Origin of the sequence: Paraplanobispora takensis, from assembly GCF_016863195.1 — a bacterium.
Classification (GTDB): Bacteria; Actinomycetota; Actinomycetes; order Streptosporangiales; family Streptosporangiaceae; genus Planobispora; species Planobispora takensis.
Genome location: NZ_BOOK01000044.1, coordinates 1 through 54705 on the forward strand (window position 1 = coordinate 1; position 54705 = coordinate 54705).

General features: G+C 73.6%; 57 protein-coding genes (1 of these 57 only partly in view). 35 read left to right on the forward strand and 22 right to left on the reverse strand.

Translation table 11 applies throughout. The annotated features are described in order from the left end of the window. Nucleotides 1–24: 24 nt before the first annotated feature. Both Pta02_RS28955 and Pta02_RS28960 read right to left on the reverse strand, forming a co-directional pair. The gene (locus Pta02_RS28955; protein ID WP_203878135.1) at nucleotides 25–1185 is read right to left on the reverse strand and encodes a saccharopine dehydrogenase family protein; all 1161 of its coding nucleotides are present in this window, start codon (nucleotides 1183–1185) and stop codon (nucleotides 25–27) included. 15 nt (nucleotides 1186–1200) lie between these two features. Then, complete coding sequence (locus Pta02_RS28960) at nucleotides 1201–4785, reverse strand: AfsR/SARP family transcriptional regulator (RefSeq protein ID WP_203878136.1); 3585 nt, start codon at nucleotides 4783–4785, stop codon at nucleotides 1201–1203. Nucleotides 4786–4960: 175 nt separating this feature from the next. Between Pta02_RS28960 and Pta02_RS28965 the strand changes: the two genes are divergently transcribed. The 4 genes from Pta02_RS28965 (at nucleotide 4961) to Pta02_RS28980 (ending at nucleotide 7964) form a co-directional block, all read left to right on the forward strand. After that, nucleotides 4961–5560 carry an NADPH-dependent FMN reductase gene (locus Pta02_RS28965; RefSeq protein ID WP_239131300.1) on the forward strand — a complete coding sequence of 200 codons (600 nt, stop codon included), beginning with the start codon at nucleotides 4961–4963 and terminating at the stop codon, nucleotides 5558–5560. A 51-nt stretch (nucleotides 5561–5611) separates the two neighbouring features. Further along, on the forward strand, nucleotides 5612–6181 hold the full coding sequence (locus Pta02_RS28970) for a dihydrofolate reductase family protein (RefSeq protein ID WP_203878137.1): 570 nt from the start codon (nucleotides 5612–5614) through the stop codon (nucleotides 6179–6181). Nucleotides 6182–6312: 131 nt separating this feature from the next. After that, a complete protein-coding gene (locus Pta02_RS28975) occupies nucleotides 6313–6795 on the forward strand; it encodes a cation:proton antiporter regulatory subunit (protein ID WP_203878138.1) in 483 nt (160 codons plus the stop codon). A gap of 8 nt (nucleotides 6796–6803) precedes the next feature. Beyond that, entirely contained in the window at nucleotides 6804–7964 is a 1161-nt protein-coding gene (locus Pta02_RS28980; RefSeq protein WP_203878139.1) for a cation:proton antiporter, read from the forward strand. A 24-nt stretch (nucleotides 7965–7988) separates the two neighbouring features. On the opposite strand, the gene Pta02_RS28985 is transcribed toward Pta02_RS28980, so the two are convergent. Continuing rightward, the gene (locus Pta02_RS28985) at nucleotides 7989–8591 is read right to left on the reverse strand and encodes a carboxymuconolactone decarboxylase family protein (RefSeq protein WP_203878140.1); all 603 of its coding nucleotides are present in this window, start codon (nucleotides 8589–8591) and stop codon (nucleotides 7989–7991) included. Nucleotides 8592–8699: 108 nt separating this feature from the next. Here Pta02_RS28985 and Pta02_RS28990 point away from each other — a divergent pair, with 108 nt between their 5' ends. Continuing rightward, the gene (locus Pta02_RS28990) at nucleotides 8700–9074 is read left to right on the forward strand and encodes a winged helix-turn-helix transcriptional regulator (protein ID WP_239131301.1); all 375 of its coding nucleotides are present in this window, start codon (nucleotides 8700–8702) and stop codon (nucleotides 9072–9074) included. 138 nt (nucleotides 9075–9212) lie between these two features. Then, entirely contained in the window at nucleotides 9213–10220 is a 1008-nt protein-coding gene (locus Pta02_RS28995; protein ID WP_239131313.1) for a D-alanyl-D-alanine carboxypeptidase family protein, read from the forward strand. 7 nt (nucleotides 10221–10227) lie between these two features. On the opposite strand, the gene Pta02_RS29000 is transcribed toward Pta02_RS28995, so the two are convergent. Together Pta02_RS29000 and Pta02_RS29005 are read right to left on the reverse strand one after the other, a co-directional pair. Next, nucleotides 10228–10743: a PaaI family thioesterase gene (locus Pta02_RS29000; protein WP_203878142.1), complete on the reverse strand. Its 516-nt coding sequence runs from the start codon at nucleotides 10741–10743 to the stop codon at nucleotides 10228–10230. 162 nt (nucleotides 10744–10905) lie between these two features. Beyond that, complete coding sequence (locus Pta02_RS29005) at nucleotides 10906–11202, reverse strand: putative quinol monooxygenase (protein WP_203878143.1); 297 nt, start codon at nucleotides 11200–11202, stop codon at nucleotides 10906–10908. A gap of 92 nt (nucleotides 11203–11294) precedes the next feature. Between Pta02_RS29005 and Pta02_RS29010 the strand changes: the two genes are divergently transcribed. After that, nucleotides 11295–12284, forward strand: coding sequence for a GlxA family transcriptional regulator (locus Pta02_RS29010; protein WP_275423624.1), 990 nt, complete (start codon nucleotides 11295–11297; stop codon nucleotides 12282–12284). A 29-nt stretch (nucleotides 12285–12313) separates the two neighbouring features. On the opposite strand, the gene Pta02_RS29015 is transcribed toward Pta02_RS29010, so the two are convergent. Further along, nucleotides 12314–12799, reverse strand: coding sequence for a winged helix-turn-helix transcriptional regulator (locus Pta02_RS29015; RefSeq protein WP_203878145.1), 486 nt, complete (start codon nucleotides 12797–12799; stop codon nucleotides 12314–12316). 96 nt (nucleotides 12800–12895) lie between these two features. On the opposite strand from Pta02_RS29015, the gene Pta02_RS29020 reads away from it, so the two are divergent. Then, nucleotides 12896–13480, forward strand: a complete 585-nt coding sequence (locus Pta02_RS29020) for a dihydrofolate reductase family protein (protein ID WP_203878146.1) — start codon at nucleotides 12896–12898, stop codon at nucleotides 13478–13480. Nucleotides 13481–13494: 14 nt separating this feature from the next. Here the strand turns inward: Pta02_RS29020 and Pta02_RS29025 are convergent, their stop codons facing one another. Genes Pta02_RS29025 through Pta02_RS29035 form a run of 3 tightly spaced genes read right to left on the reverse strand, consistent with a single transcriptional unit; the run spans nucleotide 13495 to nucleotide 14719 of the window. Further along, nucleotides 13495–13881 (reverse strand): VOC family protein, encoded by a 387-nt coding sequence (locus Pta02_RS29025; RefSeq protein WP_203878147.1) that lies wholly within the window; start codon nucleotides 13879–13881, stop codon nucleotides 13495–13497. A 41-nt stretch (nucleotides 13882–13922) separates the two neighbouring features. Next, nucleotides 13923–14279: an MmcQ/YjbR family DNA-binding protein gene (locus Pta02_RS29030; protein WP_203878148.1), complete on the reverse strand. Its 357-nt coding sequence runs from the start codon at nucleotides 14277–14279 to the stop codon at nucleotides 13923–13925. Continuing rightward, nucleotides 14276–14719, reverse strand: a complete 444-nt coding sequence (locus Pta02_RS29035) for a MarR family winged helix-turn-helix transcriptional regulator (protein ID WP_275423626.1) — start codon at nucleotides 14717–14719, stop codon at nucleotides 14276–14278. The genes Pta02_RS29030 and Pta02_RS29035 overlap by 4 nt, the downstream gene beginning before the upstream one ends. 88 nt (nucleotides 14720–14807) lie before the next feature. Here Pta02_RS29035 and Pta02_RS29040 point away from each other — a divergent pair, with 88 nt between their 5' ends. Continuing rightward, nucleotides 14808–15218 carry an organic hydroperoxide resistance protein gene (locus Pta02_RS29040; RefSeq protein ID WP_203878150.1) on the forward strand — a complete coding sequence of 137 codons (411 nt, stop codon included), beginning with the start codon at nucleotides 14808–14810 and terminating at the stop codon, nucleotides 15216–15218. Between the two features lie 30 nt (nucleotides 15219–15248). Here the strand turns inward: Pta02_RS29040 and Pta02_RS29045 are convergent, their stop codons facing one another. Then, complete coding sequence (locus tag Pta02_RS29045; RefSeq protein WP_239131303.1) at nucleotides 15249–15611, reverse strand: DUF2203 domain-containing protein; 363 nt, start codon at nucleotides 15609–15611, stop codon at nucleotides 15249–15251. Between the two features lie 172 nt (nucleotides 15612–15783). Here Pta02_RS29045 and Pta02_RS29050 point away from each other — a divergent pair, with 172 nt between their 5' ends. Further along, nucleotides 15784–16128: an anti-sigma factor antagonist gene (locus Pta02_RS29050; RefSeq protein WP_203878152.1), complete on the forward strand. Its 345-nt coding sequence runs from the start codon at nucleotides 15784–15786 to the stop codon at nucleotides 16126–16128. Nucleotides 16129–16163: 35 nt separating this feature from the next. Here Pta02_RS29050 and Pta02_RS29055 read toward each other — a convergent pair whose 3' ends face one another. Both Pta02_RS29055 and Pta02_RS29060 read right to left on the reverse strand, forming a co-directional pair. Beyond that, entirely contained in the window at nucleotides 16164–16400 is a 237-nt protein-coding gene (locus tag Pta02_RS29055) for an HGxxPAAW family protein (RefSeq protein ID WP_203878153.1), read from the reverse strand. A 28-nt stretch (nucleotides 16401–16428) separates the two neighbouring features. Then, the gene (locus Pta02_RS29060; RefSeq protein ID WP_203878154.1) at nucleotides 16429–16635 is read right to left on the reverse strand and encodes a hypothetical protein; all 207 of its coding nucleotides are present in this window, start codon (nucleotides 16633–16635) and stop codon (nucleotides 16429–16431) included. Nucleotides 16636–16961: 326 nt separating this feature from the next. Here Pta02_RS29060 and Pta02_RS29065 point away from each other — a divergent pair, with 326 nt between their 5' ends. From Pta02_RS29065 to Pta02_RS29075, 3 genes are all read left to right on the forward strand, one after another. After that, nucleotides 16962–17192, forward strand: a complete 231-nt coding sequence (locus tag Pta02_RS29065; protein ID WP_203878155.1) for a DUF5302 domain-containing protein — start codon at nucleotides 16962–16964, stop codon at nucleotides 17190–17192. 80 nt (nucleotides 17193–17272) lie between these two features. Beyond that, entirely contained in the window at nucleotides 17273–17713 is a 441-nt protein-coding gene (locus Pta02_RS29070) for a type II toxin-antitoxin system PemK/MazF family toxin (protein WP_203878156.1), read from the forward strand. 123 nt (nucleotides 17714–17836) lie between these two features. Then, entirely contained in the window at nucleotides 17837–18796 is a 960-nt protein-coding gene (locus Pta02_RS29075; RefSeq protein ID WP_203878157.1) for a helix-turn-helix transcriptional regulator, read from the forward strand. Between the two features lie 51 nt (nucleotides 18797–18847). Here the strand turns inward: Pta02_RS29075 and Pta02_RS29080 are convergent, their stop codons facing one another. Next, nucleotides 18848–19744: an NAD(P)/FAD-dependent oxidoreductase gene (locus Pta02_RS29080; protein ID WP_203878158.1), complete on the reverse strand. Its 897-nt coding sequence runs from the start codon at nucleotides 19742–19744 to the stop codon at nucleotides 18848–18850. Between the two features lie 176 nt (nucleotides 19745–19920). Between Pta02_RS29080 and Pta02_RS29085 the strand changes: the two genes are divergently transcribed. The 11 genes from Pta02_RS29085 (at nucleotide 19921) to ptsP (ending at nucleotide 30679) form a co-directional block, all read left to right on the forward strand. Further along, nucleotides 19921–21552, forward strand: coding sequence for an amidohydrolase family protein (locus Pta02_RS29085; protein ID WP_239131304.1), 1632 nt, complete (start codon nucleotides 19921–19923; stop codon nucleotides 21550–21552). A 162-nt stretch (nucleotides 21553–21714) separates the two neighbouring features. After that, complete coding sequence (locus Pta02_RS29090; RefSeq protein WP_203878159.1) at nucleotides 21715–22173, forward strand: hypothetical protein; 459 nt, start codon at nucleotides 21715–21717, stop codon at nucleotides 22171–22173. A gap of 322 nt (nucleotides 22174–22495) precedes the next feature. Further along, complete coding sequence (thrS, locus tag Pta02_RS29095; protein ID WP_203878160.1) at nucleotides 22496–23749, forward strand: threonine--tRNA ligase; 1254 nt, start codon at nucleotides 22496–22498, stop codon at nucleotides 23747–23749. A gap of 149 nt (nucleotides 23750–23898) precedes the next feature. Continuing rightward, nucleotides 23899–24660: a DeoR/GlpR family DNA-binding transcription regulator gene (locus Pta02_RS29100; RefSeq protein WP_203878161.1), complete on the forward strand. Its 762-nt coding sequence runs from the start codon at nucleotides 23899–23901 to the stop codon at nucleotides 24658–24660. Then, complete coding sequence (gene pfkB, locus Pta02_RS29105) at nucleotides 24657–25598, forward strand: 1-phosphofructokinase (RefSeq protein ID WP_203878162.1); 942 nt, start codon at nucleotides 24657–24659, stop codon at nucleotides 25596–25598. The genes Pta02_RS29100 and pfkB overlap by 4 nt, the downstream gene beginning before the upstream one ends. Before the next feature lie 68 nt (nucleotides 25599–25666). Further along, the gene (gene mtlA, locus Pta02_RS29110) at nucleotides 25667–26809 is read left to right on the forward strand and encodes a mannitol-specific PTS transporter subunit IIC (RefSeq protein ID WP_203878163.1); all 1143 of its coding nucleotides are present in this window, start codon (nucleotides 25667–25669) and stop codon (nucleotides 26807–26809) included. Between the two features lie 3 nt (nucleotides 26810–26812). Further along, complete coding sequence (locus Pta02_RS29115; protein WP_203878164.1) at nucleotides 26813–27121, forward strand: PTS sugar transporter subunit IIBC family protein; 309 nt, start codon at nucleotides 26813–26815, stop codon at nucleotides 27119–27121. Then, complete coding sequence (locus tag Pta02_RS29120; RefSeq protein WP_203878165.1) at nucleotides 27114–27566, forward strand: PTS mannitol transporter subunit IIA; 453 nt, start codon at nucleotides 27114–27116, stop codon at nucleotides 27564–27566. The genes Pta02_RS29115 and Pta02_RS29120 overlap by 8 nt, the downstream gene beginning before the upstream one ends. Further along, entirely contained in the window at nucleotides 27563–28597 is a 1035-nt protein-coding gene (locus Pta02_RS29125; protein WP_203878166.1) for a zinc-dependent dehydrogenase, read from the forward strand. Before Pta02_RS29120 ends, Pta02_RS29125 begins: the two co-directional genes overlap by 4 nt. A 41-nt stretch (nucleotides 28598–28638) precedes the next feature. Further along, nucleotides 28639–28926, forward strand: a complete 288-nt coding sequence (locus Pta02_RS29130) for an HPr family phosphocarrier protein (protein ID WP_203878167.1) — start codon at nucleotides 28639–28641, stop codon at nucleotides 28924–28926. A gap of 40 nt (nucleotides 28927–28966) precedes the next feature. Then, nucleotides 28967–30679, forward strand: a complete 1713-nt coding sequence (ptsP, locus tag Pta02_RS29135; RefSeq protein WP_203878168.1) for a phosphoenolpyruvate--protein phosphotransferase — start codon at nucleotides 28967–28969, stop codon at nucleotides 30677–30679. An 84-nt stretch (nucleotides 30680–30763) separates the two neighbouring features. Here ptsP and Pta02_RS29140 read toward each other — a convergent pair whose 3' ends face one another. The 5 genes from Pta02_RS29140 to Pta02_RS29160 all read right to left on the reverse strand — a co-directional run bounded on the left by Pta02_RS29140 (nucleotide 30764) and on the right by Pta02_RS29160 (nucleotide 35863). Continuing rightward, a complete protein-coding gene (locus tag Pta02_RS29140; RefSeq protein WP_239131305.1) occupies nucleotides 30764–32041 on the reverse strand; it encodes an ABC transporter substrate-binding protein in 1278 nt (425 codons plus the stop codon). 110 nt (nucleotides 32042–32151) lie between these two features. Then, entirely contained in the window at nucleotides 32152–33183 is a 1032-nt protein-coding gene (locus Pta02_RS29145) for a branched-chain amino acid ABC transporter permease (RefSeq protein WP_203878169.1), read from the reverse strand. Nucleotides 33184–33247: 64 nt separating this feature from the next. Then, complete coding sequence (locus Pta02_RS29150) at nucleotides 33248–34117, reverse strand: branched-chain amino acid ABC transporter permease (protein ID WP_203878170.1); 870 nt, start codon at nucleotides 34115–34117, stop codon at nucleotides 33248–33250. Next, nucleotides 34110–35000 carry an ABC transporter ATP-binding protein gene (locus Pta02_RS41495; protein ID WP_239131306.1) on the reverse strand — a complete coding sequence of 297 codons (891 nt, stop codon included), beginning with the start codon at nucleotides 34998–35000 and terminating at the stop codon, nucleotides 34110–34112. The genes Pta02_RS29150 and Pta02_RS41495 overlap by 8 nt, the downstream gene beginning before the upstream one ends. A gap of 77 nt (nucleotides 35001–35077) precedes the next feature. Next, on the reverse strand, nucleotides 35078–35863 hold the full coding sequence (locus Pta02_RS29160) for an ABC transporter ATP-binding protein (protein ID WP_203878171.1): 786 nt from the start codon (nucleotides 35861–35863) through the stop codon (nucleotides 35078–35080). A 168-nt stretch (nucleotides 35864–36031) separates the two neighbouring features. On the opposite strand from Pta02_RS29160, the gene Pta02_RS29165 reads away from it, so the two are divergent. Together Pta02_RS29165 and Pta02_RS29170 are read left to right on the forward strand one after the other, a co-directional pair. Continuing rightward, nucleotides 36032–39235, forward strand: a complete 3204-nt coding sequence (locus Pta02_RS29165; RefSeq protein ID WP_203878172.1) for a helix-turn-helix transcriptional regulator — start codon at nucleotides 36032–36034, stop codon at nucleotides 39233–39235. 185 nt (nucleotides 39236–39420) lie between these two features. Continuing rightward, nucleotides 39421–40323 carry an alpha/beta hydrolase family protein gene (locus Pta02_RS29170; protein ID WP_239131307.1) on the forward strand — a complete coding sequence of 301 codons (903 nt, stop codon included), beginning with the start codon at nucleotides 39421–39423 and terminating at the stop codon, nucleotides 40321–40323. 109 nt (nucleotides 40324–40432) lie between these two features. Here Pta02_RS29170 and Pta02_RS29175 read toward each other — a convergent pair whose 3' ends face one another. Continuing rightward, nucleotides 40433–41491, reverse strand: coding sequence for a class I SAM-dependent methyltransferase (locus Pta02_RS29175; protein ID WP_203878174.1), 1059 nt, complete (start codon nucleotides 41489–41491; stop codon nucleotides 40433–40435). Between the two features lie 234 nt (nucleotides 41492–41725). On the opposite strand from Pta02_RS29175, the gene Pta02_RS42050 reads away from it, so the two are divergent. From Pta02_RS42050 to menC, 4 genes are all read left to right on the forward strand, one after another. Further along, nucleotides 41726–42688, forward strand: coding sequence for a DUF3152 domain-containing protein (locus Pta02_RS42050; RefSeq protein ID WP_275423625.1), 963 nt, complete (start codon nucleotides 41726–41728; stop codon nucleotides 42686–42688). 108 nt (nucleotides 42689–42796) lie between these two features. Then, complete coding sequence (locus tag Pta02_RS29185; protein WP_239131308.1) at nucleotides 42797–44014, forward strand: M20 family metallopeptidase; 1218 nt, start codon at nucleotides 42797–42799, stop codon at nucleotides 44012–44014. A 43-nt stretch (nucleotides 44015–44057) separates the two neighbouring features. Further along, the gene (locus Pta02_RS29190; RefSeq protein ID WP_203878175.1) at nucleotides 44058–44879 is read left to right on the forward strand and encodes a GNAT family N-acetyltransferase; all 822 of its coding nucleotides are present in this window, start codon (nucleotides 44058–44060) and stop codon (nucleotides 44877–44879) included. 43 nt (nucleotides 44880–44922) lie between these two features. Continuing rightward, nucleotides 44923–46023 (forward strand): o-succinylbenzoate synthase, encoded by a 1101-nt coding sequence (gene menC, locus Pta02_RS29195; RefSeq protein ID WP_203878176.1) that lies wholly within the window; start codon nucleotides 44923–44925, stop codon nucleotides 46021–46023. A gap of 14 nt (nucleotides 46024–46037) precedes the next feature. On the opposite strand, the gene Pta02_RS29200 is transcribed toward menC, so the two are convergent. Then, nucleotides 46038–47363 carry a serine hydrolase domain-containing protein gene (locus tag Pta02_RS29200; RefSeq protein ID WP_239131309.1) on the reverse strand — a complete coding sequence of 442 codons (1326 nt, stop codon included), beginning with the start codon at nucleotides 47361–47363 and terminating at the stop codon, nucleotides 46038–46040. Between the two features lie 138 nt (nucleotides 47364–47501). On the opposite strand from Pta02_RS29200, the gene Pta02_RS42055 reads away from it, so the two are divergent. Then, nucleotides 47502–48227, forward strand: coding sequence for a TspO/MBR family protein (locus Pta02_RS42055; RefSeq protein WP_203878178.1), 726 nt, complete (start codon nucleotides 47502–47504; stop codon nucleotides 48225–48227). Nucleotides 48228–48283: 56 nt separating this feature from the next. Here Pta02_RS42055 and Pta02_RS29210 read toward each other — a convergent pair whose 3' ends face one another. Beyond that, nucleotides 48284–48997 (reverse strand): hypothetical protein, encoded by a 714-nt coding sequence (locus tag Pta02_RS29210; RefSeq protein WP_203878179.1) that lies wholly within the window; start codon nucleotides 48995–48997, stop codon nucleotides 48284–48286. Between the two features lie 132 nt (nucleotides 48998–49129). Here Pta02_RS29210 and Pta02_RS29215 point away from each other — a divergent pair, with 132 nt between their 5' ends. From Pta02_RS29215 to Pta02_RS29225, 3 genes are all read left to right on the forward strand, one after another. Further along, nucleotides 49130–49759: a TetR/AcrR family transcriptional regulator gene (locus Pta02_RS29215; RefSeq protein WP_239131310.1), complete on the forward strand. Its 630-nt coding sequence runs from the start codon at nucleotides 49130–49132 to the stop codon at nucleotides 49757–49759. A 174-nt stretch (nucleotides 49760–49933) separates the two neighbouring features. Beyond that, the gene (locus tag Pta02_RS29220) at nucleotides 49934–51556 is read left to right on the forward strand and encodes an FAD-dependent monooxygenase (protein WP_203878181.1); all 1623 of its coding nucleotides are present in this window, start codon (nucleotides 49934–49936) and stop codon (nucleotides 51554–51556) included. A gap of 94 nt (nucleotides 51557–51650) precedes the next feature. After that, nucleotides 51651–52136, forward strand: coding sequence for a low molecular weight protein-tyrosine-phosphatase (locus tag Pta02_RS29225; RefSeq protein WP_203878182.1), 486 nt, complete (start codon nucleotides 51651–51653; stop codon nucleotides 52134–52136). A gap of 127 nt (nucleotides 52137–52263) precedes the next feature. On the opposite strand, the gene xynA is transcribed toward Pta02_RS29225, so the two are convergent. After that, nucleotides 52264–53268 carry an endo-1,4-beta-xylanase XynA gene (gene xynA, locus Pta02_RS29230; protein WP_203878183.1) on the reverse strand — a complete coding sequence of 335 codons (1005 nt, stop codon included), beginning with the start codon at nucleotides 53266–53268 and terminating at the stop codon, nucleotides 52264–52266. Nucleotides 53269–53679: 411 nt separating this feature from the next. On the opposite strand from xynA, the gene Pta02_RS29235 reads away from it, so the two are divergent. Further along, nucleotides 53680–54705 carry the 5' portion of a helix-turn-helix domain-containing protein gene (locus Pta02_RS29235; RefSeq protein ID WP_203878184.1) on the forward strand. 120 nt of this gene lie beyond the right edge of the window, so 1026 of the gene's 1146 nt are visible here — the first part of the coding sequence; its start codon is at nucleotides 53680–53682; its stop codon lies beyond the right edge, outside the window.

Genomic DNA, 54705 nt, shown 5'->3' on the forward strand with positions numbered 1-54705 from the left:
CGGGCATGGCCGCCCGCCGTACCATCACGCGGGTGATTGGCTCAGTACGCGGAAGGAGATGCCGGCCCGCTGGAGGCGGCCGATCAGCGCCTCGCCCATCGCCGCGGCGGTGGTCATCTGGCCCGAGACCTTCGGCAGGTCGTCCATGGCCAGGCAGAGCGCCGACTCGCCGAGCATCTTGGCGGTCTCGCCGTAGCCGGGGTCGCCTCCGGCGACCTCGGTGACCACGCGTCGGCCGCCGCCCCGGCCGTCGAAGGTCACCTTGAACCAGCTCTCGGCCCGCTGCTCGGGGGTGGGCCCGTCACCCGGCGCGAAGCGGGTCAGCAGCCACGACCGCACGGGCGGGAGCTGGGCCAGCACCGAGACCGCCCCGGCGCCCGCGACCAGGCCGACGGCGCTGGACAGGTGTTTGACGGCGACGTGGTGGCGGTAGGCGAAGTCGGGGCCGTAGCGCTCCAGCGCGCGGCCCGAGCGGGCGACGATCTGCGGGTCGATCGTGGGCAGCGGCAGCGCCCAGCCTCCCACGTAGTGCGGCGTCCCGGGCCCTCCCCGCACCCTGCGCCCCGCGGGGCGCTCCTCAGCTCTGCGCCGGGCCATCGCGGCCTGCGCGTTCTGCCGGGCCCGGGAGACCGCGGCGACGGCGGAGTGCACGGTCCCGCCCGAGGGCCTGCCGTTGCCGCGCACGTACCCGTCGATCCGGATCGGCACGCCCTCGGGAAGCCGGTCGACCGTGAAGTAGACGCCCAGGTCGTGCGGGATCGAGTCGAACCCGCACGCGTGCACGATCTTCGCGCCGGTCTCCTGCGCCCGCGCGTGGTGGCGGGTGAACATCAGGTTGACGAACTCCGGCTCGCCGGTGAGGTCGGCGTAGTGGGTGCCGGCCTCGGCGCAGGCGGCGACGAGCGGCTCCCCGTGGTGGATGTAGGGGCCCACGGTGGTGGCGACCACCCTGGCATGGCGGGCCACCTCGGCCAGCGAGGCGGGGTCGCCGGCGTCGGCGTGCAGCAGAGGGAGTCCGGGCATGCCGATCCGCTCTTTGACGGCCTCCAGCTTGGCCCGGTTGCGGCCGGCCAGCGCCCAGCGGCAGCCGGGACCGGCGGCGCCGGCGAGGTAGTCCGCGGTGAGCGCGCCGGTGAACCCGGTGGCGCCGAACAGCACGATGTCGTACGGGCGGTCGTCGGCCATGGACGAGCCTTCCCTTCAGCGGGCGGATCCGGACGGGCGTGCAGGAATCGTACGCCGTGACTCCCCTGCCCCAGCCGATATGTCCATCTCGTCCTGCGTACCCGGCGTGTCCTCTCCATCCGGCGTGGTCGCCGAATCCCGCGCCTGCTCCGGAGTGAGAACCCTCCCCCGCGCGTGCTCGGCGGCGAAGCGGTCCTCGCCCAGCGCCCGGCGCACCCGCGTGGTGACCCGTGCCGTGTCGGCGCCCTCGGCGACGGCCGGGGGCGCCCCGTCCGCTCCGCGCACGGCCTCGGCCGCGCCCAGCAGACGGGCGGCGAGATCGTGGCGGCCCCGCAGGGACAGCGCCCCGGCCATGCCGAGGAGGACGACGGACGCCCCCCGGGTGGCGCTCAGCCTGACCGCGAGGTCGAAGGCCTCCAGGTGCAGGGCCAGGGCCCCGGCCGCGTCGCCGCGCTGCTCGGCCACGAAGCCGAGCTCCGCCACGATCATCGGCAGGTACGGCGGCGGCGTCCCGCCGTCCTGACGGGGCGCGGCGTCCAGTACGGCGCGCAGGTGGGTCTCGGCGCGGTCGAGCCGCCCGTCCCGGCGGGCGGCGAAGGAGAGGCCCATCCTGGCGAAGACCTGCCCCGCCTGGTGGCCCTGTTCGACGCTCAGCCGCAGGGCCCGCTCGCACAGCTCCTGCGCCCCGGCGTATTCACCGCGCTGCAACGCGATCCAGCCCAGCCAGGCCAGCCTCGCCGAGACCTCGCTCCACAGCCCGAGCTCCTCGGCCAGGCGCAGGCCCTCCTCGTGCATGCGGCCGGCCTGCTCCAGGTCGCCGGTCATCTCGGCCAGCGCGCCGAGCCAGCCGGACGCCTCCAGCCGGCCCCATCGGTCGCCGAGCCCGCCGAACAGCTCCGCGCTGAGCTCGCCGTCGGCCCGCAGCGCGGCCACGTCGCCCCGCACGTGCGCGAGCTTGGCCCGGGTGGCGAGGGCGGCGGCCGTACCCCATCGGTCGCCGAGCTCCCGGAAGACCGGCAGCGCCCGCTCCGTGAGCTCCGCTGCGGCCTCCAGGTCTCCGAGGTCCAGCCCGGCATAACCCAGGAACCATTCGGCCCTGGCCCGCCCGCCCGGGTCGCCGGCGGCCTCGTAGGCCTTCAGGACCGCCTGCCTGCGGGCGTCCCGGTCGGCGGCCTCGCCGTACAGGAAGCCGATCCCGGCCTGCCAGGCCATCGCCCGGGCCACGGGCGCGGGACCGGGCGGCCCGGTCGTACCAGACCCGCCGGCGTCCACGCTCTCCGGCGCCACCAGGGACAGCGCCGCGGCCAGCGACCGCCGGGCCTCGGCCAGGCGCCCGCGCAGGAACCAGTACCAGGAGAGCGCGTTGACCAGGCGCAGCGCCCCGTCCGCGTCGCCGTCCTCGACCGCGGCGGCGAGCGCCGTGCGCAGGTTGGCCGCCTCGGCGTCCAGGCGCCGCAGCCACCGCCGCTGGCCGCCGCCGTACAGGTGCGGCTCGGCCTCCTCGGCCAGGGCGGTGTAGTGGCGGCGGTGCCACCGCCGCAGCCGGTCCGTCTCCCCCGCCTCGCGCACCCGATCGGCGCAGTAGGCCGCCACCGACTCCAGCAGCCGGTAGCGGGGCCCGTCCGCGCCGTCGGCCGGGGCCACCAGGGAACGGTCCACCAGGCGGGTCAGCAGATCCATCACGTCGGCGGCCGGCAGGTCGTCACCGGCGCAGACGGCCTCGGCGGCCTCCATGGTGCAGCCGTCGGCGTGTACGGCCAGCCGGCGCAGCACGACGCGCTCGGGGTCGCTCAGCAGCTCCCAGCTCCAGTCGATCATGGCCATCAGCGTCTGCTGGCGCGGCGGGGCGCCCCGATGACCGGTGGCCAGCAGCCGGAACCGGTCGTCCAGCCGGGCCACCAGGCCGTGCACGCCCAGCGCCCGCACCCGCGTGGCCGCCAGTTCCAGCGCCAGCGGGATGCCGTCCAGCCTGCGGCACAGCACCGCGACCGCCGGGGCGCTCTCCTCGTCCAGGGTGAAACCACGCGCCGCGGCGGAGGCCCGGGTCACGAACAGCCGCACCGCCCCGGACTCCCGCAGCTCCTCCAGCCCGGCGGCGGGGCCGGGCACCTCCAGCGGGGGAACGGCCCAGACGACCTCCCCGGCCAGGGCGAGCGGTTCCCGGCTGGTCGCCAGGATCCGCAGCCCCGGGGCGGCCCGCAGCAGCGACTCCACCAGCTCGGCGACCGGCTCTATCACGTGCTCGCAGTTGTCCAGCACCAGCAGCAGCCGCCGGGAGCGCAGCGCCTCGGCGAGCCGGGCCGCGGCGGTCGCCGGCCCGCCCGGGTCGGCGGCGTCCCGGACGCCCAGCACCGCCATGACCGCCTCGGCCAGGCGGAGCAGGGCGTCCGGGTCGGCGGGCCGGTCGAGCGCTGCCAGCTCGACCAGCCAGACGCCGTCGGGGAACAGCTCACGCACGGCGGGGGCCGTCCCGGACGCGGACGGCGCCTCAGGCGCGGGCAGGCCCACCGGTGTCCCGGACGCGGACGGGTTCACCAGCCGGCCGGCGGCCTCCACCGCCAGCCGGGTCTTGCCCACCCCTCCGGGGCCGGTGAGCGTCACCAGCCGGTCCGCCGCCAGCCGGGCGAGGATCCCGGAGACCGCCTCGTCCCTGCCGACCAGGCCGGTGATCGGCGAGGGCACGTTGGTGGCGGGCGCGGTCCCGGGTACGGCCGGCGCCGCAGGGGCCGATACGGCGGACGTCACGGGGTCCGGCACGGCCGCAGGCGGTGGAGGCGGCGCCGTGGTCGCCGGGGGCGCGCTCCCGTCAAGAGCGGGCGCGTTCTGCCGGGCGCCGGGCGCCGGGGGCGGGGCGGGGGCGGTCAGCGACGGGTCCTGGGTCAGGATCGCCCGATGCAGGGCGCCCAGCTCGGCGCTCGGGTCCAGCCCGAGTTCGTCGGCGAGCATGGTCCGCAGCTCTTCGTAGCTGGCCAGGGCCTCGTTCTGCCGGCCGGAGCGGTACAGCGCGCGCATGTGCGCGGCGCGCAGCCTCTCCCGGAACGGATGCCCGGTCAGCAGTTCGCGGAGCTCTCCGGCCAGGGCGGCGTGCTCGCCGAGCTCCAGCCGTACCTCCGCCCGATCCTCCTGCGCGGCCAGCCGCTGCTCGGTCAGGCGGGTCACGGCAGGCCAGGCGAACGGCTCGTCGGCGAAGTCCGCCAGCGCCGGACCCCGCCAGACGGCCAGCGCCTCGGACAGCAGGTCCGCCCTGGCCCGGGGGTCACGCGCCCGGCCGGCCTCGGCGAGCAGGGCCCGGAACACGCCGGCGTCGGTCTCGCCTCTCACGAGATATCCCGCCGGGTGGTGGGCGACCAGCTCGCGGGCGCCCGGCTCGGCGTCCTCCAGCGCCCGGCGCAGTTGCGAGACCTTGGCCGACAGCGCACCCGCGGGATTGCCCGGCGGGTCCTCGCCCCACAGGTCGTCGATCAACCGGTCGGCGGGCACCGGCCGCCCCTCGTGCACGAGAAGGTCGGCCAGCAGGGCACGGACCTTCAGCCCCGGGATCGCCACCGGCTCACCCCCGGCCGTCCACACCGCCAGCGGCCCCAACACCCCGAAACGCATGGCAATCACGATAACGGCCGCCCCGTCCCGTCACCCCGTAAGCCGGCCGGGCGAAAGCCGTAAGACCACGAGAAACGACGGGTGGGAGCCGTAAGGCGGCGAGAAACAAACCGTAAAGGGGTCCGGGCATCGTAGGAGACGTCAAAGCGAGAGGGTCGCGAAGGAGGCGGAACGGATGTGCGGACAGATGCCGCAGGACGGACGGCTGCGGCTGGCGGTCATCATCGCCAGTACCCGCAACGGCCGGTTCGGCCCCACGGTCGCCGACTGGTTCACCGCCAGGGCCCGCAGGCGGGCCGACCTGGAGGTGGACCTGGTCGACCTGGCCAAGGCGGATCTGCCGCAGACCCTTACCGATCAGGACGAACCCCTCCCGCAGCGGGTGCGGGACCTGGCGCCGCGGCTGAGCGCCGCCGACGCCTTCGCGGTCATCACGCCCGAGTACAACCGGAGCTTTCCCGCTCCGCTCAAGACGGCCATCGACTGGTACTACGAGGAGTGGCACGCCAAGCCCGTCACCTTCGTCGCCTACGGCAGGGAATCGGGCGGCGTGCACGCCGTCGGCCAGTTGCGCCAAATCTTCACAGAACTGCATGCCGTGGCGATATGCGACGCCGTCGTCCTGCCACGTTACTGGGAGCTGTTCACCGCCGACGGCAGCTGGCCCAAGGCCTCCGCTCCCTGCAACGACGAGGTCGCGGCCGCGCTCGACCGGCTGACCTGGTGGGCCCACGCTCTGCGGGAGGCCCGGGCCAGGCAGCCCTACAAGATCTGAACGTCCCTTACTTCATCCGCTTCACCACATGATCGGACACCGGAGGAAACAATGAGGAAGATCATCGCTTCGACCTTCGTGACGCTCGACGGCTTCATCGACGACCCGCACCTGTGGGCCCTGCCGTACTCCGACGCGGGGTCCCAGAAGTACTCTCTCGATCTCCTGCTGGGCAGCGACATCCTCCTGCTCGGCCGGGTCACCTTCGAGGGCATGGCCCAGGCATGGCCCTCCATGTCGGGTGACCCCTACTCCGACAAGGTCAACGCCATGACCAAGTACGCGGTCTCCTCCACCCTGAAGGAGACCGACTGGAACAACTCGAGCGTCATCCACGGGGACGACCTGCTCGCCGAAGTGAACCGGCTCAAGCAGCAGCCCGGCGGGGACATCCTGATCTGGGGCTGCGGCCGGCTCACCGACACACTCGCCGAGCACGGGCTGCTCGACGAGTACAAGCTCTGGATCTACCCGGTCGTCAAGGGCGGCGGGCAGCCCCTGTTCCCCGCGGGCACGGAGGCGACCATGGAGCTCGTCGACAACGAGGCGTTCGACTCGGGAACCGTCCTGCTGACCTACCGGCCGGTCAAGACGAGCCCGGCTCCGGCGTCCGCCGGCTGATCCCCCGGGGTTCGCGCCGAGGCGCCTGCCGGGGAGCGGAACGCCGCTCCCCGGCAGGCGCCTCGGCGGCCGCCGGGCTCCCGTTATAGGTTCTGGGGGAACGGTACGTGTACGAGCGGAGGATCAGCGCGGTGGAAGTCGAGCAGACGGTGCTTCCGGGAATCGGATTGCGGCATGAGTTCACGACGCGCTCCGGGCGAAGGATCGGGATCGTCTCGCACCGTACCGGCCGCCGCGACCTGGTGATCTACGATCCCGACGATCCCGACCGCGCCTGCGAGACCGTGAAACTGAACGACGAGGAAGCCGACGCGCTGGTGGAGCTGCTGGGCGCCCCGCGCATCGTGCAGCGCCTCAACGCCCTGCACCGGGACGTCGAGGGGCTGGTCAGCCTGCAGCTGCCGATCCCGTCCGGCTCGCGCTACGACGGGCGCCCGATGGGGGACGCGCGGGTGCGCACCCGTACCGGCGCCTCCATCGTGGCCGTGGTCCGCTCCGGTCAGGTCGTCGCCAGCCCCGGCCCGGAGTTCGTCCTGGCCGGAGACGACGTCGTGGTCGTCGTGGGCAGCCCGGAGAGCACCGCCGCCGTCGCCGACATCTTCTCTCACGGTTAGGCCGGCGGGTGCACCACACTGCAGTTCTCTTTCTCGAGTTCGGCGCCGTCCTGCTCGGGCTCGGCATTCTCGGGGCGCTGGCGCTGCGCGTCGGCATCTCGCCCATCCCCCTCTATCTGATCGCCGGACTGGCGTTCGGCACCGGCGGCATCGTGCCGCTGGCCACCAGCGAGGAGTTCATCGCCACCGGCGCCGAGATCGGCGTCGTCCTGCTGCTGCTCACCCTCGGCCTGGAGTACAACGCCAGCGAGCTGGTGACCAGCCTGAAGAGCAACGCCCCGGCCGGCCTGGTGGACCTGGTGCTCAACGCCGCGCCCGGCGCGATCTGCGCGCTGCTGCTCGGCTGGGGCCCGGTCGCCGCGGTGGCCATGGCCGGCGTCACCTACGCCACCTCCTCGGGCATCACCGCCAAGGTCCTGTCCGATCTGGGGTGGATCGGTAACCGCGAGACCCCGGTGGTGCTGTCGCTGCTGGTCTTCGAGGACCTGACCATGGCGGTCTACCTGCCGGTGCTGACCGCCATGCTGGCGGGCCTGAGCTTCGCCGGCGGCGCGGTCACCGTGGGCATCGCGCTGGCCACGGTGAGCGTGGTGCTGCTGGTGGCGCTGCGCTTCGGGCGGTTCATCGAGGCGTTCGTCTCCAGCCCCAACTCCGAGGTGCTGCTGCTGAAGGTGGTCGGCCTGGCCCTGCTGGTGGCCGGGGCCGCCCAGCAGCTGCAGGTGTCGGCCGCGGTGGGGGCGTTCCTGGTCGGCATCGCCCTGTCGGGGGAGCTGGCCCACGAGACCCAGGCGCTGCTGGCCCCGCTGCGCGACCTGTTCGCCGCGGTCTTCTTCGTCTTCTTCGGCCTGCAGACCGATCCGGCGAAGATCCTGCCGATGGCGGGGCTGGCCGTGGTGCTGGCCCTGGTCAGCATGGTCACCAAGCTGCTGACCGGCGTGTACGCCGCCCGGCGGGCGGGCATCGGCAAGGCCGGCCGGGCCCGCGCGGGCATCGCGCTCATCCCCCGGGGCGAGTTCAACATCGTGATCGCCGGCCTGGCGGTGACCGGCGGGGCCCACCCCGACCTGGGCCCGCTGGCGGCCGCCTACGTGCTCATCCTGGCCGCGTTCGGCCCGCTGGCCGCCCGCCTGGTCCAGCCGTTCATCACCGCCATCGCCAAGCGCGCCTGACCGGTCCCCGCCGTACGGCCGCGCTCACGACGCGGCCGTACGCGGCACGCCGGCGGCGAGGGCGCCGAGCGCGGCGTCGGCGAAGTGCGGGGCTCCCGGTTCCGGCTCCAGGCGGAGGGTCCGGGCCAGGAAGCTGATCGCGTGGTACCACCCGCACAGGAGCACGACGTCGAGCAGCTGGGGCTCGGTGAAGCGGGCCGCCAGCCGGGACCACAGCTCCTCGCCGATGTCCCCGTCGCGGTGGAGGGCGTCGACGGCGCGGATCAGCAGCCGCTCGCCCTCGTCGTCCCAGCAGGGGTCGCCGGCCTCCCCCGCGGTCAGCGAGGTGATCTGGGCCGGGGTCAGCCCGGCCCTGCCGGCGAAGAACGCGACGTGCACGCCCCACTCGTACTCGCACCCGCAGGCCGCGCAGGTGCGCAGGATCACGATCTCGCGTTCCCGCAGCCCCACGCTCAGCTCCCGGCTCAGCTCGTAGGAGCCCCACCCGTGCATGGCCCGCGTCATCGTCGGGTTGCGGGCCAGCACCCGGAACAGCGTGATCGGCTCGACCCCCGGCGGCATCATCGCGCGCAGCAGCGCGCCCTCCCGCCCGGGGTACGGCTCGGTGAGCGGTTCGATACGGGCCATCGCAGCCTCCAGCTCTCCCCTATGCTTCTATTTCAGAAGCAGTACGATGGCGACGATAGCGATTCGAAAATCGAAGCACAAGGGGGTGCCGTGAACCGGCCAGGACCCGTGAGGGGATCGACCACCGGACGCCCGATCATGGTCGCGCTGGACCTGCTGGGCCGGCGCTGGAGCCTGCGCGTCCTGTGGGAGCTGCGCGAGGCGCCCGCGGGCTTCCGGTCTCTCCAGGAGCGCTGCGACGGGATGTCCTCCAGCGTCCTGCGCCAGCGGCTGCTGGAGCTGGAGGACAATCGCCTCGTCCGGCGCACCGATGACGGCCGCTACGAGCTCACCCCGGCGGGCGGGGAGCTCTGTGAGGCCATCCGGCCCCTGGACCGGTGGGCCCGGCGCTGGATCGCCTCCCTCGACGCTCCCGATGACGCGGAAAGTCCCGGCGGACCGGATGACGCCGGGGGTCCCGGCGGGCCGGGCGACGCCCGCTGAGCGAACGCCCCGGGAACCCGCGGGTCGGGTGACCCGGGCGGGTCGGGTGACCCGGAGAACCACCGCGCCGGCCGTACGCTCCGGAACCCGGCGACCGGGCGGTGCGCGCCGCCCGGATCTGGTAGGCATGGGCGGGTGATGAGATTCCTCGCCGTCCCGGCAGTGGCGGCCCTCGTCCTCGCCGCGACCCCGGCTCCGACCCCGGCTCTGGCCGCCGCCCCGCCGGGCAAACCACGCGTCCCGGCGGGCACGGCCGCCGGATACGTGGTCTTCGACCGGCAGACGGGGAAGATCGTCGCCCACCGGTCCGCGCACCGGAAGTTCAGGTCCGCCTCGGTGGTGAAGCTCCTGATCGCGATCGACTATCTGGAGTCCCACCCGACCGTGCCCGCGCGCGACCAGAAGCTGCTCAAGGTCATGCTCCGGGTCAGCGACGACGACGCCGCGTCCGCGTTCTGGAACCGGGGCGGCCAGGGGAAGATCATCAAGCGGACGGCGCGCAGGCTGGGCCTGACCGACACCGCTCCCCCGCCCGCCGACAAACCGGGCTTCTGGGGCTACACCTCGCTCAGCGCGCTGGACGTCGTCAGGACCTACCGCTACCTGCTCGACCGCGCCGACCCCCGGGTCGGCCGGCTCGTCCTCGGCCATCTGCGCAGGGCCGGCCAGTGCGGCTCCGACGGCTTCGACCAGTTCTTCGGCATCCCGCGCGGGGTGCCCGGCCCCTGGGCGGTCAAGCAGGGCTGGTCGGGGTACGGCTCCACACCCCCGGTCCGCTGCACCCGCGCCTCCCCCACCGGCACCGCCACCACGGCCGCCGGCGGCGCCGAGACGGCATCCGCCGCCGGCACCGCCCGGACGACTCCCGCCGTTCCCACCGTGGAAACCGCCTCCGCCCCGGCGGACCGGTCCCCCGGCTTCACCACGGCGGGGTTCACCCTCGCCCCGTCCGCCCCGGTCGCCGGGGCCGCGGCGCCCGTCCCCGACCTGGGCCGCCCGGTGCTGCACACCACCGGCCTGGTCGGCCCGAGGGAGCGGTGGATCATGGTGCTGCTCACCGCTCACCCCGCCGGGACCGGCTGGCAGCGCTCCACCCGGCGCACCACCGCCCTGGCCGGAGAGCTCTACCGCAGCGTGGCCTCCTGAGCGTCCGTCACGCCCCCGGCACGGCGAAGACGGCGCACGTCGCGGTGCCGTGCGCGTACAGCCTGCCGTCGGCGGTGCCGGTCACCCGGGCCTCGGCGGTCGCGATGGTACGGCCCACGTGGACGGCCGTGGCCTCGCAGCGCAGGGTGGGGGTGTCGCCGAAGATCGGGCGCAGCAGGTTCACGTTGAGCTGGATGGTGGTGTAGGCCCGGCCGGCGGGCAGCGCCGACATGACCGCGCTGCCGAGCGCGGAGTCGAGCAGGGTGGCCGTGAAACCGCCGTGCACGGTGCCCATGGGGTTGTAGAGGTGCTCGCCGGGATCCCCCTCGAAGACCGCCCTGCCCTCCTCGACGTCGACGAGCCGGAAGCCGAGCGTGCCGCAGATCGGCGCGGTGGGCAGGCGCCCCTCCAGGCTGAGTCTCAGCAGTTCGAGCCCGGATGAGGCGCCCGCGTCGGCGTAGGAGGTCGGCGGGGCCCAGGTGTGGGTGCGGGTACGTGCGCGGGTCGCGGGGGTCTGCGTCATGGCTGCTTTCTTCTCGGGTTTCTTCTCGACGTCGTGTGGAGATCGACGTCGCGCGGAGGACGACGTCGCGCGGAGGACGACGTCGCGCGGAGGACGACGTCATGTGGAAGGGCGCCGGCGGGCGACGGCTCGACCACCGGCGCCCGCCGTACCGGGTCCGGCTCAGGGCGCCTTGACCGCCAGCAGGTCCACCGGGCGGATGTCCGGCGGCGCGCTCAGCATGGTCGGCGCCGCCTCCATCAGCGCCGCGGCGATCCGGCCCCGCAGGTGGGCCTGCCGCCCCGCCTCGTCGGCGAAGGTGTCGAAGACCCCGAAGGTCGTGTCGTTCTCCTTGAAGGCGAACCAGGTGAGGGTGCGGTCCTCCTCGACGGCCAGTTGCACCGCGTCGCGCAGTATCGCCTCGACCTTGTCGGCGTACTCCGGTCTGGCCTCTATCCGGGCCAGCAGACCGATCTTCATCGTGACCTCCTCGTCTCGGTGTAGAGGCAACCTAACGCCGTGGCCGGAGCGGTCCCAGTGGCGGAAGCGACGTTATTGATAGCGTTTCCGGCATGAAGGTAGCTGTACTGGCATACGATGGCGTGTTCGATTCCGGTCTCTCGGCCGTCCTGGACGTCCTGGAGGGGGCCAACGCGATGGGGGGGCAGCTTCCGCAGCCCCCGCCGGCCTGGGAGGTCGTCACGGTCGGCTTCCGCCGGAGGATCCGCACCGGCGCCGGACACCTGGTCTCCTGCGCCCCCGCCGGCCGGGCCGGGGAGGCGGACCTGCTGCTCGTCCCCGCCCTGGCCGAGCGCGAGCCCGAGGCCCTCCTCGCCCACGTCTCGGGTTCCGCGGCGGGCAAGGTGCGGGGCCTGGCGGCCGATGCCCGCCGCCGGGGGATCCGGATCGCCTCGGCGTGCACGGGCACCTTCCTGCTGGCCGAGTCCGGCGTCCTCGACGGGCGGCGGGCGACCACCAGCTGGTGGCTGGCGCCGTACTTCCGCGCCCGCTACCCGAAGGTCGCGCTGGACCAGACCCGCATGGTGATCACTTCCGACGGCGTGATGACGGCGGGAGCCGCCTTCGGTCACGTCGATCTCGCCCTGGCGGTCGTGCGGGCGAGCAGTCCCCATCTGGCCGATCTCATCGCCCGCTATCTGGTGATCGACGAACGGCCGTCCCAGTCGGCCTACACCATCGCCGGCGCGCTCGCCCAGAGCGACCCGACCGTCGCGGCCTTCGAACGCTGGGTCCGCGCCGGCCTGGAGCAGCCGTTCAGCGTCACCGAGGCCGCCCGCGCGGCAGGCGTCAGCGAGCGCACCCTCCAGCGGACCGTGCGCCGCGTCCTGGGCGTCTCACCCGTGCAGTTCGTGCAGGACCTTCGCGTCGAGCAGGCCCGCCACCTGCTGCGCACCACGGATCTCCCTCTGGAGGCCATCGCCCGCAGGGTCGGCTACGAGCACGCCAACACGCTGCGCGTCCTGCTGCGCCGCCGTACCGCCAGCACGGTGTCGGCCCTGCGCGGCGGTGAGCGGGGGCAGGGCGGTCCGGACGACGCATGAGGCCTCGGCACGGCGACGCGTGAGGGAGTTCAGAGTGCGGCGGCGTAGGCCGCGGCCAGGCGCTCCATGACGCTCGGGCCGTCCCGCTCCGGCGCCGGCTCGCCGAGATGGACGACGCGCAGCTCGGCCATGAACTCCTCCCACAGCTGCGGCCCGCCGGCCGCCAGCAGCTCAGCCCGTACCCGCAGCCGCCTCGTGGTCGGGCGGTGACGCAGTCCCCACTCGCCGAGCTGCGCGAAGACGGGCACCAGGCGGATCGACGCCTCGGTCAGACTGTAGGCGGCCCGCCGTCCCGGCCCCGCGTCCTCGCGGGTCAGCAATCCGGCCTTCACCAGCCGCTTCAGCCGGTCGGCCAGGATGTTGGAGGCGATCCCCTCCTCTGATCCGGCGAGCAGCTCCCTGAAGTGACGCCGGTCGCCGAACATCACGTCCCGCAGCACGAGCAGGCTCCAGCTGTCGCCGAACGCCTCGACCGCGGCATTGATCGGGCACCCGGAACGCGCGGACTCCCCCATCTCACACCCCGCTTCCGAACCGGTTGCAATCTACCACCGGCTGGCCTAGCGTTGATCACTGATTGCAAATCGCAAGCAGATTGCAGGAGGTCACGGATGAACGAGCCGCAGACCGCTCAGGGAAAGGTGCTCTGGCACTTCACGATGTCGCTGGACGGATTCGTGGCGGGGCCGGACCACGGGATGGACTGGATGACCGAGACCACGTTCCGTCCCAGCCTGGTCGACGAGTACGTCGGGACCACGGGCGCCGTGCTGGGCGGCCGGGACGGCTGGGACCACTATCCGGACGCCGGCGGCGTGTACGGCGGCGCCTGGCAGGGGCCGGTCTTCGTGCTCACCCACCACCCCGAGGACGCCGCGCCCGCCGACGCAGTCACGTTCCTGAGCTGCGACCCCGCCGAGGCGGTGCGGATCGCGCTGGAGGCGGCGGGCGGCAAGAACGTCGAGGTGCTGTCGCCCACCATCGGCCGCCAGCTCCTCAAACTGGGACTGATCGACGAGATCGACCTGCACATCGCGCCGGTCCTGCTCGGCGAGGGCGTCCGGCTGTACGACAACCCCGGCGGCAAGCCGATCCACCTCCACCGGGCCGGCGCAGAGGACCCCAGGTCGGCCGTGGACGTACGCTACCGGCCCGTCACGACGGCGAAGACCCCGGCCGGGACCGCGCCGGAATGACCGGGCGGCGGTGGTCAAGGATGGCGTTGGAGCGGGGACTTGTCGCCGACCAGCCAAAGATGCCCGAACGGGTCGAAGAAGCCGCCCTGCCGATGCGTTCCCCATGGCATCTCGTGGTCACGTACCGGATCGTGGTAGTTCGCGCCCGCGGCCGCGGCGCTGTCGGCGAACTCGTCCGGATCATCCACGAACACCTCGACCCGTACCGTGGTGGTGCCGGCCGCGGCGGGATCCTGCCAGCCGTTGTTCTCCGTCTGGGCCAGGAACAACGGCGCCCCCCGGACCTCCAGGCCGATGACCGAGCCGAGGTTCCACAGCTCTGTCGCGCCGAGCGCACGCCGGTACCAGGCCGACGCCTCCGCGGCGTCCGGTACGGCGAGCATGAGCGAGATGATCGTCACAGCCCGCACGATACGCATCCGAGGAGCCGGACGGCACCCCCTCAGCGGGGATTGGCGGGGCCGAGGTAGGCGGCGGCCAGGCGTTTGGGGGCGACCATCCGCCAGGCTTCCTGGACGAGCTCGGTCATCTCGGTCAGGTCGATGGCGGTCAGCCGGACGCGGACCCAGTTGTAACGTTCGTCGGAGGGGCGGGGCATGTGGAACTTGCCGGGTTCGGCGGCGACCAGGGCGGCCCGTTCCTCCTTGGGGAAGGCGAACCCCATGGAGGTCTCGTCGGGAGAGATCGCGGCATAGACGATCCGGCCCACGCGGAAGGTCACCCGGTCTCTGACGATCTTCTCCTCCGTGCGGGGCAGGGCCGTCGCCACACGGCGCACGTCGTCGGCGGTGACCGTCACTGCGCCCTCCGCACCGCGAGGGCCGCCTCGTCCACGGCGGCGGTCAGGCGGCGCAGGGTGCTCCTGAAGGCCGCCAGCTCCTCCACGTCGAGGCCGGTGGCCGCGAGCAGCCGGCCGGGGACCTGTTCGGCCTCGGGCCTCAGCGCGGCCCCGTCGGGCGTCAGCCGTACGAGCACCGAGCGCTCGTCGGCGGCGCTGCGCTCGCGGCGGACCAGACCGGCCGCCTCCAGTCTCTTGAGCAGCGGCGAGAGCGTGCCGGAGTCGAGCCGCAGGGCGGCGCCGAGCTCCTTGACGGTGACCGGCTCGCGCTCCCAGAGCACCATCATCGCCAGGTACTGCGGGTAGGTGAGGCCGAGGTCGCGCAACAGGCCGCGATAGAGGCCGTCGAGCGCCCGCGAGGCGGCGTGCACGTCGAAGCACACCTGGTTGTCCAGCAGCAGCTTCACGGGAGGAAGTATACGCGCTTGACTGCAGCCAATTAAGTTGTGCACAATCAAAACGTACACAACCGAAAGGGGAACCTCTCTCATGAGCACGCTCTACACCGCCATCGCCACCGCCGCCGGCCGCGAGGGACGGGCGGTGTCCTCGGACGGCACGCTCGATGTGAAGCTCGCCCCGCCGAAGGAGCTCGGCGGATCGGGCGAGGGCACGAACCCCGAGCAGCTGTTCGCGGCGGGTTACGCGGCGTGCTTCGCCAGCGCGCTCCAGCTGGTCGCCAAGAAGGCGGGGGCGGACGTCTCCGACGCCTCGGTGACCGCCGAGGTCGGTCTGCGGGCGCAGGGGGCGGGGTTCGGGCTCACCGTGACGCTGCGGGTCGAGCTCCCCGACGAGCTGCAGGGCGAGGCGGGCGCCTCCCTGGTCGAGACCGCCCACCAGGTCTGCCCGTACTCCAACGCCACGCGGGGCAACATCCCCGTCGAGCTGGTCGTGGAGTGAACTGAGGAGCCGCGGAAGAGGGCGGCGGGGTCAGGGGAGGGGACGGCGACCGGCGAAGCCGAGATCGTCGCGGTGGTACCAGACCAGGTCGCGGTCTCCTTCGAGCCAGCACAGCTGCACCGACACCCCGCCGAGCGTCGCGGGGAAGTCCACCAGCAGCGGTGCGACCCCCTTGACCTCCACGCCGTTCGAGGCGAACCAGCCGAGGATCTCCTCCAGGCGCGCCTCCAGCGCCTTGACCTCCGGCAGCCCGCCGAGCTCCGACTCGCCGTGGTCGCGCAGCTCGCGGACGAGTTCGGCGAGGTCACCGCGCATGCGCACGAAATCGTCGGCCCGCTCCAGCACGCCCGGCATCATCGCCCGGGCCTCGTCGACCGTGAAGACCCTGCCCACCCCTGAACCGTAGCGCCTTCCCGGCCGGATCGCCGAGTACGGCCGCGCGCCGCAGCCCGCGGAAAAGGGAGTCTCCGGGAGATCCTGCGACCTCTCGGGCGTTACCAGGCGCGCAGACCTGGTAGGACTGAGGCAGCCCGCCGTGCCACCCGCGGGCGGAGGAGTCTTTGGTATGCCCTTTTTCAGCATCTCGTCTGACCTGCGCGGCGCGGCGCTCGTCGTCCACGCCGGCGGAGAGCTCGACTACGGTCATGCTCCCGTCTTCCGCAACGAGATGACCAGGGTCTGGAGGGCGGGAGGGCCGCAGACGGTCGTCATCGACCTCACCGCGCTCACCTTCTGCGACTCCGCCGGGGTCGCCGAGCTGATCTGGAGCCTCCAGCAGAGCCGCGCCCTGGGCTCACGACTGGTCCTGGTCGGAGTGCACGGCACTCTGGAGCGGATCCTGGCCATCACCGGGCTCCGGCCCGTCTTCGAGATCTCCCCGACCGTCGAGGACGCCCTCCGGGAGGTGTGAGCCCACCGGAGGGCCACCGGGGCCGGACCCGGGGTTCAGCTCTTGCGCTGAACCTTCTCGGCCCCCAGCACGCGCGGCGCGTCGATGATCACGTCGGAGAAGATGTCGACGATCAGGGCGATCACGCCTCCGACCACGATGACGCCCGCTCCGGCCCACACCAGCGGCCAGTTGGGGCCCAGGCACAGCGCCACGCCGCCGAGAGTGAATCCCACCAGGATGACGATCACCGCCAGCCAGGACTTGGGGCTCCCTGCGTGACTTCCAGCCATGACGTCTCCCTGTTCCTCTCAATATCGGTCATTCGGTCGCGTTGCTCGCGGCGGCGATCACGCGGGTCGGCGCCTGGCGAGGATCCTGCGACTCGGCGAGTTCCACGTCCAGACGTTCCACGATCGTAGGCGGTGCGCGATCCGCCTCGCCGCGCAGGTCCCGTCCTTTCGGGGTGCGGGTCGCGATCAGGATGCGCCCGTCCCGGACGCCACGCCGTCGCCGCACACCGCCCATCGCCCCCACCCGCTCCGACAGTGGGGAGAGCGTACCCGGATCGGGCCTGGGCAATCAGCCGATCCCCGGTGCCGGAGTGTGGCCCTCCAGCCTCTGGCGCCGCCCATGACACGGGTTACTATTCAGCCCACGAACGGTCCGAGCCCCGCATACCGGTCAGCAAGGAGCCGATGCTCCGCAGCGGGCTCATCGAGGAGCGGATCGACGAGGGGCAGACCCGGCATCCGGCCGACGTCGCGTCTCCGTCCGAAATCCGATTTCGGGCGTGAGAGGATGATGATCCGGTTGGCCGGAGTTGGACGACCCGTCCGGATCAGGAGGTCCGCATGTCCGATGTCACGCCCGAGCCCGAAAGCCTTGAGGACGCCGAGGTCGCGCCGGAGTCCGCGAGTTCCGAGGACGAGCTGAAGCGCAAGTTCCGCGAGGCCCTGGAGCGCAAGAAGCTCGCCCAGACGGACACGAACGCCGGCGGCCGAGGGAAGGGCTCCTCCAAGATCCACGGTGCGCACGGCCCCGTCGGCGGCAAGCGCTCCTTCCGGCGCAAGAGCGGCGGCTGAGCCGGCCGTTCCGAGACCCCGGGAGTCCCGGGAGCCATGGGACTTGGGAGAGGCGGGCGATCTGCCATAGGCTCTCCCGCGTGCGTGATCTCGGTGAGGACCCGCGGCCCGCTCGCGGCGCCGTACGGGAGGTCCATCGTGTGGACCGGGCGGCGACCCTGAACTACTCCCCCGATCTGGACGGGCTCGCCGACCCCGGCGAGATCGTGTGGGCGTGGGTCCCCTACGAGGAGGATGCGGCACGGGGCAAGGACCGGCCCCTGCTGGTCGTGGGCCGCCACCGGCGCAGGCTGCTGGCGATGATGCTCTCCAGCCGCGGCGGCGACCGTCCCGACGAGTGGCTCGCGCTCGGCCCCGGCCGCTGGGACCGGGACAACCGCCCCTCCTACCTCCGTCTCGACCGGATCTTCGAGCTCGACGAGGACGACATCCGCCGCGAGGGGGCCGTCCTCGACCGCGACCGTTTCCTGCGCGTCGCCGCCGTGCTGCGGGCCACCCACGGCTGGGCCGCCGACGGCTGAGCCCCGTGGCCCGGCGCCGGCCCGGCACCGGCCCGGTGACGGCAGAGTCCCACGGCGCGGTGCCGGAAGTGGCCCGCCGGCGGGAGTGACGGCCACGGCGAAAGATCCGGCAATCTTGACGGTATGACCGACACCGCCGCACGGCTGCTGAAACTGCTGTCGCTGCTGCAGACCCGCCGCGACCACTCCGGCGCCGAACTCGCCGACCGGCTGGGCGTCACCGCGCGCACGGTCCGCAGGGATGTGGAACGGCTGCGCGAGCTGGGTTATCCGGTGCACGCGACCCAGGGCGCCGCCGGTTACCGCCTGGGAGCGGGCGCCTCGCTCCCGCCGCTGCTGCTCGACGACGACGAGGCGGTCGCCGTGGCGGTCGGGCTGCGCACGGCGGCGGGCGGCTCGGTCGCCGGGATCGAGGAGACCTCGCTGCGGGCGCTGGGCAAGCTCGAACAGGTGCTGCCCTCCCGGCTGCGCCACCGGGTGAACACGCTGCACACGGCGACCGTCAGGGTCGGCGGCGGCGGGCCCGCGGTCAGCCCGGACACACTGATGGCGATCGCCCACGCCTGCCGCCGCCGGGAACGGCTGCGCTTCGACTACGCCGGCCCCCGCGGCGGCGAGAGCATCCGGTCGGTCGAGCCGCACAGCCTGGTCAGCTTCGGCCGGCACTGGTATCTCGTCGCCTGGGACACCGACCGCGACGACTGGCGCACCTTCCGGGTGGACCGGCTGACCCCCCGCACGCCCACCGGCCCCCGCTTCGCCCCCAGGCAGCCGCCCGACGGCGACGTCGCGGCCTATCTGTCGCGGCGGCTGTCGTCGCAGACCTGGCCGGTCCAGGCGACCGTCATCCTGCACGAGCCCGCCGAGAGCGTGGCCGACAGGATCTGGCCGGGCATGGGCGTGGTCGAGGCCGTCGACGAGCACAGTTGCCTGCTGCACGTCGGCGCCGACACCCCGTCGGCGCTGGTGTGGATGATCACCTCGGTGGACGCCGACTTCACCCTCGCCGAGGGCCCGCCGGAACTCGCCGAGGCCCTGCGCGCCCAGGCCGCCCGCTGCCTGCACGCCGTACGGGCGACATGACCGCCCCGGCGCCGCCCCGGTGCCACGACCCGTCCCGGCCCCCGCGGCCGGTCAGGGGTCCCAGCGTGCGGTGCCGTCGCCGACGATCCGGAAGGCGGCGGCGGAGCCCGCGGCGGCCGACTCCATCGCGCTCTGTTCCATGCTGACGATGTCCCCCGCCGCGTAGATGCCGGGCACGCTGGTGCGGTAGTCCTCGTCGACCTTGAGATAGCAGTTCTCCTGCACGGCCAGGTCCAGGTTCTCCATCAGCCGGGCGACCAGGGGGACCGGCCGCTGGTCGAGCTGCCACAGCAGGGTCTGCCGGGCGATGACCGCGCCGTCCTCCAGCTCGACCGCGTACAGCTCCCCGCCGGTGTGGTGCAGCCTGCGGATCCTGCCCTCGATCGCCTCCACCCCGTGGTCCCCCTCCGGCATCCTCCCATTGGCGAAGACGACCACGTTGTCGCTCCAGGCGGCGAACCCGGCGTCCGCCGTACCGGCGAACTCCGGATCGGAGGTGACCACGCCCCAGGACCGGTCGCGGTTCTCCCAGCCCGAGCAGAGCGGGCAGTGGATCACGGTCCTGCCCCAGCACTCGGCGAACCCCTCGACCTCGGGATGGATGTCGACCATGCCGGTGGCCAGCAGCACCCGGTGCGCCCACACCGGGTCGCCGTCCTCGACCGTCAGGTCGAACCCGTCCCGCACGCCGGGCACCACGTCGGCGACGACGGCCTCGCGCAACTCGGCCATGCCGTAGGCGGCCAGATCCTTCCACGCCCGGAGGCGGTACTCGTCATGGCTCAGGCCGTCCAGCCCGACGATGCCGTGCATTCCCCGGGAGGCCGCGTTGCGCGGGGGCTCCGGCGCCTCCAGGACCACCACCCGGCGCAGGGACCGGCTGAGCGTCAGGGCCGCCGTCAGCCCCGCGGGACCGCCGCCGATGATCGCGACGTCATAGTGCTGCATGAGCTTCTCCCTGCCCATCCGCAGGCCGCCGTCACTTCCGCGGGAGCCGTACCGCCTGGATGAGGCGGTACGGCGGGGCACCCGGAAAACTTTTGAGTAGGGCTCACGTTTCTCTTGACCGGCGAGTTGACGAGACGGAACATAAATCATCAAATCCCCCGGCGCACCAGAGGTGCATGATGATCAAGTTCGCCGGATCCTTCACCGCCGCGTTATCCCTGATCGGGGTCCTGGCCCTGGCGGGCCTCGCCACTCCCGCCACCGCCGCCCCGGCCCCTCCCGAGTCGGAGGTCAACACCACCGGCGAGCCGCCGGGAAGCGCGGATCCCGCCCGCGGCTTCGTCGACGGGCACACGCACCTGATGTCGTACGAGGCGTTCGGCGGAATGCTCCTGTGCGGCAAGCCGTTCGACCCCGACGGCATCGACCACGCCCTCGTCGACTGCCCCGACCACTTCCCGAACGGCGAGGCGGCCTGGTTCGAGAACTTCACCCGGACGGGCTCCCCCACCGGCACCCACGACCCGGTCGGCTGGCCGACCTTCCGCAGCTGGCCGGCCTCCGACTCGCTCACCCACCAGCAGACCTACCACCGCTGGGTGGAGCGGGCCTGGCGGGGCGGGCTGCGCGTCCTGGTCAACCATCTGGTCGCCAACCGGCAGCTGTGCGAGATCTACCCGCTCAAGCGCAACGCCTGCGGCGAGACGGCCTCGCTGCGCCTGCAGGCGCAGCGCACCTTCGAGATGCAGGACTTCGTCGACGCCCGGTCCGGCGGCCCCGGCAAGGGCTGGTTCCGGGTGGTGCGCTCCCCGGCCGAGGCCCGGCAGGTGATCGCGGCGGGCAAGCTCGCGGTGATCCTCGGCGTGGAGACCTCCGAGCCGTTCGGCTGCCGCCAGACCCTGGGGGTCCCGCACTGCACGCGGGCGCAGATCGACCGCGGCCTGGACGAGATGCACGCGCTGGGCGTGCGCACCATGTTCGTCTGCCACAAGTACGACAACGCGCTGTGCGGCGTGCGCTTCGACTCCGGCACCCAGGGCGTCATCGTCAACCTGGGCAACTTCCTGTCCACCGGCAGGTTCTGGAGCGCCCGGACCTGCACCGGGCCCGAGCACGACAACACGATCGACCCGGCGGGCGTGCTCCCGCCCCAGATCGCCAGGCTCTTCCCCCGCGGGATCGGGCTGCCGGTCTACCCGGCCGCCCCGCACTGCAACACCCGCGGGCTGACGAGCCTGGGCTCCTACATGATCGAGGGCATGATGCGGCGTGGAATGCTCGTCGACATCGACCACATGAGCGTCAAGGCCGCCGACCAGGCCCTGGACCTGCTGGAGTCGCGGAGCTATCCCGGCGTGGTCTCCTCCCACAGCTGGCTCGACCCGTCCTACCTGGGCCGGATCTACCGCCTGGGCGGGATGGTCACCGCCCGCAGCCACCACGCCGAGCCGTACGCCGCGGCCTGGCGCGAGAGCCTGCCGCTGCGACGGGAGACCGGGCGCCCCGGGTACGGCTTCGGCATGGACGCCAACGGCCTGGGCGCGCTGCCCCCGGTACGCCCGGGCAACGCCGCCAACCCGGTGACCTACCCGTTCACCTCCTTCGACGGGGCCGTCACACTGGAGCGCCAGCGCACCGGCGAGCGGGTCTGGGACGTCAACGTCGACGGGGTCGCCCACTACGGCCTGATCCCCGACTGGGTCGAGGACATCCGGCTCGTCGCGGGCGAGGAGATCGTCCAGGACCTGGCCGCGGGCGCCGAGGCCTACCTGCGCACCTGGGAGGCCGCGGAGTCCCGCATCCCATGACCGACCGGCCCGGCCGGAGCTACCGGTTCCCCGACCGGTGCGCAACCGGCCGGGCCTCTCGTTTCAACACATGTCCTGACCTGCGATATCAAGCGGGCATAGGGTTACGATGACGGGAGGAGGAAGCCGGGACGCGCACCGAAGTCCCCATATCCTTCCCGCATGACGACACTCGAAAAACGGGTCACCCTCGTGGAGTCCCGGCTCACCACTCTGGAGCAGACCGTGGCCACCAAGGTCTACGTGATCGAGGCGGGGGACACCCTGACCAGGATCATCACCGAGTCCGAAGAGCGCCTCACCCGGAGAATCGACCGGGTGGACGCGAAGGTCGACGCTCTGGGAGCCAAGGTGGACGCCAAGTTCGACGCGGTGGACGCCAAGTTCGACGCGGTGGACGCCAGGTTCAACGCGGTGGACGCCAAGTTCGACGCGGTGGACGCCAGGTTCAACGCGGTGGACACCAGGTTCGACGCGGTGGACGCCAAGTTCGACGCGGTGGACACCAGGTTCGACGCCCTCGAAAGCAAGGTGGACGCGAACCAGCGGGTCGCCGACACCCGGCACACCTCCACCATGTCGATACTGCAGGAGATCCTGGAAAGACTCCCTTCCAGGTAATCAACGCCACGCCTGGACCCCCTGAGCCACTCGTCGTCATATTCGAGCCGGCCCCCTTCATCAGCCCGGCAATCCAGGCACATCCCCGGCGAACGGCCGCCCCTCCACGGTCGTGTCGCACCCGGTTCCTCAGCCGGGGAAGGAAAACAGTGGCGCCGTCCCGGCAGGGTCGGCTACCGTCGCCATCATGAGACGCGCTGATGTGACGACGACGCCGGAGATCGTCCCGGCGCGCTGACATCTGTCGTGAAACGAAGCCCCGGGCGAGCGCCCGGGGCTTCGTCGTTCGGTCGCTCGCCTTTTCCCAAGCGAGGAGACCACCATGCACGACCACCGCGATCGCCCCGGCCACCAGCCTGACCAGCCCGGCGAACACCCCCGCGACCACCGCCGGCTGGGCCGTGAGCTCGACCTGTTCGACACCGACCCGCTCATCGGCAAGGGCCTGCCGTTCTGGCTGCCGGCGGGCGCGGCCGTGCGGCACTCCGTGGAGGACTACGTCCGCCGGGTCGAGCGGCGCGCCGGATACCGGCACGTCCACTCCCCCATCATGGGCAAACGCGAGTTGTACGAGATATCCGGGCACTGGGCGCACTACCGCCAGGACATGTTCCCGCCGATGGTCGTCGGCGGGGAGGAGTTCGTGCTGCGCCCGAGCCTGTGCCCACACCACGCGCTGATCTTCCGTTCCCGGCCGCGCAGCCACCGGGACCTGCCGCTGCGCCTGGCCGAGCTGGGCGGCATGCACCGCGCCGAGCTGTCGGGGGTGCTCGGCGGGCTGTCCCGCGTGCGGGCCATCCAGCTCAACGACGGCCACGTGTTCTGCGCCGAGGAGGACGCGGGCCGGGAGGTGGCCGAGGCGCTGGCGTTGATCGGGCGGGCGCACCGGGCGCTGGGCATCACCGCCTCCGGATACCGGCTCTCGCTGCGGGGCGGCGGGGACAAGTACATCGACGACCCGGCCATGTGGGGACGGGCCGAGGCGATCCTGCGCAAGGCGCTGGAGGAGTGCGGCCTGCCGTACGAGGAGGCCGAGGGGGAGGGCGCCTTCTACGGACCGAAGATCGACATACAGTTCACCGACCCGTCCGGGCGCGAGTCCACCCTGTCGACCGTGCAGGTGGACCTGTTCCAGCCGGGCCGCTTCGGCCTGGAGTACATCGGCCCCGACCAGCGCATGCACCGGCCGGTGATGGTGCACCGCAGCGTGGTCGGCAGCATGGAGCGGCTGGCGGCCCATCTGATCGAGGTGTACGGCGGGGCGTTCCCCGCCTGGCTGGCCCCGGTCCAGGTGGTGGCGCTGCCGATCTCCGAGGCCGAGGTCCCGGCGGCCGGGGAGTTCCTGCGCTCGTGCGAGGAGGCCGGGCTGCGGGCCGAGCTGTCCGGCCCGGAGCGCGGCACCCTCGGGGCCCGGATCCGCGATCACAGGCTGGTGCCGTACCAGGCGGTGATCGGGTCGCGGGAGGCGGCGGCCGGGCTGGTCGCGCTGCGCCTGCGCGACGGGTCACGGCGCGAGCCGCTCCCGGTCGCCGAGGCGGTCGCACTGGCCGGGCGGGAGGCCGCCCTACCCCTGTGACACGGCACCGCCGTACCCCTGTGACATGACACCGCCGTTTCCGCGGACGCCGCATCTCCGCATCATCGTGCGTCACACCTCTTGTTTTTCCAACACACTCGGGTGTAAACAAAGGTTAAACCAAACGGAAACGGCGGTGAATCAACACCATGTACGCCGAGGAGCGGCAGCAGGAGATCCTGCGACGTGCACGGGAGGCCGGGCGCGTCGACGTGGTGACGCTGGCGGAGGAGTTCGCCGTCACCACGGAGACCGTCCGCCGCGACCTGACCGCGCTCGAGCGCGCGGGCGTGCTGCGCCGCGTGCACGGCGGCGCCATCCCGGTGGAGCGGCTGGGCTTCGAGCCGGCCCTGGCCGCCAGAGACGAGGTGATGACCCAGGAGAAGGAGCGCATCGCCAAGGCAGCCCTCGGCGAGCTGCCGGAGGACGGGTCGGTCATCATCGACGCCGGATCGACGACGGCCAGGCTGGTGCAGGCCCTGCCCACCGACCGGGAGCTCACGGTCATCGTCAACTCCCCTCCCCTGGCCACGGTGCTGGCCGCCCGGCCCAACCTGAGCGTCATCATGCTGGGCGGCCGGGTCCGCGGGCGCACGCTGGCCACGGTCGACGACTGGGCGCTGCGCCCGCTGGCCGGCCTCCACGTGGACGTGGCGTTCATGGCGACCAACGGCTGCTCGGTGGCCAAGGGGCTGACGACGCCCGACCCGGCCGAGGCGGCGATGAAACGGGCCATGATCGGCGCGGCCCAGCGCAGCGTGCTGCTGGCCGACCACACCAAGTTCACCAACACCTACCTGGCCCGGTTCGCGACCCTGTCGGAGATCGACATGGTGATCAGCGACACCGGCCTGGACGCGGTGACGGCGGCCGACCTCGCGGCCGCCGGGCCCGAGGTGGTCCGAGCATGATCGTGACGCTCACCCTCAACCCCAGTCTGGACCGCACGATCGAGGTCGGCGCCCTGACCCGCGGCGCGGTCATCCGCGCCGCCGCCACCCATCTCGACCCCGGCGGCAAGGGGGTCAACGTCTCCCGGGCGCTGCTGGCCAACGGGATCCGCTCCTGCGCGGTCGTCCCCTTCGGCGGCGAAGAGGGCGGGCGGCTCATCGGGCTGCTGTCGGCCGAGGGCATCGACATGGTCACCGTCCCCGTGACCGGCCCGACCCGCTCCAACGTCGCGCTCGCCGAGCCCGACGGCACGATCACGAAGATCAACGAGCCCGGCACGGAGCTGTCCGCGGCCGAGCTCGACGCCGTCGCCGAGGCGGTGCTGGGCGCCGCCGGCTCGGCCGACTGGGTGGTGGCCTCCGGCAGCCTGCCCCCGCGGGTCCCCGCCGACCTCTACGCCCGGCTGTGCCGCCGCTTCACCGGCGCCGGGATCCTCGTCGCCATCGACACCAGCGGGCCCGCGCTGACGGCCGCACTGCCCGCGCGGCCGGCCCTGGTCAAGCCGAACCGCGAGGAGCTGACCGAGGCCACCGGCATGAAGATCACCACGCTGGGCGACGCGATCGACGCGGCGGACAGGCTGCGCGCCATGGGCGCGGGCACGGTCCTGGCCAGCCTCGGCGCCGACGGCGCGGTCCTGATCCAGGACGACGGGGTCTGGTACGGCGAGGGCCCCGTCGCCGAACCGCGCAGCACCGTCGGCGCCGGTGACGCCATGCTGGCCGGCTTCCTGGCCGCCGGGGCCCGCGGCGAGGAAGCCCTGGCCGAGGCGCTGGCCTGGGGCACCGCCGCGGTGGGCCTGCCCGGCAGCCGGATGCCCGCCCCGGCCGACATCCGCCGTGACCACATCCGCACCTCTGCGGCCGATCCGGCCCTGCCGCTGCGGTCCGGGGGCTGACAGCGGCGCACCACCACCCCCCTCGACCGGCTCCCACCCGCCGGTCACCCCGGAAGGAGCACTATTAGATGACCACCGACTACACTCCCGCCGTCCAGGGGACAGGGGCGAGAGCCGCCATCCAGCGCTTCGGCGGGCACCTCGCCGGCATGATCATGCCGAACATCGGCGCGTTCATCGCCTGGGGCCTGATCACCGCCCTGTTCATCCCGACGGGATGGCTGCCCAACGAGAGCCTGGCCGCCCTCGTCGAGCCGATGGTCAAGGTCCTGCTGCCCGTCCTGATCGGCTACACCGGCGGGCGGATGGTCCACGGCCAGCGCGGGGCCGTGGTGGGCGCGGTCGCCACCATGGGCGTGGTCGTCGGCGCGGACGTGCCGATGTTCCTCGGCGCGATGATCATCGGTCCGCTCGCCGCCTACGTCCTCAAGCTGGTCGACGGCTTCCTCCAGGACCGCACCAAGGCCGGCTTCGAGATGCTGGTGGACAACTTCACCGCGGGCATCGTCGGCGGCGGCGTGGCGCTGCTGGGCGTGTGGGGCATCGGCCCGATCATCGAGGCGGTGACCAAGGCCGCGGGCGAGGCGGTCGGCTGGCTGGTGGCCCACAGCCTGCTGCCGCTGGCCTCGGTCCTGATCGAGCCGGCCAAGGTCCTGTTCCTCAACAACGCCATCAACCACGGCGTGCTCAGCCCGCTGGGCGTGGCCGAGGCCTCCGAGCAGGGCAAGTCGATCCTGTTCATGCTGGAGACCAACCCCGGCCCCGGTCTCGGCCTGCTGCTGGCGTTCCTGTTCTTCGGGCCCCGGATGCTGCGCCCCAGCACCCCGGCCGCGATGGTCATCCACTTCTTCGGCGGCATCCACGAGATCTACTTCCCCTACGTCCTGATGAAGCCGCGCCTGATCCTGGCCGTCATCGCCGGCGGCGCCGCGGGCGTCTTCACCTTCCTCCTCACCGGCGCCGGCCTGGTGGCCCCGCCCTCCCCCGGCAGCGTCTTCGCCTACCTGGCCGTGACCCCCAAGGGCGGCTGGTTCGCCTCCATCGCCGGAATCCTCGTCGCCACCCTCGTCTCCTTCGCCGTCGCCGCGCTCCTGCTGGGCTTCGGCCGCGGCGAGAAGGAGGAGGCCGAGGACGCGGCGCAGGACGCCGCCGCCGAGGAGACCTCCTCCGGCACCGCATCCGCCGCTCCGTCCATCACGAAGGAGGCCTGACCCATGGCGGGCATCGAGAGCAAGGACATCCACAAGATCGTCATCGCCTGCGACGCGGGGATGGGCAGCAGCGTCATGCTCGCCTCCCAGGTCCGCAAGCAGCTCAAGGGGGAGGGCATCGAGGTGGTGCACACCCCGGTCAACTCCATCCCCGGCGACGCCGACGTCGTGCTGTGCCACGCGGGCCTGGCCGACCGGGCCAGGGCCTCGGCCCCGGGCGTCGTGCTGGTCCCGTTCCAGGTCTTCATCGGCGACCCGGCGGTGACCCGGCTGATCGACACGATCAAGAAGGGCGGGACCGTCGATGCCTGAGACGGCACCGCTCCCCCTGGACCCGCGCGCCGTACGGCTGGACGCCTCGGCCGCCGACCGCGACGACGCCATCGCGCAGTGCGGCCGGGTGCTGGTGGAGATCGGCGCGGCCGAGCCCTCCTACGTCGAGGCCATGCTGGAGCGGGAGCGCTCGATCTCCACCTACGTGGGCGAGGAGGTGGCGATCCCGCACGGCACGCTCGCCGCCAAGGACGTGGTCCGCCACGACGCGATCTGCGTGCTGCGCTTCCCCGGGGGCGTCGACTGGGGCGGCGAGCGGGTGACGGTCTGCGTCGGCATCGCCGCCCGCGGCGACGGCCACGTGCGGCTGCTGTCCGAGCTCGCCCAGATCCTGATGGACCCCGACAGCGCCCGGGCCCTGCGCGAGGCCGAGGAGGTCTCCGAGGTGCTCTCGCTACTGCAACCGACACAGGAGGACCAGTGAAGGTCGCCCGTTTCCACGCTCCCGGCGACATCCGCGTCGAGGACGCCCCCGAGCCCGTCGCCGGGCCCGGGGAGATCAGGATCCGCGTGCGGAACTGCTCGACCTGCGGCACCGACGCCAAGATCTTCAAGCACGGCCACCACCACATCAGGCCGCCGAGGGTCATGGGGCACGAGATCGCCGGCGAGGTCGTCGACGGGACGGAGGGCTGGGCCCCGGGCGACCGGGTACAGGTGATCGCCGCGATCCCCTGCGGGACGTGCGGGGAGTGCCGCCGGGGCCGGATGACCGTCTGCCCGAACCAGGAGTCGATGGGCTACCACTACGACGGCGGGTTCGCCGAGTACATGGTCGTGCCCGCCAAGGTCCTGGCCGTCGACGGCGTCAACCGCATCCCCGACGGCGTCGGGTTCGCCGAGGCGTCGGTGGCCGAGCCGCTGGCCTGCGTGCTCAACGGCCAGGAGCTGGCCCGCGTCGGTCGGGGCGACGACGTCGTGATCATGGGCTCGGGTCCCATCGGCTGCCTGCACGTACGGCTGGCGCGCTCGCGCGGCGCGGCCCGGGTCTTCCTGCTGGACGTCAACGCCGAGCGGCTGGAGATGGCCGCCTCGCTGGTCCGGCCGGACGCGGCCGTGCACGCCGAGGGCGGCGACTCGGCTGTGGAGCAGGTGCTCAAGCTGACCGAGGGCCGGGGCGCCGACGTGGTCGTCACCGCCGCCGCCTCCGGCGCGGCCCAGGAGCAGGCCCTGCGGATGGCGGCGCGGCAGGGGCGCATCAGCTTCTTCGGCGGCCTGCCCAAGGACGACCCGATCATCGGCTGCGACTCCAACCTGGTGCACTACCGGGAGCTGACCGTCGTCGGCGCCAACGGGTCCAGCCCCGCGCACAACGCGCGGGCGCTGGAGCTGATCGCCGGCGGCGAGGTCCCGGTCTCCGATCTGATCACCCACCGGCTGCCGCTTCCGGAGGTCCTGGACGGGATCGGGATCGTCAGCCGGGGTGAGGCCATCAAGGTCACCGTCGAACCCTGAAAACCCCTCCCCGAATCCCTCTGCGAGAGGAAGTCCCGAAGATGCCGGAGAGAACAGTCACCATCGCCTCGCGCACGGGCCTGCACGCCCGCCCCGCCAAGCTGTTCGTGCAGGCCGCGCAGGCGCAGGGCGTCCCGGTCCGGATCCGGGTCGGCGACGGCAGGCCCGCCCCGGCCACCAGCATGCTCGCCGTACTGGCGCTGGGCGCCGTCCAGGGCACGGAGGTCACCCTCACCGCGGACGACGGGCCGGGCGCGGAGGCCGCGCTCGACTCCCTGGCCGCGCTCCTGGCCCGCGACCTCGACGCCGAGCAGGCCTCCGGTGCCTGAGACGGGCACATCCCCGGCGGCCGGGACGGAAGAAGCCACGATGACCAGCGCGGAGGGAGCCCGGACGGCCGGGACGGAGCGGGCTCCGGCGGCCGGGACGCTGCGCGGTCTGGGCGTCAGCCCGGGGCGGGCGGCCGGGCGGGTGTGCCGGATGGCCGGCCCGCCGCGCCTGCCGGCCCGGCTCCCGGTCGCCGACGCCGCCCGGGAGGCCGCCCTGGCGCTGCGCGCGCTGGAGGAGGTCGCCGCGGACCTGGCCGCGCGGGCCGGGCGGACCTCCGACGCCGAGGCGGGCGCGATCCTGGAGGCGCAGTCGTTCATGGCCGCCGACCCCGGCCTGCGCGAGACGGTCGAGGAGAACCTCGCGGCGGGCATGGACGCCGGGCACGCCGTCGACGCCGCCTGCGACCACCACCGGCGCGCGCTGCTGGAGGCCGGCGGCTACTTCGCCGAACGCGCCGCCGACCTCGACGACATCCGCAACCGGGCCGTCGCCGCGGTGCTGGGGCTGCCGGTGCCCGGAATCCCCGACCCGGGCCACCCGTTCGTCCTGGTCGCCGAGGACCTCGCCCCCGCCGACACGGTGAACCTCGACCCGGCGACCGTGCTCGCCCTCGTCACCGAGAAGGGCGGGCCGACCAGCCACACCGCCATCCTCGCCCGTTCCCGCGGCCTGCCCGCCGTGGTGGCCTGCCGGGGCGCCCTGGAGATCGGCGAGGGGAGCTGGGTGTCGGTCGACGGGACGGCCGGGGAGGTCGGGACCGGCCTCGGCGAACAGGACGCCGAGGAGATCCTGCGCCGGGCCGCCGGCGAACGCCGGCGCCTGGCCGCGAGCACCGGCCCGGGGCGGACGGCCGACGGTCACGGGGTCGAACTGCTGCTCAACATCGGGTCCGCCGCCGATCTGGGGTCCGGCGTGGACGCCGAGGGCGTCGGGCTCTTCAGGACCGAGTTCCTCTTCCTCGGCCGCAAGGACGCCCCCGGTTTCGAGGAGCAGGTCGCGGCCTACGAGGCGGTGCTGCGGGCCGTACCCGGCGGCAAGGTCGTGGTGCGCACGCTCGACGCAGGGACGGACAAGCCCCTGCCGTTCCTGGGACTGCCCGAGGAGCCCAACCCGGCGCTGGGCGTGCGGGGGCTGCGGGTCGGCCGCCTGCGGCAGGAGGTGCTCGACGTCCAGCTCGACGCCGTCGCCGAGGCGGCCCGCGCGAGCGGTGTCCGGCCGTGGGTGATGGCGCCGATGGTGACGACCGCAGGCGAGGCGGCGGACTTCGCCGCGCGGGCCCGCGCGCGGGGCATCACCCGGGTGGGGGCGATGATCGAGGTCCCGGCCGCCGCGCTCAGGGCCGATCACCTGCTGCGCGAGCTCGACTTCCTCAGCATCGGCACCAACGACCTCAGCCAGTACGCCTTCGCCGCCGACCGCCAGCACGGCGAGCTCGCCGACCTGCTCGATCCCTGGCAGGCGGGGCTGCTGCGGCTGGTGGCCGAGTGCGCGCGGGCGGGCCGGGCCGCGGGCAAGCCCGTCGGCGTGTGCGGGGAGGCCGCCGCCGATCCGCTGCTGGCCACGGTCCTGACCGGCCTCGGCGTCACCAGCCTGTCGATGTCGGCACCGAGTCTCGCGCCGGTACGCGAGAGGCTGGCCCGCACCTCCCTGGCCCGCTGCGAGGCCAACGCCCGCATCGCCCTGGACGCCGACGACCCGGCGGTGGCCCGCAAAGCGGTGGCCGAGGAGACCGCCGCCGGGCACGCGGCCTAGCGAGGGCCGGCCGGCGGGGTACGGCCTCGCGGAACCGGCGGCGCCGTACGGCACGGCCCGGCGGCGCCGTACGGCACGGCGGGGTCAGCCGGACGAGCCGGCGGTGCGCACCGGGCCGAACGCGGCGCGGGTGTCGATGACGTCGCCGAAGGAGGCCCAGCGGCCCTCGGCGAACCTGGCCAGCATCATCGACTCGATCGGGAAGCCGTCGTCGGGACCGGTGGACAGCGTGATCCCCGGCATCAGGGTGTCCACCGGCACGTCGTCGAGACGGCGCACCGCCTCGCGCAGCCCTTCGCGGGTGGGGCACTCCATCCGCCTGAGCGCCTGCACGAAGGCCTGCGCGGCGGTCCAGCCGAACATGGCCTGCTGGGCGGCCGGGTCCGCCTCCGGGGCGTAGCGCCGCAGGCTGCCGCGGTAGGCCGCGACCGCGGGGTCGTCCGCCTGCTCCGGGTCGGCGGCGTCCTTCTGGTAGACCGCGCTCACGATCTCCCGCACCTTCCCGGTGTCCACGCTCGCCATCACGGCCGGGGCGACGGCCACGCTGTTGATGATGTGCAGGGGGTTCCACGAGGTGACGGCGGCGTCGACGGCCAGGGCCTGGGCCCCGAACTTCGGGGTGGTGACGCTCAGCAGCACGTCGGCCCCCGAGGCGGCGAGGTTGGCCACCTGCCCCTGCACGCCGGGGTCGGTGACCTCGTAGCTCTGCTCCGCCACGATCCGCACCCCGCTGCCGCGGACGGCGTCGGCGAAGCCGTCGCGCAGGTCCCTGCCGAAGTCGTCGTTCTGGTACAGCACCGCCACCGTGGCCGCCGGCAAGGTCTCCTTCAGGTACTGGGCGTAGACCCGGGCCTCGGCCACGTAACTGGGCTGGTAGCCGATGGTCCACGGGTGCTCCCGGTCGGTCCCCCACCGGGAGGCCCCGGTCGCCGCGAAGACCTGCGGCACCCGCCGGCGGTCGGCGTAGTCGCGCACCGCGGCGGTCGAGGGCGTGCCCACCGTCTGGAAGATCGCGAACACCTCCTCCAGCTCCACGAGCCTGCGGGCCTCCTCCACGGCCCTGGCGGGCTGGTAGCCGTCGTCGCGGACGACGAACTCGATCTTCCGGCCGTCCACCCCGCCCTCCTCGTTGACGTGGCCGAAGTAGGCCCGCGCACCCGAGGCGATCAGCCCGTAGGCCGAGGCCGGTCCGGACAGGGGATAGATCCCGCCCACTCTGATCGTGTCCTCGTCGATGCCCGTCACCTGCTGCCCGGCGCAGGCGCCGGCGGGCAGCACGTCGTCCTCGTCGGTGAGGCGGCACCCGGCCAGCGGGAGGGCCAGGACGAGCGCCAGGGCCGCCGAGGCGGCAGTCCTGATCACCGGCCTGATCACCGGCCTGATCACCGGCCGGGTCGCGTGCCGGACCACCGGCCGGCTCACGGACCGGGCCGGGACACGCGGTGCGGTGCTTGCGGCGGTCTCGCGCACGGTCACCCCCTCCCCGTCCTGCGCGTCACCGCTCCGGCGGCCATGCGCAGCAGCCCGGCCAGTCCGGTGGGGGCGAAGCAGACGACCACGACGATCAGGACTCCCGAGACGATGCCCGGGAGCGCGTCCCCGGCCCGCTGCGCGACGGCGGGGACGAACGTGATGAAGGCCCCGCCCAGCAGCGGGCCGAGCAGCGAACCCGGGCCGCCGACCACGACGGCGGCGAGCAGGACGACCGAGAGCGTCACGGTGAAGGAGTCCGGGGAGACGAACCCGACCACCCACGCGTAGAGCGTTCCCGCCACGCCCGCGTACATCGCGCTCCACCCGAACGCCAGCGTCCGGTGGGAGTCCAGGCGCACCCCCAGGACCTCGGCCGCGGCCGGGTTCTCCCGGCCGGCCGCCAGGGCCCGTCCCGCGCGCGACTCCACCAGGTTGCGCGCCACCGCGAAGGCCCCCACCGCCACCGCCAGGACCAGCAGGTACAGCCACTGGTCGTCGGCCAGCCCGGTCCAGGACGGCGCGACCGGAACGGGCGTCGACAGGCCCATCGACCCGCCGGTCACCGCGCCGAAACGCTTGATCACGAGCGGGACGACCACGGCGACCGCGAAGGTCACCACCGCCAGGTACGGCCCGCTCAGCCGCAGCGCCGGCCGGCCCAGGGCGAGACCGGCGCCGAAGGTGACCAGCGCGCACACCGGCAGGGTCAGGGGGTACGGCACGCCGAGCGAGGTCGTCATGATCGCCGAGCCGTACGCGCCGACGGCCAGGAACGCTCCATGCCCGAGCGAGACCCGGCCCCCGTGCCCGACCAGGAGGTTCAGCCCGAGCAGGGCGATCCCGTGGACCAGGACCATGGTGAGCTGGAAGACCCGGTACGGCTCCAGCAGGAACGGGACGAGGCAGGCCGCCGCGGCCAGCGCCGTCAGCGTCACCCGCGGCCACGGCCAGGCCCGCCTGCGGTCCCCGGCCACCTGGCCGACCGCGAGCCTGCGGTGCCCGGTCCGCCCGGCGACGTCCACGCCGCTCACCCCGTCCTCCGCACGCAAGTCCTCCGCATGCAAGTCCTCCGCACGCCCGTGCGGCCAGCCGCGTTCATCCCGTCCTCCGCACGCCCGCCCGGCCCCGCCGCAGCGACAGGACCGCGACGATGACCAGCAGCGGCACGGCCACCTTGAGGTCGGCGCCGACGACCTCCACGTACGTCCCGGCCAGGGTCTCGGCGACGCCGATCGCCAGCCCCGCGGCGACGGTCGTCACCGGGTCGTGGAAGCCGCCCAGGACCGCGGCGGCGAAGGCGTACACCAGGACGCCCCCCATCATGTTGGGTTCGAGGAACAGCAGCGGGGCCACGAGGATCCCGGCGATCGCCCCCACACCGGCAGCCACCCCCCACCCCAGGCTGAGCACCCTGCCGACCCGGATCCCGGACAGCCGGGCGGCGACCGGGTCGGCCACGACCGCCCGCATGATCAGCCCGGCGCCCGTGTGCCTGAAGAACAGGTGCAGCAGCAGCATCATGACGGCCACGACCCCGAGCACGCCCAGCGCCGAGAACCCGCTCTGCGCGCTGCCGAAGCTGAGGACGGCCGGGAAGGGGTTGGGGAAGGACCGGACGGCGAAGGACCACACCAGTCCCGCGGCCGCGTTGACCAGGACCATCAGGCCCACCGTCACGGCCACGCAGGCCAGTTCCCCGCCGTCCTCGACGCGCCGGATGACCACCCGCTCCACCAGTGCGCCCGCCGCCACCGACACGGCCAGGGTGATCGGCAGCACGGCCCAGAAGGGCAGGCCCGCCTCCAGCAGCTGCCAGGCGACGTACGTCGAGAGCATGGCGAGCTCGCCCTGGGCGAAGTTGACGATCCCGTTGAAGCGGTGCACCAGCACCAGTGCCAGAGCGAGGGCGGCGTAGACGGCGCCCAGGCTCAGGCCCTGCACCACCTGCAGCAGCAGGTCACCCATGTGATCGCCCCCACGGCCCGGGACGTCCGGGCGCGGACCGCTCTCCGGAGGGCGGCCCCTGCCCCGCGCCCGGAGCGGGCCGGTTCCCGGGCCCCCGCCACGCGTCCGGAGCAGGCGGGTCCCCCGGCCCCTGCCAGACATCCGGAACGGACCGGTTCCCCGCCCCCTGCCAGACGTCCGAGGAGGGCGGACTCCCGTGCCACCGCCGCGCGCCCGGGGCGGACGGGTCCCCGGACGCGCCCGCCGTACCCGGCGTGACCAGCCGTCCCGACTCCATCAGGAGCGAGCGGGCGGCGAACTCCGCCGCCAGCTGCGTCTTCTGCTCGACCACGATCATCGCGACCCGCTCCCGGGTGCTGATCGCCCGCAGCACGTCGAACAGCCGCCGGGTGGCCAGCGGCGCCAGCCCCCGGGACGGCTCGTCGAGCAGCAACAGCCGGGGCCGGGCCATCAGCGCGCGGCCGATCGCGAGCATCTGCCGCTCGCCGCCGCTCAGGTTCCCCGCGGGCTGGCTCAGGTGCGCCCGCAGGACCGGGAAGCAGCTCAGCACGTGGCGCATGTCCTCGGCCAGCTCCGATCCCGGCCTCAGGTGCGCGCCGACACGCAGGTTCTCCTCCACGGTGAGGGGCGCGAACACGCCCCGGCCCTCGGGGACGTGCCCCACTCCCCGGCGGGCGACCTCCTCCGGCGCCCGGCCGAGCAGCTCGGTCCCGCGCAGGCCGACCGACCCCCGGCCGCGCACCATGCCGGACAGCGCCCGCAGCAGGGTCGTCTTACCGGCGCCGTTCTGGCCCAGGACGGCGACCATCTCCCCCTCCTCCACCTCCAGGTCGACGCCCTGCAGGACCCGCGCCGGGCCGTAGCCCGCGCGCAGGTTCCGCACCCGCAGGAAGGGCGACTCGGATATCGGGACCCCGCCCGCCGGCGGCCTGCGGGACGGGCGGCCACCGGCCGGACCGGTCACGGCCGGCCCGCCGGGCTCGCCCACGGGACGACCCCGAGGTAGGCGTCGATGACCCTGGGATCACGGCGGACATGGCCGGAGGCGCCGTCCGCGATCTTCCTCCCGGAGTCGAGGCAGACGATCCGCTCACACAGGTTCATCACGAATTCCATGTGGTGCTCGACGACGATGATCATGATGTCCGACGTGAAGTGCATGTCCCGCACGAGGCGGGCGAGATCCGCGATCTCGTCGTGGCCCAGGCCGCTGACCGGCTCGTCGAGCAGCAGCAGCCGGGGCCGTACGGCCAGCGCGCGGGCGATCTCCACCCGCTTCAGGATTCCGTGCGGCAGGTGGGCGGCCGGATGGTCGGCCAGCGGCAGCAGGCCCACCCGGTCCAGGGCCTCGTCGGCGATCCGCCGGATCGCCCGCTCCTCCCGGCGCACCCGGCCCGGCCGGATCGCGGCCGCGCCGAACCCTGACCGCCCGTGGCGGTGGGCGCCCACCATGACGTTCTCCCGCACCGACAGGCCGGGGAACAGCCCGAGCTGCTGGAAGGTCCTGGCGATCCCGCGCCCGGCCACCTCGTGCGGGGCCGTCCCCTCCAGGCCCGCGCCCTCGAAACGCATCCGGCCGGCGGCGGGCTCGACCCGCCGCGTCAGGCAGTCGAACAGGGTCGTCTTGCCCGCCCCGTTCGGCCCGATCAGGCCGACCAGCTCGCCGGGGCGGACCGTGAGGTCGACCTCCGACAGCGCGGTCACACCGCCGAACCGCACGGTCAGCCCGCCGATCTCAAGTGTCACCGTCTCTCCTGGGGAAGGCGTGGCCGGATGGGAGAAGGGGAAGTCTCCCGGCCGCGTTCCGCGCCGCGCATCGGTGAAATCACCGGTCTTGAACCCGTCCGCGCACGTGCCGGGGACGATCCGACACGAGCCCTTTCCTCTTCCGACGCATCCGCGTAACACTGAGCCATGTTCTGCGCCTCTTCCGTCACCCGGGCACCGGTGCTCCACGGCCGCGACACGGAGCTGGACGCGTTACGGCACCTCATCGAGGGCGCCGCGGCCGGAGCCGGGGGCGCCCTGCTCCTGGTGGGCGCACCGGGCACGGGCAAGTCCGCGATGCTCGACGCCGCGGCCGCCCGCGCGGCGTCCTTCCCCGGCGCGCCGCCCGCCGGGTCCGCGCCCGAACGAGAAGCTCCCGGCAGGACGCCGGGCGGCGAGGTCTCCGGTACGACGCCGGGCCGGAAGGTCTCCACGACGGCGCCGGAGCGGGAGTCCCCCGGCACCGGGCCGGAGCGGCAGGACGGCTTCGTGGTGCTGAGAACGCGTGGCACACGGATGGAGGGCCGCCTGCCGTACGCCGGGCTGCACGCCCTGCTGCGGCCCGTCGCGGACCGGTTGACGGCGCTGCCCCCATCCCAGGCCGCCGTACTGGGGCAGGCATTGGAGCTGGGCACGGCCGGCGACGGGCTGGCGCTGCCCGCCGCGGTCCTCAACCTGCTGCTGGCCGTGGGGCGCCCCGTGCTGGTGTGCGCCGACGACGTCCACCTCCTCGACCGGCCGAGCCGCGAGGCGCTGTTCTTCGCGGCCCGGCGCCTGGAGGGGGAGCCGATCGCGCTGCTGCTCACGGCCGACGACGCTCCCGGAGGCGCGCCCTTCGATACCTCCGGCGACGGCTCCGGCGGGGCCTCTCCCGAGCTTCCCGCCGACGTCGCCACGATCGTCCTCGGCGGCCTCACCGAGGAGGCGGCCCGGCAGGTGATCGACGACCTGGCGCCGCCCGGGCTCACCGGGGACCTGCGCGCCTCGCTGGCCCACGCCGCCTGCGGCAACCCCCTGGCCCTGCGTGAGCTCGTCGGCTCGCTCACCGCCGAGCAGCTGCGCGGCACCGCCGCGCCGCCGGAGCACCCGCCGCCCGGCGGGCGGCTGTGGCGCGCCCACGCCGCCCGGATCGCCCGGCTGCCCCGGGCCGCCGCGGACCTGGTGCTGCTCGTCGCGGCCGATCCCGCCCTGGACACCGTGACCCTGCTGCGGGCCGCCGATCCGCGCCGCGCGCCGGCCGTACCGCACAGAGGCGGTCCGCGCGAAGACAGTCCTCACAAGGACGGCCCCCGCAAAGGCGGTCCCCGCCCCGCGCCGCGAGAGGCCCGGCGGCAGGACGCCGAACGGGCGCTCGCCGCGCTGGAGGCCGCCGAGCGGGCGGGCGTCGTGGTCCGGCTGGACGGAGACCGGTACGGCTTCCGCGATCCCCTGGTGCGCGCGGTGGCGTACGGCGAGGCGCCGGCCGCCGGGCGGCGCGCGGCCCACCTGAGGCTCGCCGCCCTCCTGGACCGGGACCACCAGCGGCTGCGCCGGGCCTGGCACCGGGCCGTCGCGCTGGACGGGCCCGCGGAACGGCTGGCCGACGAGCTGGTGGAGGAGCTGTCCCGGATCCCGGACGGCGCGGCGGGCGGGCGTGACGGCTTCCCCGAGCCGTTCCGCGTCATGGAGCGGGCCGCGGAGCTGACGGCGCGCGGCGACACCCGGGCGGCCCGGCTGGCCGCCGCCGCCCGCCACGCCTGGCACGCCGGCCTCCCGCAGCGCGCCCGGTCGCTGCTCAACCGGCTCAATCTCCTCAGCTCCCTGACCCTCTCCGAGGAGGTGCGCGGGCGGGCCGAGCTGGTCAGGGGCAGCCTGGAGCTGCGCAGCGGCAGGACGGGCAACGCCTGTGACGAACTGCTGGCGGCCGCCGAGTGGCTGCTCGACCGCGACCGGGAGCAGGCCGTGCGCGCGCTGGTGCGCGCGAGCGAGGCCAGCTACATGGCTGGCGACACCCACCGCTTCCTGGACATCACGCGCCGCGCCGCCACCCTGCGCAGCCCGGACGACCCGCCGGCCACGCGGCTGATGTTCGAGTATCTGGCGGGCATGGCGGCGACCTTCCGCGGGCGGCACCGGGAGGCGGCGGCGCCCCTGCGCCGGGTGGTGGAGCTGGCCCCGTCGGTGGACAACCCCTCCGTGCTGGTCTGGGCGTGCGTCTCCAGCCTCCTGCTGGGCGACGACGCCCAGGCGCTGACGCTCTCCACCCGGGCCATCGAGACCGCGCGCGCTCAAGGGGCGGTCTCCACGGTGCCGCAGGTGCTGGAGTTCCTGATCCAGGCCGAGCTCTGGCTGGGCCGCTACTCCTCCATGGCGGCCAACGCGATGGAGGGCCTGCGGCTGGCGCAGGAGACCGGCAGGCTCAACAGCGCGGCCCAGCACCTGGCCTGGCTCTCCCTGGCCGCCGCCGTGGAGGGCGACGAGGAGGCCTGCCGGATCAGGGCGGGGAGCGCGATCGAACTGGCCGACGCCCACGGCCTGGGCATCGCCAGTGCGATCAGCGGCTGGGCGCTGGCCCATCTCGACGTCGCCGCGGGCCGCCACGCGAGCGCGGCCGGCAGGCTGCGGGCGGTGGCCAGGGCCGACGGGACCGGCGGCCATCTCGTCATCCGCGTCATGGCGACCCCGCACTTCGTGGAGGCGGCCGCGCGCACCGGCGACGTCGGGCACGCGCGGGCGGCCCTGGCGGTGCTCGACCGCTGGGTGGCCAGTACGGGCAGCCCGGACCGCCTGGCGCTGGCGGCGCGCTGCCACGCGCTGCTGGCCGGGCCAGGGGAGGCCGAGGAGCGCTTCCGCCACGCGCTGGACCTGCACCACCGGGGCTCCTGCGCGTTCGAGACGGCCCGCACGCAGCTGCTGTTCGGCAGCGCGCTGCGCCGCAACCGGCGTCCCGGAGCGGCCAGGGAGCATCTGCACGGCGCCCTGGAGACCTTCGAACGGTACGGCGCGCGGCTGTGGGCCGAGCAGGCGCGCGGCGAGCTGCGCGCCTCCGGGGAGGCGCCGCCGTCCCGCGGGCCCGGGGGCCGCGTCCGCGGGGCGGGCACGGCCGCGGTGGAAACGGGTGCCGGAGGAATGGGCGCGGTGGGAATGGGCGCGCCGGAGACGGGCGCGGTGGAACCGGCGGGGGCGGCGGCGATCCAGGCGCTGACGGCCCAGCAGCTGCAGATCGCCCGGCTGGTCGCCGGCGGGGCCACCAACCGCGAGGTGGCCGCCCGGCTGTATCTGAGCCCCCGCACCGTCGAGCACCACCTCAGGAACGTCTTCTCCCGGCTCGGCATCCGTTCCCGGGTCGACCTGGTGCGACTGCTTTCGTGACCGCCCACGCGAGACAAGTGATTTCACCGATGCACTGACAACCCTGACAACGCGAAAGTGTCTCCAGTCAACGTTCCGAGGGGAACCGCGGGAGCGCCGGCCCCGCCGTCACACGCGGCGGCGGGGCCATGGCGTGGCCTCCGGCCCGCCACCCGGTCCCCCTCCTACGGACAGGAGTACGTCACGTGCAGTCACACCCCCCGATCTCCGCAAGCCGCCGGGCCAGGGTCCTCGCGAAGCTGACCCTGGCGCTCGCCCTCGCCGCCGGGACCGGTGCGATCGCCCCCGCCGCGCACGCCGCCGCCGGGTACGAGCGCGGTCCCGAGCCCACCGAGGCCATTCTGGCCGCCACCCGCGGCCCGTTCTCCATCGCCGACACCAACGTCTCGTCCCTGGTGGTGAGCGGCTTCGGCGGAGGAACGATCTACTACCCGACCGACACCGGCCAGGGGACCTTCGGCGGCGTCGTCATCGCCCCCGGCTACACCGCCAGCAAGTCCAGCATGGCCTGGCTCGCCGAGCGGCTCGCCTCCCACGGGTTCGTGGTCTTCAACATCGACACCATCACCCGTTCGGACCAGCCCGACAGCCGCGGCCGGCAGATCCTGGCCGCCGCCGACTATCTGACGCAGAACAGCAGCGCCACGGTCCGCAGCCGGCTCGACTCCAGCCGCATCGGCGTCATGGGCCACTCCATGGGCGGCGGCGGCACCCTGGCGGCGGCCAACAGCCGCCCGTCGCTGCAGGCGGCCGTGCCCCTGACCCCCTGGCACCTCGACAAGAGCTGGGGAGGCGTCCGGGTCCCGACGATGATCATCGGGGCGGAGAACGACTCGATCGCCCCGGTGGGCTCGCACTCCGAGCCGTTCTACAACAGCCTCTCCGGCGCCCCCGAGAAGGCGTACCTGGAGCTCAACGGCGCCAGCCACTTCGCGCCCAACAGCGACAACGACACGATCGCCAAGTACGCCGTCTCGTGGATCAAGCGTTTCGTCGACGACGACCTGCGCTACGACCGGTTCCTGTGCCCGCCCCCCGGCCGCAGCACGACCATCGAGGAGTACCGCTCCTCCTGCCCCCACTCGTAGCCCGTAACGGTCCGTCCCCGCGCGGGGACGCGTGATCGCGGCGGCCGCCCTTCCGGGGCGGCCGCCGTTCCGCGTCCCGGCCGTCGTCCCGCCGGTCCCCGGCCCGCCGTCAGGGCAGCAGCCGGTAGAACCGCCAGAAGCCGAAGTCCTCGATCGGCAGGACCTCGACGTCGCGGAAGCCCGCCTCGGTGGCGTAGCGGCGCAGGGTGTCCGGGCGCATCACGGTCCCGGTGCCGGCCGAGGGCTGGTGCGCCATCCCGTCGGGCAGGCAGATGAGCAGGCTGAAGCCGTACAGCAGCCGCTCGGTGTCGTCGGCCGGGGCGGTGAACGCCTCACCGGCGGCCTCGTCCATGACGACGACCACGCCGCCCGGCCTGAGCGCCCGCCGTACCGCGGCCAGGGTCTCCACCGGCCGGGACATGTCGTGCAGGCACTCGAAGGCGAAGACCGCGTCGTAGCGGCCCTCCTCCAGCAGGGTCGCATCGCCGTGGTGGAAGGCCAGCCGCCCGCCGTCGGAGAGGCCGGCCGCCTTGGCGTTGCGCCCGGCCAGCTCGATGGAGGGCGCGTCGACGTCGACGCCCTCGACGACGGCCTCCGGATAGGCGCGGGCCAGCGCGATGGCGGACCATCCCCCGCCGCAGCCGACGTCGGCCAGGCGCGCGCCGGGACGGCGCAGCACCGCGTCGAGGTCGGCCACCCCGGCCAGCGCGGGCGTGAGCGCGGTCTCGAACCAGGGCCGGTTCATGTCGGCCTGGGACTCGCGCACGTCCGTCCCGAACGTGGCCCAGCCGACACCGCCGCCGCCGCGGTAGGCCTCCAGCAGGGCGGGGGTGTGCACCGCGGCCCCGGCGAGCATGCGGGCCAGCGGGGCCAGGTAGGCCAGGCTGGACTCGTCGGTCAGCACCTCGGCCGCCCCGGCCGGCAGGGTGAAGCGGCCGTCGGCGCCGGCGGTCAGGATTCCTGCGGCGGCCTGCTGCTCCAGCCATTCGCGGGCGTAACGCTCGTGGCCCCCCGCCCGGGCGCTCAGCTCGGCGGCGGTGGCCGGGCCGTGCGCGGCCAGCGCCCGGTACCAGCCCAGGCGGTCGCCGAGGTGGATCGACAGGATCTCGATCGTGCCGAGCGCGGCCTGGAACAGCCGGTCGGCGAACTCCTCCGTGGTCATGGTCATGCTCTCTCCCTGGGTCGTTTCACCGATGCTCGGCGGAGGCGCTGTCAAAACGCTGCCGCCCGGCTGTCACCTCCGGCCTGGGAAGGACGACGGATGTCACCCTGGATCTACGAGATTCAGGAAATATCTGCATTGTTCATGACACCTCACTAAGGAGGCCGCAGAAGTGCTGTTATCGGATGGATGCGGCCGGAGTTACGGATGGTAGGGATGTGGCAATAGGGTTTACGAGCTATGACCGGGAACGTACGCAATCGCGGGCGCAAGCCCTTTTTGTGGCTGCTCGCCTTCGGCGGGGCGGCCATGCTCCTGGTCGGCGGCAGCGGTGTCGTGAGCGTGCCCGCCACCCCGGCCCCCATCGCGGCCCCCACCGGACCCGCCCCCGGCGCACCCGCCCCGACCGTGGTGGCGCAGGTCGCGGCCCCCTCCGGAGCGGCGCCGGCGGTACGGCCCACCGGAGCGCTCCACCCCGTCGGCGGATCCGCGACGGCGCCCGTTCCCACCGTGAGTCCCCTTCCCACCGCGAGCCCCGTTCCCACCGCGAGCCCCGTTCCCACCGGGACGGCCCAGGTCCCGGTGACCCCCACCCCCGCGCCGGAGCCGGACTCCGACCCGCGGGAGATCCGCCCGGAGACGCTGCTCGTCAACGGCCGTCAGCAGCCTGTCAAGGTCCGCGTACCCCGCTCCGCGGGCGGCCGTTATCGGGTCGCCCCCGGCCAGGCCGCTCCTCCCCGGGGCAAGGGGAAGGTCATCCGCTACATCGTCGAGGTCGAGCGCGGGCTCCCCTTCGACGCGGAGGAGTTCGCCCGCGAGGTGCACCGGACCCTCAACGACCGGCGCAGCTGGGGATTCCGCTTCAAGCGGGTCTCGCGCGGGCCGGTCGGGATCCGGGTGTCGCTGTCCAGCCCGGCGATGGCGGACCGCCGGTGCCTGCCGCTGCGCACCCTCGGCGTACTGTCGTGCTGGAACGGCGGGCGCGCGGTCATCAACGCGATGCGCTGGAACGAGGGCGTGCCGGGCTACCGCGGCGACGTCGCCTCCTACCGGGAGTACGTCGTCAACCACGAGGTCGGCCACGGACTGGGCCACGGCCACGTCTCCTGCCCCGGTCCCGGCAGACGCGCCCCGATCATGCTCCAGCAGACCAAGTCCCTGCACGGCTGCCGCCCCAACCCCTGGCCCTTCCCGAAGCGGTGACCGCACGGCCCTCCTCTCAGAAGGGCGCGGCGCACCGGGACCCCACGGGCACCGGCGGCCGGGCACCTGGCGTACGGTCGCGGTAAAACCCCGTCGAAGGGCCTGCCCGTGTCCGTCGCCCCCCATCCCCGCGTCAGCCTGGACGCCATGCTGCGGGACCTGGAGGATCTCGTCGCCTGCGAGTCCTTCTCCGCCGACCTCGCCGCGGTCGCCCGCAGCGCCGGAGTCGTCGCCGAGCAGGGTGCCCGCCTGCTCGGAGCCGGCCCCGAGACGATCGTCGTCGACGGCGTCACCCACCTGCGCTGGACCTTCGGCACGCCCCGGGTGCTCGTCCTGGGCCACCACGACACGGTCTGGCCGATCGGCACGCTGCGGGACATCCCCTGGTCGGTGACCGGCGGGATCGCCCGGGGGCCGGGGGTGTTCGACATGAAGGCCGGTCTGGTCCAGGCGTTCCACGCGCTGGCCTCGCTGCCGTCGCCGGAGGGGGTGTGCCTCCTGGTCACCGGTGACGAGGAGGTCGGCTCGACGAGCTCACGCGCCCTGGTCGAGGAGGCGGCCCGCGGGTGCGCGGCGACGTTCGTCCTAGAGGCCGGCGCCGACGGCGGCGCGCTGAAGACCGCACGCAAGGGCACCTCGAACTATGACGTCGTGGTGCACGGCAAGGCCGCCCACGCGGGCCTTGAGCCGGGCAAGGGCGCCAACGCCGCGATCGAGCTGGCCCACCAGATCCTCGCCGTCGAGGGCATCGCCGCCCTGGCCGACGCGGAGGACCTCGGCGGCGCGGGCGGCCGGGGTACGGCGGGCACCGCCGTACCTGAAGCCCCGGGAGCCGGGGGCGTGATCGCGCCGGGGATGGGGACCACGGTCACGCCGACGGTGGTGAGCGCCGGGACCACGGTCAACACGGTGCCCGCGCTGGCCCGTGTGTCGGTGGACGTGCGGGCGCCCTCCCTCGCCGCGCAGGAGCGGGTGGACGCGCTGATGCGGGCGCTGTCCCCGCGGCTGGCCGGGACCCGGCTGGAGATCCTGGGCGGCCCGAACCGGCCGCCGATGGAGGAGTCCTCCTCCGTCGGGTTGCTCGCGCTCGCCCGGCGGATCGCCGCCGGACTCGGTCTCGGGCATCTGGCCGCCACGGCCGTGGGCGGCGCCTCCGACGGCAACTTCACCGCGGGCGTGGGGTGCCCCACCCTCGACGGGCTCGGCGCGGTCGGGGGCGGCGCCCACGCCCGCGACGAGCACGTGATCGTGGCCGAGATGCCGGGCCGCACGGCGCTGCTGGCCGGGCTCGTCGAGGCGGTGCTGACCGGAACGGCGGCACGGTGAACCGCTGCACCCGAGGGGACGGCACGAGATCGGCGGGGACGGCATGAATCGCGACGCGACGAGCGGTGACGGCGCGGACCGTACGGCGGGCGGGGTCGTGGTGCGGGAGCTGCACTCCCTGCAGGAGTTCGGGGAGGTCTTCCGGCTCTTCGAGCGCATCTGGCGGCCCGACCCGGGCAATCCGCCCGCCACGGTCGAGCTGATGCGGGCGCTGTCGCACGCGGGCAACTACGTGGCCGGGGCCTACGAGGACGGGCGGCTGGCCGGCGCCTCGGTCGGGTTCCTGGCGGCCCCGGCGGGCAGGGCGCTGCACTCCCACGTCACCGGCGCCTCGGCCGGGCGCGGGATCGGGTTCGCCCTCAAGCTCCACCAGCGCTCGTGGGCCCTGGAGCGCGGCCTGGACCGGGTCACCTGGACCTACGACCCGCTGGTACGGCGCAATGCCCACTTCAACCTGGTCAAGCTCGGCGCCCTGCCGGAGGAGTACCTGCCGTCGTTCTACGGTGCCATGGGGGACGCGATCAACGCCGGGGACGAGTCGGACCGGGTCCTGGCCGTCTGGCGGCTGGCGGAGCCGCACGTGGCTGCCGCCGCCCGGCGCGAGCCGTACCTGCCGGATGTGCCGGCGGAGGCGGTGACCGGGCTGGGCGAGCGGGACGGCCGCCCGGTCGCCGGGCGGACCGACGCGCGGGTGGTGCTGGTGGCGGTGCCCGACGACGTCGAGGACCTGCGGCGCCGGGACCCGGAAGCGGCCAAGGCGTGGCGGCACGCCGTACGGGAGGTGCTGGGCGGACTCATGGAAGAGGGCGCAAAAGTCACCGGATTTCACCACAAATCGTGTTATGTCGTAGAACGCCCCTCCTGATCGTCACTCCCTGCCCGGCCCGAACCACGTCCGAGGAGAGCCAATGAAGATCACCGGAGTCGAGCTGCGGCGGATCGCGATGCCGCTGGTCGCCCCGTTCCGTACCTCGTTCGGCACCGAGACGACCCGCGAGGTGCTCCTGGTCCGGGTCGTCACCGCCGAGGCCGAGGGCTGGGGCGAGTGCGTGGCCATGGCCGAGCCCCGCTACTCCTCCGAGTACGCCGACGGCGCCGCCGACGTGCTGCGCCGTTTCCTCGTCCCCGCCCTGCCCCGGCAAGCCGACGCCCAGGCCGCGGGCCGGGCGATGGAGCCGTTCAAGGGCCACCGGATGGCCAAGGCCGCCCTGGAGACCGCCGTCCTGGACGCCCGCCTGCGCACCACGGGCGAGTCCTTCGGCTCCTTCCTCGGCGCGTCCCGCGACCGCGTCCCCTGCGGCGTCTCGGTCGGCATCATGGACTCCGTCCCCGAGCTCCTCGACGCGGTCACCGGCTATGTCGAGGAGGGCTACCTGCGGATCAAGCTGAAGATCGAACCGGGCTGGGACCTGGCGCCGGTCCGGGCCGTGCGCGAGCGCTTCGGCGACGACCTGCTGCTCCAGGTCGACGCCAACGCCGCCTACACCCTCGCCGACGCCCGCCACCTCGCCGGGCTCGACGAGTTCGGCCTGCTGCTCGTCGAGCAGCCCCTGGCCGAAGACGACCTGGTCCAGCACGCCCGGCTGGCGAAGGTGATGAGGACCCCGATCTGCCTGGACGAGTCGATCGAGTCCGCCGCGCACGCCGCCGCGGCGATCTCCCTGGGCGCCTGCTCGGTCGTCAACGTCAAGCCCGGCCGGGTCGGCGGCTATCTGGAGGCCCGGCGCATCCACGACCTGTGCCGGGCCCACGGCGTCGCCGTGTGGTGCGGCGGCATGCTGGAGACCGGCCTGGGCAGGGCGGCCAACGTCGCGCTGGCCGCGCTGCCCGGCTTCACCCTGCCCGGTGACACCTCCGGCTCCGGCCGCTACTACGCCGCCGACATCACGCCGCCGTTCGTCCTGGACGACGGCCACCTGCCGGTCCCCGCGGGCCCCGGTCTCGGCGTGGATCCGGTACCGGAGATCCTGGAGGAGGTCACGGTCTCCACCGAGTGGATCGCCCTGTGAGCACCCGCTCCGCCTCACCCGACCCTGGGCGTGGCGCGGGCGCCGAAGTGCACGTACGGCGAGCCGTCGGCCAGCTCGTAGAAGACCACGGGGATCCACTGGGGGTCGCCCTCCGGACGGCCGACGAAGGTGGTCTCGTCCACCGGCACGAGGTCGAACTCCACCGGCGGGCGGAGCCCGGCGAGCGTGCCGGTGGCCTCGCTGCGCAGCCGGAGCCGCCCGTCCTGGAGGGTCAGCGTCACCCGGCTCCCCGTCCGTTCGTACCGTCCGGCGTAGCGCCCGGCGTCCACCTGCGCGGGTGTGTCCGGCGGCCCGAGCACCGGCGGCACGGTCAGGCCGAGCAGCTCGTCGAGCAGTTCGGTGATCAGGGTCCGCTGGAAGGCCGCGGTGTGGCCGCCGTTGGCCAGCACGCACACCGCCGTCTCGCTGCCGGGCACCGCCCAGAGCATGGCCGCCTGGCCGACGGTGTTGCCGCCGTGGGAGAGGATCCGCCGGCCGTCCCACTCGTCCAGGATCCACCCGATCCCCCATTGCCTGCCCATGGTGTGCGGGTTGGGGATCTCCACCTGCGGCTCCCACATCGTCTCGGGGCCGGCGAGCAGGCCGGGGCCGAAGTGGGCGCGGGCGAAGGCCACGACGTCCGCGGGCCGCGAGCAGATCAGCCCCGCCGGGCCGACGGCCCGCATCAGCCCCCAGACCGGGCTGGGGGCGCCCTCGACGTGGCCGACGGCGGCACGGAAGCGGATCACGTCCTCCGGCAGGGTCCAGGTGTGGGTCAGGCCGAGCGGGTCGATGATCTGCTCGCGCAGCGCGACGTCCCACACCTCGCCGGTGAGGCGCTCGACGATCCGCCCGGCGATGACGAACCCGGAGTTGCCGTAGGACTGCGTGGCGCCGAGCGGGTGGTTGCGCGCCAGGTCGGCGCAGGCGGCGACGTACTTCTCCAGGCAGTCGTCACCGCGGCCGGTGTCGATGAACAGGTCGCCGTCGATGCCGGAGGTGTGCGAGAGCAGGTGACGGACCGTCACGGACTCGGTCAGCTCGGCGTCGGCCACCCGGAACTCCGGCAGGATCTCGGCGACGCGCGTGTCCAGGGTGAGCTCGCCCCCCTCGATCAGGAGCATGATCTGGGTCGCGGTCCACACCTTGGTGATCGATCCGATCTGGAAGAGCGAGTCCGTGGTCGTCTCGACCCCGGTCCCGGTGTTGAGCACACCCGCCGCGAACTCGTGGACCCTTCCCTCATGGAGGAAGGCCAGGCCCGCGCCGGGGACCTCGAACTCCTCGATCAGCTCCGCGAGCCGTACCTGCCAGCGACCGGGGTCCGTTGCTCCAGCCACCCGTTGCCCCTCTCTCCCGCTCCGGCCATCGCAAGGATCATCCATCGGGACCGGGAGGAGGGAAAGGCGGCTCCGGCCCCGTGACCGCGCGCCGCCCGGCCGGAGGCATACCTTCGCGGCGCGGGGTAGGGGCGGGTCATGGACATGAGGACGCCGAACACGAAGCGGGGCGGGATCGGGGCCGGAGCGCAGGCCGGGATCGGAGGCGGCGCCACGGCGGGATCCACCCCGGGACCGGGGCCCGCCGCCGGTACCGCGGGACCCGGATCCGCCACCGGTACGCCCGGGAGCGGCGCGGCGGGATCCGGGTCCGCCGCGGGTACGGCGAGCCCGGCCCTTCACGCCGTCCCGGACCCCGCGGCGGGCGAGCGCCCCAGGACGCTGGCCGGAGCCCGTCCCAAGACGCTGGCCCGCACGCTGCTGGCCGTGACCGCGACGGCCGTGGCCGGGAGCGTGGCCACCACGGCCGCGTCCCGGTGGTACCAGCGGCTGCGCAAGCCGTCCTGGCAGCCGCCGTCCTCGGCCTTCGGACTGGTGTGGACCCCGCTGTACGGGCTGATCGCCCTCGGGTCCGCCCGCGTCCTCGACCGCCGGGAGGGCGCCGGGCGCCAGGCGTTCGCCGCCCAGCTCGCGACCAACCTGGTCCTCAACACCGGCTGGACGCTGATCTTCTTCCGGGCCCGCTCCCCCAGGCTGGCGCTCGCAGAGATCGCCGCGCTCAACGCCTCCAACGCCGCCCTGATCCGGCAGGCGTGGAAGACCGACAGGACCGCCGGCGCGACCCTGCTGCCCTACGGCGCGTGGACGCTGTTCGCCACCGCGCTCAACACCGCGATCGTCCGCCTCAACCCCGAGGAGCGCTGATCCCGGCCGCCGGGGCGCCGGACTCACTCACCGGGAGCGCCGGAGTCTGCCGCCGCTCAACGGCCCGCCCAGGGTGCTGCGGCGATCCTGGAGGCCATCGTGCGGGCGTCCCGCTCGTGGTCGACCGCCTCCGGGCGCTCCGCGATCGCGGTGGCCTGCCCGAAGTCGAGGTACGTCACCACCGTCCTGCCCTGACGCATCACCACGCCCCGGTAGTGCCCGTGCGTGCCGCGGTCGTCCCGGTAACGCTGACCGGCCACGAACAGCGCCTCCTGGCCGATCGCCAGCGGCTCCCACCGCCACACCGTGACGGTGCCGTCGGTGTGGGTACGGCGGGCGCACCTGTCCAGGGCGCCGCGGTGCCCGGCCATGGCCGCCCGGGCACCGTACTCGTCGCGGTAGACCGTCATCCGCTCGATCTTGTACAGGGTCGGCGCGACCAGCGCGATCTGCCGGCCGGCCACCCGCTCACCGTCCTCGGCCGGCGGCGTCTCGCAGGGGTTCAGCAACGGCGGCAGGCCCGGCTCGTCGGTGCGCTCCCACCGGACCTCCGGCTGGTCGCCCAGCGGCCGCCCGGCGTCGTCCTCGTGGGCGAGGAACCCCTCGGGGATGACGATCCCGGCCTCGGCGGAACCGGTGACCGTCGGAGTGATCGGCGGGAACACCGCCGCCAGGTCCTCCTCGGGGCGGGAGGCCGCCAGGCCCCAGACGGCCGCGCCCACGACGATCACGGCGACCACGACGGCGGCGACGACGAGATGTCTGCGCATGCCTCTGATACACCGGCCGGTGCCGTCCGGTTCCCCTTCACCCCGCAGGTGGGCGCCGCCCTACCGGAGCATGCAAAATTTTGCGCGTCACGAATATTTTCTGATCCAGAAAAAATTGCTAGGGTGGTCGTCGTGGACACCGGACACGACAGGCGTACGGGGCTGCGAGAGCGCAAGAAACAGGAGACCCGCCTCGCGTTGAGCTGGGCGGCCATCCGCCTCACCGTGGAGCGCGGGCTGGACGACGTCCGGGTGGAGGACATCGCCGCCGAGGTCGGCGTCTCGCCCCGCACCTTCAACAACTACTTCTCCGGCAAGGGTGAGGCGATCGCCGCCCGGCACCTCGAGCGCGCCCGGAAGATCGCGGTGGAGCTGCGCGCCCGTCCCGCCTCCGAGCCGCTGTGGGAGGCGATCCCCAACGCCGTGGTGGCGCAGTTCTCGCTGGGCGAGAAGGTCGAGGACAAGCACATGACCGACGAGCAGTGGATCGCCGGGGTCCGCCTGATGGTCGCCGAGCCCGCGCTCCAGGGCGAGCTCTCCAAGGCCAACGCGGCGGCCGAGGCGGAGCTCGCCGCCGCGGTCGCCGAACGCACGGGCACCGACGCCGCCCGTGACCTGTACCCGCGACTGGTGGCCGGCGCCGTCGGAAGCACCATCGCGGTGGTGATAGAGCACTGGCTGCACGCCGACCCGCCCGTCCCGATCATGTCGTTGCTGCTCGACGCCCTCGATCGGCTCTCGGCGGGACTGCCCGTTCCCTGATCCGCGCTCGCTCCTGGTTCCGCGCGTCCCCGACCCCGCGCTCGCTCCCCGACCGATCAGCCCATGGATCGCACGAACAGATCGGATGAAGCGACCGGCGCCGCCGGTCCGCCCCGTCATGCCCTTTTCCAGAGGCGTGACCTCTCCCAACGTGACCTCCCGAGGAGGATCGTCATGTCCGCTGACGTCGTCATCGCCGGAGCCGGCCCGAACGGGCTGATGCTGGCCTGCGAGCTGAGCCTGGCCGGAGTGCGGCCGGTGGTGCTGGAGCGCCTGCCCCGGCGCGCTCAGGAGAACCGGGCCAACGGCCTGGTCGGCCAGGTGGTGCGGATGCTCGACCGCCGGGGCCTGCACGGGCGCCTCAGCGGCGATCAGGGACCGCCGCGGCCGTTCCCGGGTTTCGTCTTCGGCGCGCTGCCGCTGGACCTGGGCATGCTGGAGGACAACCCGCTCTACGGGCTGCAGGTGCCGCAGCTGCGCATCGAACAGGTCCTGGAGGAACGCGCCGCCGAGCTCGGCGCCGAGATCCGCCGGGGACACGAGATCACCGGGCTGTCCCAGGACGCCGACGCGGTCACCGTCGACGTCACGGGCCCGGAGGGGCCCTACCGGCTGCGCGCCCGCCATCTGGTCGGAGCCGACGGCGGCCGCAGCCTGACGCGCAAGCTGTCCGGCATCGGCTTCCCCGGCGCGACCAGGGACACCACCGTCTCCCGCACCGCGCAGGTCACCGTACCGGCCGAGCTGGTCGACCCGGCCACCGGCGGGCTGAACCTGCCCGGTTACGGGCGCATCCCGCCGTTCATGCACCACCGCACCGAGCGCGGTCTGTTCGCGTTCGCCCCGTTCCCCGACAGGCCGGCGCTGGTGACCACCCTGGAGTGGGACGCGGAGGCCGCCGCCGACGGACGGGCGACGCTGCCCCTGCGGGAGCTGCGGGAGAGCGTCCGCCGGGTGCTCGGGACCGACCTGCCGCTCGGCCCGCCCGAGGGGCCGGGCCCGCACCTGCTGCGCCGGCTGACCGGGGGTAACACCCGGGTGGCCGAGCGGTTCCGGGACCGCCGGGTGCTGCTGGTCGGCGACGCCGCGCACGTGCACTCCGCGATCGGCGGGCCCGGGCTCAACCTGGGTCTGCAGGACGCGGTCAACCTGGGCTGGAAGCTCGCCGCCGAGATCCGCGGCTGGGCCCCGCCCGGCCTGCTGGACAGCTACGAGACCGAGCGGCGGCCGGTCGCCCTGCGGGTGAGCATGCACACCCGGGCGCAGTCCGCGCTGGTCTCCCCGGGCAGCGAGGTCACCGCGCTGCGTGAGCTGTTCGCCGAACTGCTGCGCGAGCGGGACAACGTCCAGCACATCGCGGATCTGATGTCCGGCGCGGACATCCGCTACGACATGGGCTCCGGTGACGTCCATCCGCTGACCGGCCGCTGGGCCCCGGACCTGACGCTGGAGACGGGGGACGGTCCCGTCCGGCTCGCCGAACTGACCGGGGACGCCCGGCCGCTGCTGCTGGACCTGACCCCCGGCGGGTCGCTCGCCGGGGAGATCTCCGGCTGGCACGACCGGGTGGACGCCGTCTCCGCCCGCCCGCACGACTCCGCCGGTCCGAACGGCTCCACCCGCCCGCGCGACTCCGCCGGTCCGAACGGCCCCGCCCCGGCCGCCCTGCTGCTGCGGCCGGACTGCTACGTCGCCTGGGCCTGCGACTCGTCCCATCCCGGCGCCGAGGAGCGCCTGGCTCTGCGCACCGCCCTGGAACACTGGTTCGGCACCGCCGCCGTCCCCTCCCCGGTGTGACGGCGCCGTTCGGAGCGCCCCGGCACGCGCCTCGCCCACCGGCGTGACCGGGCGCCGGCGCGACCGGATCCGCCGAGACGGCATGCTGGGCACCATGAGTTATCACGTGTGCGTGGTGTGCCTGGGAAACATCTGCCGCTCCCCCATCGCCGAGGTCGTGTTGCGCGAGACGCTCGCCGAGCACGGACTGGACGGGCTCGTCACGGTCGACAGCGCCGGGACCGGGGGCTGGCACCAGGGCGGCCCGATGGACGAGCGGGCCGCCGCGGTCCTGGCCGAGCACGGCTACGACGGCTCCTCGCACCGGGCCAGGCAGTTCCTGAAGGAGTGGTACGGCCACGCGGACCTGGTGCTGGCGATGGACGGCGAGAATCTGCGCGCCCTGCGCCGCATGGCCCCGCCCGGGGCCGACGTGCGCCTGTTCCGCTCCTTCGACCCGGCCGCCCCGCCCGCCGCCGAGGTCCCCGACCCCTACTACGGCGGCCCCGAGGGATTCGCAGAAGTACTGGAAATGGTCCGGGCCGCCTCCGAAGGCCTGGCCAAACACCTGTCGGAGACCCTCCGCCCCTCGGACTCGTGATCTCGTGGCAGAACTCGTCGAGGTGTGACGAATCCGGTCCCTTTACGTTGTAGATCTGAAGTTGTGACCGGCGCGGCGGCCGGAGGCCGCCGCGCCGTGGGGGTGATGTTCCCGAGGTGGCCGAAGGTCAGCCTGCGCTGCAGGAGACCGTCGGCCAGGTCCGGTTGCCGTTGTGCTGGATCGTCACGCCCCAGTTGTTGCCGCCGCCGTTGGGCCTGGCGGTCAGCACCTGGGAGCTGGGATAACTCGCGCCGATGTTCCACGTAGCGATGATCTTCGCCGGTGACGGCACGTTCATCGTCACGGTCCAGCTGCCGGAGCCGCCGACCGAGACGTTGAGGTTGTACCGGTCGCTCCACTGCCGGCCCGCGGACAGCGACGCCGTACAGCCGCCGCCGGGGGTCCCGCCGCCACCGCCACCGCCACCGCCGCCGCCGGTGGAGCCGCCCACCGTGATGTCGGAGCTTCCGCTGCTCTGGTATCCCTCCGTCGCCATGATCATGTAGTCGTGGCCGCCCAGGTTCATCCCGTACCGGGCCCAGGCGTCGAAGTGGTTGCCGGAGGTTATGGTCCCGCCGGTCCGCTTCGACTGCCGGACGCTCCAGTACTGGTTGAAGGTCCTGGTGCCCTCGATGGAGGGGGCGTTGTAGCGCGTCGTCTGATAGATGTCGTAGGTGCCGCCATCGGTGGTCACCGTGCCCTTGTAGGTCCCCGTGGGCCGGTAGGTGCCCCAGTTGTCGACGATGTAGTACTCCACGAGCGGGTTCCTCGTCCACCCGTAGAGCGTCAGGTAGGCGTTCCCTGACGGGTTGAAGCTGCCGGAGTAGCTCACGGTCCTGCGTCCGCCGGTGCTCCAGCCCTTCCCGGCGACGAAGTTGCCCGTGTTGCGCCACGAGGTGCTGTAGTTTCCGCCGGACCCCAGGTCCATGGAGACCGTTCCGGAGCTGTCTGTCCAGAACGAGTAGAAGTAGCCGTTGCTGGTGCCGGTCTGGTTGGAGGTCACGGGGGCCGCGCTGGCGATGCCGGGCGGCGTCGCCACGACCAGGACCAGCGCCGCGGCCACGGTGCAGGCACGGCCGACGAGCAGCCTGAGGCGGCCGCGGCGTCTCGGACGGGCGGGGGCGTCGTTCATGTGCGTGCTTCCTTCTCGTGAAGGCCGGCGGGGGGCCAGGCGGCGCGATACGACCCGCGGGAGCATGGGACGGTGAACGGCTCGACTCGGCAGCGGTCCGGCCCCGCCGGTTACGAAATTATCGTCGCGACGGCGAAAGTATCGGATCGCTCTTGACCGACTGTCAACGACCTCTGAAATATCGCAACAGCATTATCCGGATTAAGAGCCTGCCCTATCCGGCAGTGCGACGCCACCAGCTCGATCAGTCCTGGTACGGCTGGCAAGAGTCGCAGCCGGACGATCGAAGAACAGAACGAACGGCTTTGAAAATTTCGGAACCAACCCGAAATAAATGGCGGCGTCCGCCGCCCGGGAAGAGCTCGTCACGGGGAGCCCGACAGGCTCGTTCCGGGAACCTATTGTGGAGCGATGCGGGAACTGCTGCTGCGCCTGTCGGCCCTGGACTCCGGCGCGGAGAACGCCGTGCGCGTCATCGCCTACTTCGACTCGCTGGTGCGCGACCACGTCCACGTCCCCGTGCTGCTGCGGGCCACGGCGCGGCTGGCCGGCCGTCCCGCCGGCCTGACCGACGCGGCCACCGGCGGGCATCTGCGCGCGGCGCCCGGCGGCGCGGCGGAGCCTGCCGCGGCCCCGCCGCCCGGGGCGGCCCTGCGCCCGCTCGGTTCCGGTCTGGGCACGGTCTGGCTGGAACACCCCGGCGAGCCGTACGAGCCCACGGAGCTCGACGAGATCGTCCTGGAGCGCTTCGCCCAGGCAGCCGAGGTCACCCTGGAGCGGGCCGCCGCGCGGGTGCGGTCGGGCGACGACCCGGCCCTGGTCGAGCTGGTCCTGTCGGCCGGCGCCGGGGAGGCCGAGCGGATCCGGGCGCTGCGGCTGCTCGGCTTCGGGTCCCGGGCGCGGCTGCGCGTGCTGGCCGTACCCGACGGTGACGGCGGCGCGGCGCTCGTGACCCGCCTGCGCGCCACCGGCCACCACGTCCGGGCCGCCCGGATGGGCGACTCCGCGGCGGTCCTGGTCTCCCCTCCCGAGATCGGCGGGCTGCCCGCCGGGCAGCGGGCGGGTGTGGGGCCGGAGGCCGGCTGCGCGGACGCGGCGGTCTCGTGGGCCGGAGCGCGGACCGCGCTGCGCTTCACCGGCCCCCATCCCGCCGACCGGGTGGTGGACTGGGCGGACCTGGGGGCTCTCGCGCTGTTCGCCGAGCACGTCCCGGACGAGGCGATCGCCGCCCTGCCGGACGTGCGCGCCGTCGAGGAGCTGTCGCGCCTGCCGTACGGGGCCGAGGCCCTGGAGGCGGTCCGGGCGCTGTGCGCGCACGGCTCGGTGCGCAGGGCCGCCGCCGCGGTGCACCTGCACCACAGCTCCCTGGCCGGGCGCATCGCCCGCGCCGAGGCGGTCCTCGGTTTCTCCCTCGCCGACCCCGCGGGCCGCCTGCGG

Bases quoted from the DNA above. Each gene is read 5' to 3' on its own strand.
- Pta02_RS28955 (WP_203878135.1), bottom strand. From the start codon at position 1,185: ATGGCCGACGACCGCCCGTACGACATCGTGCTGTTCGGCGCCACCGGG.
- Pta02_RS28960 (WP_203878136.1), bottom strand. From the start codon at position 4,785: ATGCGTTTCGGGGTGTTGGGGCCGCTGGCGGTGTGGACGGCCGGGGGT.
- Pta02_RS28965 (WP_239131300.1), top strand. From the start codon at position 4,961: ATGTGCGGACAGATGCCGCAGGACGGACGGCTGCGGCTGGCGGTCATC.
- Pta02_RS28970 (WP_203878137.1), top strand. From the start codon at position 5,612: ATGAGGAAGATCATCGCTTCGACCTTCGTGACGCTCGACGGCTTCATC.
- Pta02_RS28985 (WP_203878140.1), bottom strand. From the start codon at position 8,591: ATGGCCCGTATCGAACCGCTCACCGAGCCGTACCCCGGGCGGGAGGGC.
- Pta02_RS28995 (WP_239131313.1), top strand. From the start codon at position 9,213: ATGAGATTCCTCGCCGTCCCGGCAGTGGCGGCCCTCGTCCTCGCCGCG.
- Pta02_RS29000 (WP_203878142.1), bottom strand. From the start codon at position 10,743: ATGACGCAGACCCCCGCGACCCGCGCACGTACCCGCACCCACACCTGG.
- Pta02_RS29005 (WP_203878143.1), bottom strand. From the start codon at position 11,202: ATGAAGATCGGTCTGCTGGCCCGGATAGAGGCCAGACCGGAGTACGCC.
- Pta02_RS29010 (WP_275423624.1), top strand. From the start codon at position 11,295: ATGAAGGTAGCTGTACTGGCATACGATGGCGTGTTCGATTCCGGTCTC.
- Pta02_RS29015 (WP_203878145.1), bottom strand. From the start codon at position 12,799: ATGGGGGAGTCCGCGCGTTCCGGGTGCCCGATCAATGCCGCGGTCGAG.
- Pta02_RS29020 (WP_203878146.1), top strand. From the start codon at position 12,896: ATGAACGAGCCGCAGACCGCTCAGGGAAAGGTGCTCTGGCACTTCACG.
- Pta02_RS29040 (WP_203878150.1), top strand. From the start codon at position 14,808: ATGAGCACGCTCTACACCGCCATCGCCACCGCCGCCGGCCGCGAGGGA.
- Pta02_RS29050 (WP_203878152.1), top strand. From the start codon at position 15,784: ATGCCCTTTTTCAGCATCTCGTCTGACCTGCGCGGCGCGGCGCTCGTC.
- Pta02_RS29055 (WP_203878153.1), bottom strand. From the start codon at position 16,400: ATGGCTGGAAGTCACGCAGGGAGCCCCAAGTCCTGGCTGGCGGTGATC.
- Pta02_RS29060 (WP_203878154.1), bottom strand. From the start codon at position 16,635: ATGGGCGGTGTGCGGCGACGGCGTGGCGTCCGGGACGGGCGCATCCTG.
- Pta02_RS29065 (WP_203878155.1), top strand. From the start codon at position 16,962: ATGTCCGATGTCACGCCCGAGCCCGAAAGCCTTGAGGACGCCGAGGTC.
- Pta02_RS29075 (WP_203878157.1), top strand. From the start codon at position 17,837: ATGACCGACACCGCCGCACGGCTGCTGAAACTGCTGTCGCTGCTGCAG.
- Pta02_RS29080 (WP_203878158.1), bottom strand. From the start codon at position 19,744: ATGCAGCACTATGACGTCGCGATCATCGGCGGCGGTCCCGCGGGGCTG.
- Pta02_RS29085 (WP_239131304.1), top strand. From the start codon at position 19,921: ATGATGATCAAGTTCGCCGGATCCTTCACCGCCGCGTTATCCCTGATC.
- Pta02_RS29090 (WP_203878159.1), top strand. From the start codon at position 21,715: ATGACGACACTCGAAAAACGGGTCACCCTCGTGGAGTCCCGGCTCACC.
- thrS (WP_203878160.1), top strand. From the start codon at position 22,496: ATGCACGACCACCGCGATCGCCCCGGCCACCAGCCTGACCAGCCCGGC.
- Pta02_RS29100 (WP_203878161.1), top strand. From the start codon at position 23,899: ATGTACGCCGAGGAGCGGCAGCAGGAGATCCTGCGACGTGCACGGGAG.
- pfkB (WP_203878162.1), top strand. From the start codon at position 24,657: ATGATCGTGACGCTCACCCTCAACCCCAGTCTGGACCGCACGATCGAG.
- mtlA (WP_203878163.1), top strand. From the start codon at position 25,667: ATGACCACCGACTACACTCCCGCCGTCCAGGGGACAGGGGCGAGAGCC.
- Pta02_RS29115 (WP_203878164.1), top strand. From the start codon at position 26,813: ATGGCGGGCATCGAGAGCAAGGACATCCACAAGATCGTCATCGCCTGC.
- Pta02_RS29120 (WP_203878165.1), top strand. From the start codon at position 27,114: ATGCCTGAGACGGCACCGCTCCCCCTGGACCCGCGCGCCGTACGGCTG.
- Pta02_RS29130 (WP_203878167.1), top strand. From the start codon at position 28,639: ATGCCGGAGAGAACAGTCACCATCGCCTCGCGCACGGGCCTGCACGCC.
- ptsP (WP_203878168.1), top strand. From the start codon at position 28,967: ATGACCAGCGCGGAGGGAGCCCGGACGGCCGGGACGGAGCGGGCTCCG.
- Pta02_RS29150 (WP_203878170.1), bottom strand. From the start codon at position 34,117: ATGGGTGACCTGCTGCTGCAGGTGGTGCAGGGCCTGAGCCTGGGCGCC.
- Pta02_RS29165 (WP_203878172.1), top strand. From the start codon at position 36,032: ATGTTCTGCGCCTCTTCCGTCACCCGGGCACCGGTGCTCCACGGCCGC.
- Pta02_RS29175 (WP_203878174.1), bottom strand. From the start codon at position 41,491: ATGACCATGACCACGGAGGAGTTCGCCGACCGGCTGTTCCAGGCCGCG.
- Pta02_RS42050 (WP_275423625.1), top strand. From the start codon at position 41,726: ATGACCGGGAACGTACGCAATCGCGGGCGCAAGCCCTTTTTGTGGCTG.
- Pta02_RS29190 (WP_203878175.1), top strand. From the start codon at position 44,058: ATGAATCGCGACGCGACGAGCGGTGACGGCGCGGACCGTACGGCGGGC.
- menC (WP_203878176.1), top strand. From the start codon at position 44,923: ATGAAGATCACCGGAGTCGAGCTGCGGCGGATCGCGATGCCGCTGGTC.
- Pta02_RS42055 (WP_203878178.1), top strand. From the start codon at position 47,502: ATGGACATGAGGACGCCGAACACGAAGCGGGGCGGGATCGGGGCCGGA.
- Pta02_RS29210 (WP_203878179.1), bottom strand. From the start codon at position 48,997: ATGCGCAGACATCTCGTCGTCGCCGCCGTCGTGGTCGCCGTGATCGTC.
- Pta02_RS29220 (WP_203878181.1), top strand. From the start codon at position 49,934: ATGTCCGCTGACGTCGTCATCGCCGGAGCCGGCCCGAACGGGCTGATG.
- Pta02_RS29225 (WP_203878182.1), top strand. From the start codon at position 51,651: ATGAGTTATCACGTGTGCGTGGTGTGCCTGGGAAACATCTGCCGCTCC.
- xynA (WP_203878183.1), bottom strand. From the start codon at position 53,268: ATGAACGACGCCCCCGCCCGTCCGAGACGCCGCGGCCGCCTCAGGCTG.